Below are 57671 nucleotides of genomic sequence, written 5' to 3' on the forward strand. Positions count from 1 at the left end.
AGAAATTAATCTGCAAGCCTCTAAAAGTGCCAACATAAACTGGGTAAAAGAAATTTATATAGAGCAAGAGTTCGAAGTCCTTAACGACTCGTTGTTTTTGATAAAGCGCGATTATTTTATGTCAGATTTTGCGCTGAACAAAAAGGAAAAATCTCGTGGAATTTACGGTAAGCGTACCACCTTGTATGATAATTATGAGTTTGATAAACAAAAAAACGAAAAGTTCTATAGCGAAGAGGTTTACAACTACAATGAAGACGTTTACAATCGTGATGATTCCTTTTGGGAAGAAAACCGACTAGAGTCGCTCAACAAAGACGAAAAAGGTGTTTACAAAATGTTAGACACTTTAAAAACCGTAAAAAAGTTTAAACGACTTTACAATATTGGTAGCGTGTTAGCTTCAGGTTACATTGAGTTTCCGAGTATTAATTTTGATTATGGACCTATCTTTTCAACGTTTGGATATAATGAAGTAGAAGGTGTAAGGGTAAGAACAGGAGGTCGTACTTATTTTGGACCAAACGACCTTTGGAGGCTCGAAGGATTTTTGGCTTACGGTTTTAGAGACGATAAGTTTAAATATGGTATCTCAGGAAAATGGTTGGTAGATAAAAAGAATCGTATTATTCTCTCTGGTGGAAACCGAAGAGATGTAGAGCAAATAGGAGCGAGTTTAACCAATTCAACCGATGTTTTAGGACGTAGTTTTGCCTCATCAGCTGTGGTTGGTACAAGTCCTAACGATAAACTTTCTAGTATTAATTTAACAACGCTTTCGCTGGAAATTGAGCCAGTAAAAAACCTTGTGTTTAGGCTAGGAGCTAACTATAGAACTTTAGAGTCGGCTTCAGAAACTTTTAGTCTCGATTATTTTGATGAAGAATCTCCTACAGGAATTTCATCTGAAATAAGACAATACGAAAGCACGCTTTCGGTATCGTATTTCCCAAAACGAAAAATGACAGGTTTTGGTGTAGAACGCAGAAATGCCAATGATAATTACGCAAGCTTGTTTGCTCAATTAAGCAAAGGAGATCGTACTGTTTTTGGTAGCGATTTTGACTATACCAAATTGCAGTTTTCATACATACAACCTTGGCAAGTTGGTGGTTTTGGTCGCTTAACCACAACTATCGAAGCAGGTAAAACCTTTGGCGAAGTTCCGCTTGGGTTGTTAAGTGTAGTTCCTGGTAATCAGTCCTATTTTTCTATTTATAACACCTTCTCGCAGTTAGATTTTTATGAGTTTGTAACAGATACCTATTCGTCATTACATTTAGAGCATAATTTTAACGGTCGATTGTTTTCGCGTATACCATTTCTTAAAAAGTATAACCTAAGAGCTATTGTTGGTGTACGTGGTGTTTGGGGAGAAATTTCGCAAGAAAACCGTAACCTTAATGCTTCAGGTTTAATCTACAACGCACCAAGTGATGAGGTGTACTACGAATACAGTGTTGGTGTAGGTAATATTTTTAAAATACTACGTATAGACTTCAATTTTAGAGGAAATTATCTCGATACACCTGACGCACGAAAGTTTGGTGTTACAGGAAGCTTTGGATTTTATTTTTAGGAGGTTCGTTTAACGGTTTTGTGTATAGTGTGTTTTAGATTGAGCTGAAGCTTTTAACTTCTGATGAGTCGCTTGCAGCGAAGAATCCGCTAAAGGAAAACAACAAGGCTTTGGCTTGTAATTTTCAGATTATTTAAGTATACTAGTTTGTACGAATGTTTCCTTCTATTACTAAGCTAGTAATACACTATGCTCGTTATTGGCTATAGTACTTTTACTCATTTAATTTAGTGATATAATTCATATTGTTATAAGCTAATTTTAACAGCTGAAAATAAGGTATTTTTTGTTTTAGAATCATTGCTTTTTGTTCATAAGATTTATCGCTTAAATTATCATGAAAATTTGCTACTATAATTGCTTTACCGGATACTCCAGTATAGTTAAATCCTTGATGGATTTGGTAAGTTACTTTAATATCTAATTCTAGATTTTCGTAAAGATAAACTTCATTTGAAATTGACAGATTTGAATGTAGTACATCTGCTAACATCACAAGATTACCAACTCTTTTATCGTAATAACCGTAATAATTACCTAATTGTATAGAAGGCTTAAATGCAATTAATTTTTCTAAAGCTTTATTAAAATTTTGTTTTCCACCGAAAATGTTCTCAAGGATATGAAGGATAACTATAATTGGAGAGGCATGAGAATATACATGACCGAATTCAATTGAGTTAGTTTTAATACCATAGTTTGGAACTGTTAATTCAGATTTTAAATAATTAAGTAATGTTCTCATACTTAAGCAATTTGATTTTACAAGATGAGATAAAATGAATTCGAGTTCAGTGCCTTCGTAACTACCTGAGAAAGTTCTTGGTGTTAAATTCGTTTTGCTTAAATCTAAACTGTTTAAAAACTTATCTAGATTTTCTGCAATTACATTCGAGAAATTATAATGAAAAACTTCATGAGAATAGAATTTGTCTATATACCCAGAAAAATCGATATTCATTCCATACTTACTATGGAAAATACTTCTTAAGTTATCTACATCGCAGACTAATACTATTTTGTCAAACCCAAATTTGTTTTCTCCATCGAAATTATAATGATCAAAATGTGCAGAAAAAACATTCATTATTCTGAATATGTGTTCAGGATCAATTCTGTCTAAATCATCAATCAATAAAATAATTTTTTTGTCTTCATTATTTAATTTTATTGAGTCAATTAATTTTCCTAGTAATTCAGTTATAGAATTTTCTTCCCTGTAAGTTCCTTCCTTTTTTGCAAATGTTTTTAGAAAGTCGTGTAATTCTTTTCTGTCATCAATTTTAAGTTCTTTTCGATGTTTTTGAATCTCCTTATATAAATTTAGAATAGGTTTAAAAATTGATTCGATAGAATGATCTAGTTTAGGTAAATGCTCAATTAATTCATTTATAATACTATCATAGTTTTCAAGTAGATAGTTTTCCGAGACACTTTTTAAATCAAAGTCAATTTTTTCGAAATCTGGATTTTTAGAGAATAGCTCAAAGCCTATATCAAATTTTATTAGCTCAAAAATATCTTCATTAGATGATACTGAATAATTAATTGGATTTAATTTTACAACTACATAATCATCTGATTTTGACGAGAAGTACTTTTTTAAAAAATAGGTTTTGCCTATTCCAAAAATTCCAGAGAAAATAATTCTCGAGTTTTCTTCTGTATTCAAATGCTCATCAAACCTATTTGATTCAGAATCGATAGATAAGTCTTTAAACTCCATTTTTATATCACCTTATTTATTTAAAAGTATTGTTGACAATAATAAAAATATGGATTAATCTAATAATTCATATCCACTGTTAAATTACGGTTATTTTTTTGATAAAGTCAAGGGTAATTAATTGCCATAACTCAAACATTACATTATATTTGCAGCCCGAAAAACAAATATAAAAATATGACAGCAGCAGGAAAATTGACCTTTGATGTACTAATAGAAATCCCTAAAGGAAGTAGAAATAAATACGAATACGATTTTGAACTAAAAAAAATTAGGTTTGATCGTATGTTGTTTTCATCAATGATGTATCCTGGAGATTATGGGTTTATTCCTGAAACTTTAGCTTTAGATCAAGATCCTCTAGACGTTTTAGTATTAGGAACAGAGCCAACATTTCCAATGTGTGTTATGGAAGTAAAACCAATAGGTGTGTTTCACATGACAGATGAAAAAGGACCAGATGAAAAATTAATATGTGTGCCAATTTCTGACCCAATCTGGAATAAATACAATGATATTGAAGATTTAAACCCACATAGAATTAAAGAAATTGAACACTTTTTTCAGGTTTACAAAGACTTAGAAGAAAAGAAAGTTGATGTTGGTGGTTGGGGAAATGCTAAAGAGGCATACGAAATCCTTAACAAATGTGTGGAACGCTACGAAAGCAGTGAGCACAAAGCAAACGGTAACTTTACAATATAAAATAGCTTGTAACATAGCAATTTAGAGCCCTTACGCTGCAGAAGTGTAAGGGCTTTTTAATATTAATCCATTTTGTTACATTTGTTAAGATACAAACTAATCAAATTAATAAAATATGGAATCAAATATGATTTTTGTGCCAATAATATTGGCAATTGTAGGATTACTGTTCATGTTCGTAAAGATGTCTTGGGTTAAAAAACAAGCACCTGGAAACGAAAGAATGCAAGGCATTTCAAAATCAATTAAAGAAGGTGCACTAGCCTTTTTAAATGCCGAATACAGATTGTTAGCAATATTTGTTGTTATTGCATCTGTAGCTTTAGGAGCAATATCTTACTTTGTTGATACTACACATTGGATTATAATAGTAGCTTTTATTATAGGAGCTATTTTTTCAGCTCTTGCAGGAAACATTGGTATGCGAGTTGCAACCGAAGCCAACGCACGTACTGCCGAAGCTGCAAAAACAAGCTTACCCCAAGCGCTTAAAGTGTCGTTTGGTGGTGGAACAGTAATGGGACTAGGTGTTGCTGGTTTAGCAGTATTAGGACTTAGTTTACTGTTTTTTGTTTTTATGAAAATGTTTATTGTTGGCGAAGCTTCTTTTTATGATGAAATGACTATTGCTCTAGAGGCATTAGCAGGTTTTTCATTAGGTGCTGAATCTATTGCACTATTTGCGCGTGTAGGTGGTGGAATTTACACTAAAGCTGCCGATGTTGGTGCAGATTTAGTTGGTAAAGTAGAAGCTGGTATTCCTGAAGATGATCCTCGTAATCCAGCAACTATTGCAGACAACGTAGGAGATAACGTTGGTGATGTAGCTGGTATGGGAGCCGATTTGTTTGGTAGTTATGTAGCAACAGTATTAGCAGCTATGGTATTGGGTAATTATTTAATTAAAGATATGTCAGTCAATACACCTTTTACTGACGACTTTAATAATATGGGACCAATCTTGTTGCCAATTGTTATTGCAGGTGTAGGTATTTTAGCTTCAATTATAGGAACGTTTTTAGTGAAAATTTCTGGTAATAACGCTAAAGAAGCTCAAGTTCAAAAAGCATTAGACACAGGAAACTGGGTAGCTATCATTATAACTTTAGCAGCTAGTTTTGGTCTAATTAAATATATGTTACCTGAAACTATGAGCATGAAGTTCTTTGGTGAAGGTTATGTAGATGTATCATCGATGAATGTATTTTGGTCAGCGTGTATAGGACTAGCTGTTGGAGCATTAATTTCGGTAGTTACTGCTTATTTTACATCATTAGGTAAAAAACCAGTTTTAGATATAGTACAAAACAGTTCTACAGGAGCAGCAACAAACATTATTGCTGGTTTAGCTGTAGGGATGAAATCTACATTTGCATCAGTAATTTTATTTGCAGCTGCAATTTATGGATCGTATGAATTAGCAGGATTTTATGGTGTTGCTTTAGCAGCATCTGCTATGATGGCTACTACAGCTATGCAGTTAGCTATTGATGCTTTTGGACCAATTGCTGATAACGCAGGTGGTGTTGCTGAAATGAGCGAGCTAGATCCTGAAGTGCGTGAGCGTACAGATATTTTAGACTCAGTAGGAAACACAACTGCAGCTGTTGGTAAAGGATTTGCTATTGCTTCTGCTGCATTAACTGCATTAGCATTATTTGCTGCTTATGTAACGTTTACAGGAATTGATGGAATAAACATTTTTAAAGCTGATGTATTAGCAATGTTATTTGTTGGAGGAATGATTCCTGTAATCTTCTCAGCTTTAGCAATGCAATCAGTAGGAAAAGCTGCAATGGAAATGGTACATGAAGTACGTCGTCAGTTTAAAGAAATTCCAGGAATTATGGAAGGAACAGGAACTCCTGAGTATGCAAAGTGTGTTGATATTTCTACACAAGCAGCATTAAAAGAAATGATTTTACCAGGTTTAATTACCATTATTACTCCTATACTAATTGGTTTAATTTTTGGAGCTGAACCATTAGGAGGTTATATGGCAGGAGTATGTGTTAGTGGTGTAATGTGGGCAATCTTCCAAAACAATGCTGGAGGAGCTTGGGATAACGCTAAAAAATCGTTTGAAGCTGGAGTTGAAATTAATGGTGAAATGACTTATAAAGGAAGTGATGCGCATAAAGCTGCTGTAACAGGTGATACTGTTGGAGATCCTTTTAAAGATACATCAGGGCCATCAATGAATATTTTAATTAAGCTAACATGTTTAGTAGGATTGGTTATTGCTCCAATTTTAGGTGGTCATACTGCTGAAACTGGTTTAGCAGGTAACGATGATATTACTAAAGAAATTACTGTTGAAATTAATGATGATGGAACCACAGGAACTGCTGTAGCTGTTTTAACTAAAACAACAACTGTTAATGGAGAAACCACTACTGAAGAAAAAATTATTGAAGGTACTCTTGAAGAAGTTGAAGCTAAAGTAGAAGCTATGAACAATGATAAGACTGTTGATGACGTTGAGGTTAAAATTAAGAAAACAGTTACTGAAGAAATTGAAAAACAAAGCTAGTTTTCAAAAGTTATACTACAAAAAAAGCCACATCAATTTGATGTGGCTTTTTTGTTTGTCTTTTATTGTTTTTTAAAATAAACCGTTTATTTCGGCATCTATTTTATTAATGATAAAACCAAGGTCTTCTGGGTTAGCAACAAAATCTAGGTTGTCTACGTCAATGATAAGTAGTTTTCCTTTGTCATAACCATGTATCCATGCTTCGTAGCGCTCATTTAATCTACTTAAATAATCAATGCTAATTGAGTTTTCATAATCGCGTCCACGTTTATGAATTTGTGATACTAAGTTTGGGATTGTGCTTCTAAGGTAAATTAACAAATCAGGACCTTGAACAAGAGATTCCATTAAATCAAAAAGTGAACGATAGTTCTCAAAATCTCTATTGGTCATCAATCCCATAGCATGAAGGTTAGGTGCAAAAATATGAGCATCTTCATAAATGGTTCTGTCCTGTATAATGTCTTTTCCGCTTTGGCGAATTTGTAATACTTGTCTAAATCTGGAATTTAAAAAATAAACCTGCAGGTTAAAACTCCAACGCTCCATCTGGTTGTAAAAATCATCTAAATACGGATTGTCTACTACGTCTTCTAATTGTGGTTCCCAGTTAAAATGTTTGGCTAATAATTTGGTGAGAGTTGTTTTACCTGCACCAATGTTTCCTGCTACTGCAACATGCATGTTTATTTAATTTTTAGTTGGAATTTACTTAGGATTTTGCTGTCGTAAATATACAAGGTTTCATTGGCCAATAAAAACTGATTTATTAACAATTTTGACCTTTGAATTGGTACAACATCTTGACTATTACTTGCTAAAAAGTAGAGTTGATTATCAGTTTTTAAAACCACATTTTCATTGTTTAAAGCCATTTCAGTGAAGCCTTTATTCTCCATTTTAGAAATAAGACTTCCTAAATAATTGTACTTGTACAAGTACTTTTCGGTAAGCATCCAGCAATAGTTGTAGTTGCTTTTTAGATCGAGTACATTAGATTGTACAGGAAGCGATCTTACCTTAACCTTGTTCATTTTATAGTCATAAAGTTCAAGTTGTTGTAAATCTTGATTAAAAACCCAAAGCGAATTGTCAAAACCAGTAGTAATATGTGATACATTTTTATAGGGTTGCATCATATTAAAATCTATTTTGAAAATTTCGGCTAAACGATTATCAAGAATAATAACAGTATTAAAACTCTTGTAAAACAGATTAATTTTTAATGGATTAAAAGCATTAGCAGAAGTAATGTTTCCTAATTGAACATTGCTGTAGTTTATTGATTTATTATTTGAAGTTTTATAAAACGTATTGTTTTTAATATGGTAAAGCGTTTCAAAATCGTCAATACTAATAATCGTTTCCTTTTCAAGTTTTAAGCTATTTATAAGCTTTATCTGTATACTATCTTGAGCATAACTTGAATATATAAAGAATAAAAAAATGTAGTTAATCCATTTCATTGCGAAATGAAAAGTACAAAAATCAAACCATATTGCATAAATAAAAAAACACCTTTGTAAACAAAGGTGTTTTTTAAAGTTGCTATTAATCTAATACTACTCTTTTAAAACTTTAAAATTAGTTGAAGTTTCTCCAGAGTTAACGGTTACAATGTAAATTCCAGTAGCAAGACTAGATAAATCTACACTTACATCTTGTGCATTGGTTTCTTTAGTTAAAACAGCTTTTCCAATAATACTGTTTACTGTTACTTTATTAATGTTTTGGTTGTATTTTATATTCAATACATTATTAGTTGGGTTTGGATAGTATTTAAAACTGTTTAAGTCAAACTCGTTAACACCTAAAGTAGCATCGTAGGCAGCAATTCTAAATTTACCAAATTGATAAGCCCAACCCCAAACTCTTATTATTACTGTTTCTCCTGGAGTTTTATTAGTAAATAACATACCAGCAAATTCGTTACCTCCAATTACAAATTGATTGCTGCAATAAGCAGTTCCTGTGTTTGGTGGAGGTAGGTTGTAATGAAATGGTTCTAAGGTTTCTGTTCCACAAGAACCAGTATAAGTTTCAATGGCAGTGTCACTCAAATTAGTTTCAGTTGGTTCTGCTCTAGTTTCAATAGTAAAGCTACCTGAAGCAGGAACCACTACCGAAAACCATACGTCTTTTCCATAGATACCAAAATCAGGTAAGGTTCCGCAGTTAGGAAAATTAGAATTTCCCGGATTAACTGACGCAGATGTATTGGTAGCAACTATGTAACTGTCTTCAAAAGACTGACCAATTGTTAGTGCTATAGGGTTTGAACAATCATCGTTCGATGGCGCATCAGGCGACTTGTATGCGCACAATTCAAAATAAATAGCTTGTGATGAATTTGATGATGTTACGCTTACATAATAAGTTTCTCCTGCAGTTAAATCGGCTAAAACAATATCTTGACACTGTAAGGTTGGAGATGTTGGTTCTTCAAGGAAAGGGTTTAAGAATCCAGGAGTTCCGCTATATACTCCTATGTATAAAGGAGTAGAACCATTTACAAGGTCTGCTCTAAAGGTGTACTCTCCAGTTTCAGTTGGTGTAAAGCTGTACCACACATCAGGATTTGAAGTGCTGCATTCAGCTTCACTAGTATAAGTTGCATTAGTTGTGTATCCAACAGATGCATTTTCGCAAACATCAAAAGTAGACTCTAACAACACATCAGCGTTTGCAGGTTCGTCGTTTGATGGCGCATCAGGAAAAGGATAAACGCATAATCTATATTGTGTAGATGCACTCGCTCCTCTGGTGTTAATATAATAAGTTTGACCCATAGTTAAAGTAGCGCTAAAATACCTTGTAGCACAACCAGTCATACTATTTAAGTTGCCTATAGTTCCAGAAAAAACACCTATTCTAACATCAAAAATGCTTCCTGTTAAAGCTTCAACTTCAATAGAATATTGACGCGTTTCAGTTGGTGTAAATGTATACCAAGAGTCAACCCAATTATCATAACCTGGACAAGTTGCAAATTCTGGAGATTTGGTAAACCCAACAAAATTGTCGGTTTCTTCATTTTCACAAACATAAGATGTTGAAGCAAGTATAGCAGGAGCTCCAATAGGCTCATCAGTTTGTCCGTTTACAATTTGGGAAAAAGCAATAACAAAGAGTAAAAGTAATTTTCTAGTCATGATTCATATTTGTTTTAGTCTTGTAACAAAAGTCAAAAAAAAAGACTTTTTTTCAATGTGTTTAGGTACCGTTAACTTATCGTTAACCTTAGTTTACTTTGTTAAATAAGTAATAGTGAATAAGTTTACACTCAACTTAGAGTTGTCTTAAGATAGCTAAGTTAATTCAGAATTAAAACTAAAAGACTAATACAATGAAAAAAAATTACTTATTTCTTGCCCTTATGTTCTTTAGCTTTTTTGCTAATGCACAAACGGTATCAATTAATGAAGTTACGCTTGGTGGTCTTACAACAAGTACATTTCAAGAATTGCCAATTGATCCTGACGATAATTATTCTTACTCACAGAGTATTTATTTGCAGTCAGAAATTAATCAAGCTGGTAGTATTTCAAAAATTACATATTATACTGATGGAGTTTTAGAAAATTCAAATGACATAGTTGTATATATGGCTGAAACTGCTAATGATACTTTTGCTTCTAATTCTGATTGGATTCCTTTAGCTAACTTAACACAAGTGTTTGCAGGCACATTTACAGTGTATAATAACGAGGTGTCTATAATTTTGGATACACCATTTAGTTACTCAAATACAGCAAACTTAGTTATAGTAGTTGACGAAAATCAAGATGATAATGACTCTAAAGATTTTATTGCACACAACTTAGGGTTTTCAGAAGCTAGTGGAAGAGTGTTGCATTATGGAAATAATTTTACTAATCCTGATCCTGCGTCACCACCTTCAGGAATTTTAGATTACTACAGAGCGAATATTGAATTAGATTTTAACGCAATTACATGTTATCCTCCAAGTGCTATTAGTTTGGATGATACTTATGAAACTTCAGTAAATGTTAGCTGGACCTCAAGTGCTTTAGAGTGGCAATATGTTGTGCAATCACCAGGAACTGGTAATCCTGACGCAGCTACACCTGTTAGTGTTTCGTCTAGTTCGGTAAACGTTCCAGGGTTGATTAATAATACTGAATATGAGTTTTATGTGAGATCAGATTGTGATACTGATGGTGTGAGTGATTGGATTGGTCCAATATTTTTTAGAACTGCTTGTGGTATAGTAGATGATTTTTCTGAAAATTTTGAAAGCATGCCAGATGAACTTGTAACTCCTTATTGCTGGACAACAATTTCAAGTTCAACTGGAACAGAGCCTACATTTAAAGTAAATACTAGCTCTACGCAATCATACTCTCCTGATAATTACTATGAAATTCAAATGAGTAATGATGATACTATGCTTTTAGTTTCTCCTGAGAGTACAACTATTGCCGATGGTATGCATAGAATAGAATTTGCAGCTAAAGTAAACTCAGTAGGTTCAGATGAAACTGTTATAAAAGTTGGTTTAATGTCTGACCCTAATGACGAAAATACATTTGTAGAACTTAACAGTTTTGCGTTAATTAACTCTTCTGAAAACACTAATAACTATTCACTTTACTATGTAAATGTGCCGTTAAATGCATCAGCAAGTCATTTAGCATTTAAACCAGAAACAACCGCTTCGTTTAATAAGATTGTTTATTTAGACAATATAGTTGTTACTACACAGCCTTCTTGTTTTGAGGTGCTAGATGTAGAGGCAAGTAATATTACCGATGTTTCTTTTGACTTAGAAATTACTCCAGATATTCAAGTGCAAACGGAATGGGAAATGGTAATTGTTCAAACTAGTTTAAACTTTAATCCAGCATTAGAAACTCCAATAGTAACAAGTTCCCTTACAAATAATATTACATTGGATTCTGATGGACAAGCAATTATACCAAATAGTCCTTATAGAATTTTTGTTAGAGCTAATTGTGATGCAGCAGGTAGTGATGGTTCTGGTTATAGCACTTGGTTTGGACCTTACGATATAAGAACCGCTTGCGCGCCATTTACAACTAATTTTACTGAAGACTTTGATTTATATTCAGATGCTGATTTTCCTTTTTGCTGGAACAAAAATGTTACATCTTCTGGGTCTCCTCTAGTTGAGGTAAATACTTCTACATCGTATGCTAACTCAGGAGCTAATGCAATTATAATGAATACAGGTAATGATGCTAGTGCAAATGTGTTACTTATTTTACCTCAACATACTACTGCTAATGATGGTATGCATAGACTAGAGTTTTATGCTAAAAAGAATAGCGAGAATACTGATGCTAATATAATAGTTGGTACTATGAGTGATCCTATGGATGCTAACACTTTTCAAGAAATAACTGAACTTCCAATAACAACAGGTGGTTTCTCAGGTAGCTTTCTTCAATATTTTGTGAATTTACCAGCAAGCACTGATGAGTATGTAGTGCTTAAGCATGGAGCAGGTACTGGAGCAAGCATTGCTTTTTATATTGATGATGTCACAATTACAGATCAACCTGCTTGTACTGAAGTGTATAATGTTGTAGCTGAAAATGTAACAGACGCTTCTGTTGAGGTTAGTTGGAATTTTCTTGGAGGACAAAACAGTTGGGAGTATGTTGTGCAACCTGCAGGAACAGGTGAGCCAGCATCAGGTGTTGTAACTTCTTCTAGTACTTCAAATAGCGATTTTAATAGTCTTACAGATAATACTGCTTATGAAATTTATGTAAGAGCTGATTGTGATGCAAATGGCACAAGCCCATGGGTTGGACCAGTTTATTTTACGACATTATGTGTGCCAGAATCAGGGACTTTCACTAACGGTTTTGAGGGTAATGCTAACAATGCTGAAATAGAACCATGTTGGTCTAGTTTAATTAATCCTGCATCAACAAGCCCATACGTGAGATACAGTACTTTTCAAGCTCAAGAAGGTTCTATTAGTGTGAGAATGTATAGTGGTAATGATGAAACTTCAGATATCTTTTTAATTACTCCTATGTTGTCTGATTTTGATAGCACCAAACAAATTCGTTTCCATGTTTATGACGATCACAATGGAGGTTTAGAGGTTGGTACTATGACTGATCCTACTGATGCTTCAACATATACTACATATCAAACATTTTTAGATGCAGATATGACTGATGATGCATGGGATGAGAAAACTGTGACCTTTGATAGTTATGCTGGATCTGACAACTATATTGTGTTTAAGTACAACGCTGCAACAACTTTTGATAATTTATACATAGATAATTTTACTTATGAGGATAATCCTTCTTTAAGTACTAACGATTATGATTTTAACAGCTCAGTTAAAATATATCCAAACCCAGTAAAAAACACATTACATGTAAATGGTAACACTATTGAGACAGTTGATGTTTATAGTATTAATGGGAGCCACATCTTGTCCCAACAGTTAAGTGCACAAACTATTGATGTATCTAATCTTGCTAATGGAATGTATTTTGTAAATCTTAAAGATGCAAACGGAAATACAGCTATTAAAAAGTTTATAAAAAATTAAACGTAATACTTTTTACTAAAAAGTAGTTTTTTTCATGGAAAAGGCCAGTAATTTAGTTTGCTGGCTTTTGTTTTTTTAATCTTTAATTACAAACTCTAGTCCAACACCTCTAACGCTATTAATGCTAATATTAGGGTCTTCTTTTAGGTGTTTTCTTACCCTTGTAATAAATACATCCATACTTCTCCCAGAAAAAAAATTGCTTTGTCCCCAAACCTTTGCTAGTATATCATCTCTAGGGATAAGTTTGTTTTTGTTAGTGAATAAAAAATAAATAAGCTGCGCTTCCTTTTCAGTAATCTTAGCGCTTTTACCATTTATACTTAATGTAAGATTTTTGCTGTCAAATAAATACTTGCCAATAGCAATTGGCTCTTCTTTATCAGTCTCTAAGCTAATGGTTTGTTGCTGGTTAGTTCTTTTAATGATGTTGTTTATTCTTAAAATGAGTTCCTCAACATCAAATGGTTTTGAAATATAATCATCAGCACCTAAGCTTAAACCTTTTATTCGGTCTTCTTTAGCTTTACGAGCAGTTAAAAATAAAAAAGGTGTTTCGGGGTTTTTCTTACTGAGTTTTTTTGAGAGTTTAAAGCCATCTAGCTTAGGCATCATTACATCAATAATGCATATGTCAAAAGAGTGCATTTTAAATAAATCTAAAGCTTCAGAGCCATCTTTTGCCCAAACAACTTCAAACTTATTTAGCTCCAAATATTGTTTTAGGGTAGTGCCAAAATCAATATCATCATCAGCTAATAAAATTCTCTTTTCCATTTTCTACGGGAATTTTTATATAGAATGTTGAGCCTTCTTTTACTTTGCTTTCAACGTCTATTATTCCATGGTGAGCTTTAACAATTTGACTACAATAGTAAAGACCTAAGCCTAAGCCTTTGTAGGTGTGCATGTTTTTTTCGCTCACTCTATAGAATTTATCAAAGATAAGTTTTTTATTTTTTTTGGAGATACCTATACCATTATCAGAAATTGCAATAGTATGTAAGTTATTTGTGATGTTGTACTTTACTTTAAGTACTGTACCATCAAATTTTATGGCATTATTTAAGATGTTAATTATAGCTGTTCCCAGAAAAAACTTGTCAATTTCAACTTCGGTTTCATTAGCTTCTACATCTCTCAAAAATTGAATATTACTAGGTAATGTTAATGCAAAGTCATCGCACACTTCATTAATAAAATCTGGCAGACTAACCTGTTCAAGATTTAAATTAATGTCATTATACCCTAAGCTGTTATCTACTACCTGGTCAATTAAATTTTGGAGTCGTTTATTTTGTCTGTTAATAGTGTCAATAGATTCTTTAGCAATATCTGTATTGTCTTTTGCAAACCTATTGGTTAAGGTTTTGGTAGCAATTGATAAAGTAGAAAGCGGTGTTTTTAATTCGTGAGTAATATTATTGATGAAATCGGTTTTAATATCAGAAATGCGCTTGTGCTTAAATAAATTTCTAATAGAATATGTTACTAGAGATATTACAAAAAGGAACAGTAAAAATGCAATTAAGAAAAGAAATAGGAGTTGTTTAAAAATGATTTTATCCCAATCTACAATTTTCATGTAAATACTAGCTCTATATTTAACTGTTACAGACTCTAGTTGATGATTGTCATTTATAAACCCTTTGTCAAACGTCCAGTTCCAAGCATTAATGAGTAATCCTTCTTCAAGTAGGAAATCAGTACCAATTAAAAATATTGGAGAATCTTTGTCTTCTGTAAGAAGGTTTTCGACGTTACCATTTTCATCAATAAGCTGAATTGAAGATGCTACTTTTTTAAATAATATATTTTCGTTTAAACCCAAGCGCTCAGCTTCTTTATTGAAGTATTCTGTAAATTCGTCGTTCCTGTCGTTGGCAAAAAACTTTAAATCTGCGAGGAGTTCTTCTTTGCTAATTCGGTTTCGTTTATAATCAGGGATTTTATCTACAAAATCCATACGATAATGCCACGATAATGAATCAACATATTTGGTTTTTACTATGTCGCCTATTTTGGTTCTAGAGTCAACTGCAAAGCTTTTTTTTCTTAGATCAAAGGTGTTGAATGTTAAATACCCTTGCATGCTCGTCAAGGCGATTAAGGCAATAATTGCTCCAGCAATAAGGAATTTCGATTTTATTTGCATAGAGTTAAATTACCATAAAAAGATGAAAACAGTTTAATACAATACTCTATTAACTTATTGTTAACCGAGAATATTTCTATAAAAATAGGAAAATGAAATTAACCAATGAGTTTATACCCAAAGCCTCTTACGTTTATGATTTGGATAGTGTCGTCTTTAGATAGTTTTTTTCGAAGTTTAGTGATAAAAACATCCATGCTTCTTGCAGAGAAAAAATCGTCATTTCCCCAAAGTTTATTCAAGATGATAGACCTGTCTAAAACCTGGTTTTTGTTTTTTATTAAATGAAATAATAAATGTGCTTCTCTATGTGTGAGTTGTAATTTTTCTTCAGCGTTAAATTGAAGCGTTTGCTTTGGGAAATCAAACGTATAATCTCCAATTTGTAATACTTCTGAAGTTTTTTGAACTTGTGTTCTGTTAAGCAAATTGTTAATTCTTACAATAAGCTCTTCCATGCTAAATGGTTTTTTTAGGTAATCATTTCCGCCTATGGTAAAACCCTCAACAACATCTTGTGTTTGCGATTTGGCAGTTAAAAAAATAATAGGAATTGTATCATCAATTGCTCTAATGTCTTTAGCTAATGTAAATCCGTCTTTTTTGGGCATCATAACGTCCAAGACTAAAATCTCAGGAGTTTCAGACTGGTATTTTTCAAATGCTTTTTCGCCATTATCACATAAAATAACATTAAAGTCTCTAGTTTCAAGGCTCTCCTTTATAATTTGACCAAGTGCTGGCTCATCTTCGGCTAATAAAATGGTGGTTTTAGGCATTTGGTAATGTTATTTTAAACGTGGTAATGTTATTTTTTAAATCAACAGTGATAGTTCCGTTGTGTTTTTCTGCAATTTTCTTGGTGTAATACAGTCCAATTCCAAAGCCTTTAACATCATGAGTGTTGCCTTTAGGAACTCGGTAAAATTTCTCAAAAATCTTGTCTTTATTAGCTTTGGTTAACGTGTTTCCATTGTCAGAAATAGTAATGGTAAATGCAAAATGATTTTGCTCAAGCGAAATTGAAATCGTATCTCCACCATATTTTATAGCATTGTCAATAATATTATTGATGGCATTTTCAAAATGGAACACATCTACTTTTGCCGAAATGTTTTCAGGTATATTGAAAGTTATGGTTTTGTCACTGTTAAGTTGATGTTTTTCAATACTCGTGGTCAAAATTTCCGAGATGTTATAAGTGTCTTTGTTGAGCTCAAGATTTTCGCTATCAAGTGTAGCGGTTTCTAGTAACTTTTCAACCATAGTGTTCAATTTTGAAAGCTGTGTGTTTGATAAATCTAAATACGTTTTTGTTTTAGCTTTATCTTCAATAACATTAAAGTTTTGAATGCTTTCAAGTGCAACACCAATGGTTGCAATAGGTGTTTTGAATTCGTGTGTAATGTTGCTGATGAGATCATTTTTTACTTCAGCTAATTGTTTTTGGTGCTTGATGATTTTAAGTAAATAAAACAAACAGCTTATCACTGCCAGAATTAACAATGTGGATATTAAAATACCACCAAAAATGCGTTTTAAAATAAGCTTTGTCTGATTTTCAAAACTTAAATTTAAAGAGCTTCCTTTAGGTAACAACGTAGATTTTGAAGCAACGTTTAAAATGTTTTTTGAATCGGTTATTGTGTCTTTTATCCTCTTTGTTTTGTCTCTATTAAAATCAAGTTTGTAATCAATAGCGATGTTTTTTTGAGATAAGTCAGTAGTTATTAAACTGTCAATTTTTTTAACATCAAGCGTGTCATTTGAAATAGAAATAACAACTTTAGATGTAAGCAATTCAAATCCTTTTACTTTTATAGAGTCTTTTTTTATGTCAATAGAATTCAGCTTTTTGTGATCCCATTTTGCATTTAAAATCGAATCTACATTAGCACCTCTGTAGATAGAAATACCATCAGTAGTTTCAAGATTAAGGCTATCAAGGTTTTTAAACTTTTTTTGAGTAATATCAATTTGCTTTAAAATGGAGTCAAACTTATGGTCTTCGGCAAAAAAGTCCTCTTTATAATCGCTTTCAAAAGCAAATCCAATGGTGGTTTGTTCGGCAAGGTTAACATAGTAATCATCAACAGCTTTATCTAAACTTACCTGAACATCTTTAATAAGTTGCTGCTTGTTGGCTAAATAGTTTTTATAATTCCAATACACTTGTATCGCAATAGTACTGAGTATTACGGTAACTATGAAGTATAATATTATTAGGTATCTAGAATTATTCATAGGTCAAAAGTAAATGTTAAAGTAGATAAAAACTAATCGGTTAACACACGTTAACACTGGTTAACTTAATACTCATTTGGGTTGGTTTAAGTTTGTAAAGTATTAATCAAAAAACGAACATAAATGAAAACACTAATTACCACTATTACTTTTTTAATTGCATTTACATCTTTTAGTCAAATAAAGGAACTACAAAATGCAGATGAAACTTTAGCGACAACAATTCAAAGTGTTGAAGTGTCAATAACTATCGATTCTGTTAAAGAGATGGAAAGCACATTTAATCTTAATGACATAAAAAGTATCGTTGACGATATGAGTCCTGATGAAAACATTTCATTTGAGATAAAATGTAATGGTAAGCCAATGTCTAATGGTAAAGAAGCTTCTGCAACTTATAAAATCACTGGAAAAGCAGGAGAGAAAGAAGCATTTTATAACAACATCAATACTATAAAAAAATTAGTAACAGACTATTATAACAATCAATAAATAAGACCATGAAAGATATAGTAAAAGTTTTAATTGCAGTAGTGCTTTTAGCGTCTATAAAAAGTCACGCTCAAGAGTTTACAGGAGTTGCAACCTACAAGTCAAAACGAAAAGTAGATATTAAACTAGATAGTACTCAGGTAAACTCTGAAATGCATCAAAAAATGATGGATATGCTTAAAAAGCAGTTTGAAAAAACGTACATACTTACGTTTAATAAAGAGGAATCGGTTTATAAAGAAGAAGAATCGCTTGGAGCTCCTCAGCCTGGTGGGATGGAAGTAGTAATGATAAACACAGGAGGAGCAGATGTGTTGTATAAAAACACAAAAGAAGAACGCTACACTAATCAAAATGATGTGTTTGGAAAAATCTTTTTGATAAAAGACGAGCTAAAAAAACTTGATTGGCAATTTGGCTCAGAGACTAAAAACATTGGCGAATACACTTGCTATAAAGCAACCATAACTCGCGAGCGACCAAAAATTGTTGGAGGTATTAGTGTTAATGGTGATAAAGATTTAGATGAAGAAAAAGAACCTGAAATGGAAACCATAACTATTACAGCATGGTATACTCCGCAAATTCCTGTAAACAATGGTCCAGGTAATTATTATGGGCTTCCAGGTTTAATTCTTGAGGTAAACGATGGGTCAGAAACTGTCATTTGTAGTAAAATAGTGATCAATCCAAAAAATGAAGTTGAAATCACTGAACCTAAAAAAGGTAAAAAAGTGACTAAAGAAGAGTTTGATAAAATTATGGAAAAGAAAATGGAAGAAATGAAAGAACGTTACAGTCCAAGAAGAGGAAAAGGTGATGGACAAGAGATTGAGATAAGAATAGGAGGTTAATTTTTATTGGATTTTAACATTTTACAATTAAACTTTCAATTGTTTTAGATGTCTAACGATAGTTAAAACTGTATTTTTAACACAAACTCTTTAGACTTAAAACAATGAAATCAATCTCAATTAAACTTTGTGTTGTATTAATTACACTATTCAGTAACACGCTTTTAGCTCAAGAATTTCAAGGTAAAGCAATTTATCAATCCAAGACAACAGTCGACATGGATAATTTTGGAGGTCGACAAATGAGCGAAGAACAAAAAAAGATGATTACTGAGCGTATGAAAAGCATGCTCGAAAAAACCTTTATACTAACCTTTAATAGAACAGAGTCTACATATAAAGAAGAAGAAAAGCTAGAAACACCAGGTTCAGGAGGAGGTCCATGGAGAGGAATGATGAGTAGTTTTACAGGTGGTCCACAATACAAAAATGTGAAGGAATCTAAGCTTTTACAAGAACAGGAATTTTTTGGCAAACAGTTTTTAGTTGTTGATGAGCTCGAAACTCTAGAGTGGAAAATGGAGGGAGAAACCAAGCAAATAGGTCAATATACTTGTTATAAAGCTACAGCTGTAAAAAAAGTAGATGAGATGGATTTTATGAATATGCGAAGACGAAGAGATAGAGGCAATGACGAAAAGGAAAAAGCAGAAAAATCTAAAGATTCAGTAGATAGAGATGATCCAATGAGTGAGTTGGAAGTGCCAAAAGAAATAACCATTACAGCTTGGTATACACCACAAATCCCAGTGAACCAAGGTCCAGGAGAATATTGGGGATTACCAGGTTTAATTCTTGAGGTTAATGCTGGTAGAACAACAATATTGTGTTCTAAAATTGTAATGAATCCTGAAGAAAAAGAAGAGATTAAAATGCCTTCAAAAGGTAAAGAAGTAACAAGAGAAGAGTACAACCAAATCATGAAAGATAAAATTGAAGAAATGCGCGAAATGTATGGAGGCAGAGGAGGTCGTGGTAACAGACGTTTCTAATCAATTCACTTTAAATAATCCCAACTAAAAAATCAAATGAAAAAAATCTTTATGTTCATGCTGCTATTAGCAGCAAGCAATTCCTTTGCTCAAATAAAAGTAGAAGGTGTAGTAAAAGACAGTATAGGAACTCCGCTTGAACTTGCTAATGTTGTTGCAATCAATCAAGAAACAAAAATTTTGGAGTCTTATGCTGTAACTAATGATAAAGGACTTTTTAAACTTTCGTTAGATAAAAATTCGTCATACAAAATTCAGGTGAGTTACATTGGAATGAAAACTTACGAGGAGCTGTTGAACACTAAAGAAGCCGATTTAAAAAAAGACTTCACTTTAAAAGTTGATAATAGTTTAGATGCTGTTGAATTGGTTTACGAAATGCCTGTAACGGTCAAAGGAGATACACTAGTTTATAATGCTGATTCCTTTAAAAATGGAACCGAACGGAAGCTAGAAGATGTCCTTAAAAAACTACCTGGAGTTGAGGTTAATGACGACGGAACCATTGAGGTTGAAGGGAAGGAAGTGAGTAAGTTAATGGTAAATGGAAAAGATTTTTTTGATGGTGACACAAAATTAGCGACCAAAAATATTCCTTCTAATGCAGTAGATAAAGTTCAAGTACTCCGTAACTATTCTGAAGTTGGTCAGCTTAGTGGTGTTCAAAACAATCAAGATAACGTTGCAATTAACATTAAGTTAAAAGAAGGAAAAGAGAATTTTTGGTTTGGTGATGTTACATTAGGAGCTGGTACTGCACCTTCACCTAATGATGAGTTGTATTTGGTGCAACCAAAACTATTTTATTACAGTCCAAAATACAGTGTCAACATCATTGGAGATATGAATAATGTTGGTGAAGTTGCTTTAACTAATAGAGATTTAAGAAACTTTGGAGGTGGTTTTAGAATGCCAAGTAGAACCAGTGGAACGAGTATTAATTTAGGAGATAATGGATTAGGAGGATTGACAAATATCTCAAGAGCTCAAGAAGTTGTTACAAAACTTATTGCAACTAACTTTAGCTATTCGCCTAAAAAATCATTGGATTTTAGCGGTTTTCTTATTTACAATAGTTCTAGAATGCGAACTAGAGAAGAGAGTTTTATAGATTATATTGAGTTTGAAGACGACCCAAATACACCAATAGACGAGTCGGCAAATATTCCGCCAGATGAAGCTACTGTACAAACAGGAAGAGAGGCAACAAACCAGTTTTTGGCAAAGCTTAGCGCTAAATACCAACCAAACGTTAATAATCAATTAGATTATGACGTGTTGGCACGATTTTCTGATGATGAAGAGCGCCAAAATTTATTTTCATCTGTAGTAGGTAATACTGATCAGGTTGACACAGCTTCACCATTCAGTATTAATCAGAATTTTAACTACTACTACACGTTAAACGAGAATAATATTTTTGCTCTAGAAGCACAACATTTAATAAAAGACGAAGATCCGTTCTACAATGCGCTATTGGTTAACGACCCAACAAACAATGATGACGAAGAAAACCAAGATGCGTTTGATACTACAGCATCAGGATTAGGGCTAGATTTAGACCAGTTTTCATATAATTTAAATCAAGACCGTCGTGTAAAATCCAACCAATTAGATGCTAAATTGGATTACTACAATATTTTAAATTCAAAAAGTAACATCAACTTTACCTTAGGAACGATTTTAAGTAATCAAAAGTTCAATTCTAATATCTTTCAGTTTTTAGATGACGGAACACAATTAGACCCAACACCTCAGGTTACTGATGCAGAGGGCAATATGCTGACTGCAATAAATGATGTAGAGTATAATTTTTCTGATATTTATCTTGGTGTACATTATAGGTTAAAATCAGGGAAATTTACCTTTACTCCAGGACTGTCGTTACATGCATACAGCAATAAAAACACACAAGCAGGCGAAACCTTATTTGACGATAATTTCTTTATGGTTTTACCAGATTTTGAAACCAGAATTCAATTTAAAAAGAGTGAAAGCTTAACCTTTAATTACCGAATGAATACATCGTTTACTGATGTTACTAATATAGCTGAAGGGTTAGTGCTTAATAATTACAATAGTATTAATTATGGTAATGCAGAATTGCAAAATGCCCTTTCGCACAATTTGAGCTTGTTTTATCATAGTTTCAATTTGTTTAATTATACCAATGTGTTTGCTGGAGCAAATTATAGTAAAAACTTAGATCAAATACGTTCATTAACCAATTTTGAAAATGTAATTAGAACAAGTACTTATTTCAATTCTGGATTTGCCGACGAAAGCGCATCTCTTTTTGGTAGAGTGCAACGTACCTTTGGTAAAGTAAGAGCAAGTTTAAGAGCAAATTTTAATTACAGTAAAAACAACCAATTTGTTCAAGGAACTCAATCTGTAAATGAGAGTTTTTCACAAAGCTATACTCCAGAAATTAGAACAAACTTTAGAGAAGCGCCAAACGTATCGTTTAGATATGCATATAGTGTGTCTAAAAATGACCAAGGAACAAATAGTGTAACTTACACCACAAATGCACCTTCAATCGAGTTTGATGCTTATATTTGGAATTCGGTATCGTTTTTAACAGACTTTACCTATAACGAACAAGATAATGGCGAAGGACAAAAAGATGTTTTTAGAACTTGGAATGCTTCATTACGCTATAGAAAAGATAGAGATGCTAAATGGGAATATTCTCTAATAGCTTCAAACTTATTAGATATCGATTCTAATGTTAGCAATGGAGCAGGAAGTATTTCGGTATTCAGTTCTGAAACGTTTATTCAACCGCGTTTTATAACTTTTAGATTGCAATATGAGTTGTAAAAAGTAATATTTTTTACAAATTGATAAATTATTGTTTGTTCAGAACAAAAACAATAATATATTTGCCAACGGTTTTGGGGAGATACTCAAGCGGCCAACGAGGACAGACTGTAAATCTGTTGTTTTTTAACTTCGCAGGTTCGAATCCTGCTCTCCCCACGAATAAATACAAAGAGCAAGCAAAACATAAAGCTTGCTTTTTTGTTTTGTGGGTCTTTGTGTTTTCAAAGCGTAGCTTTGCAGGATCAACGCAGTTAATCCTCAATAAAAAGAGCAGATTCCCCTATGAATCTCATTAAATTATTCTAGCAAGCAAAACATAAAGCTTGCTTTTTTGTTTTGTGGGTCTTTGTGTTTTCAAAGCGTAGCTTTGCAGGGTCAAAGCAGTTAATCTTCCATGAAAACTTACTAGTTCTTCTCCAGTCTTAACGTTTATTTAGAGGCTCAATTTTAAAAATAGTTTTAACTTACGTTTCTTAAAATTAATAGCAAATCCATAAATGTATGATTTCAAATAAAATAATAAGAAATACTTTTTTAGCCTTGTTTTTAATGACGTTTTCGGCGTATTCTCAAAATAAAGAGGAAGACAAAGTAGTTGAAGATATTATTAAAGAAGCAAATGAAAATTCACAATTAGAATCCTTAGCACACCATTTATTAGATGTAATTGGTCCAAGATTGGTTGGGACACCTCAAATGAAACAAGCCAATGATTGGGTGGTTGATACCTATGATGATTGGGGAATTTCTGCAGAAAACGAACAATGGGGAGAATGGAAAGCTTGGGAAAGAGGTATTACTCATGTGGATATGGTATCACCAAGAGTGCAGTCGCTAGAAGGAATGCAATTAGCTTGGAGTCCAAGTACACCACAAGAAGGTATTACGGCTGAGGTAATTGCTATACCTAGAATTAAAGATTCTTTAGATTTTGTAAAATGGCTGCCAAATGTAAAAGGGAAGTTTGTACTAACTTCTATGAAACAAATTACAGGACGACCAGATGAAAATTGGGAAGAATTTGCAACCGAAACATCCTATGAACGTATGAAGCAACAACGTGATTCATTGACTAAGGAATGGTTGCAAAATATAGCAAGAACAGGTTATGGTCGAAGAGGCATTATTAAAGCTTTTGAAGATGCAGGAGCAACAGGAATATTGTCTTCATATTGGTCTAAAGGGTTTGGTGTGAATAGAATTTTTAGTTCACGTACTGAGAATATCCCAACTTTAGATATTGAAATGGAAGATTATACAATGCTTTACAGACTTGCTGAGAGTGGTAATACGCCAACTTTAAAAGTAGTTGCACAATCCAAAGATTTAGGAGTAGTACCAACTTTTAATACTATAGGTAAAATAGAAGGAAAAGAATTACCAAACGAATATGTTATTCTTTCAGCGCATTTAGATTCTTGGGATGGTGCAACAGGAGCAACCGATAATGGTACAGGTACTATTTTAATGATGGAAGTAATGCGAATCCTTAAAAAAGTATATCCTAACCCAAAGCGTACTATTTTAGTTGGACATTGGGGAAGTGAAGAACAAGGTCTTAATGGATCAAGAGCGTTTGTTGAAGACCACCCTGAAATTGTAGAACATGTACAAGCTGTTTTTAATCAGGATAATGGTACAGGTCGCGTTATAGAAATTTCTGGTGCTGGATATTTAAATGCATACGACTACATTTCGAGATGGATGTACCCTGTTCCAAGAGAAATAAAAGACCAAATAAAAACCGATTTCCCTGGTTCGCCTAGTAGTGGAGGCTCAGATAATGCGTCTTTTGTGGCAGCTGGTGTTCCTGCATTTTATTTGAGTGCTTTAGATTGGTCATACCGAAAATATACGTGGCATACAAACAGAGATACTTATGATAAAATCGTTTTTGATGACGTAAGAAGTAATGTTATTTTAACTGCAATTATGGCTTATATGGCATCAGAGGATCCTAAGCTAGCTTCTAGAGAAAAAATTGTGTTGCCTATTGACCCAAGAACAGGTGAGCAAAAAATATGGCCTGATCAACGTTCACCAAAACGAAGAGGAGGTTTAGATGATTAAATCTAAATTAAAAGTATATGTGTTAGTTGTTGCTTCTTTGTTGGTTTTGACCTGTAAGGAAAAAGAAGTAGCAGCACCTTTTCATGTAGCAAATCTTTTTGATAGTAACCAACCCAATACACTTGGGCTTACTGAGGCTAAAAACAAAGAAACAGTTACTATTTTTTCACCTACAGAGAACGACAATAAATACAATCATGGAGTGGTATTATTCCCTTTTAAGCACATGCTCTATGCACAATGGCAGAGTTCTTGGGTAGATGAAGATGGAGAAGATACTCAAGTGTTTTATTCTAGAAGTTATGACGGAAAAGTTTGGAGCAAGCCTATTGCGCTAACATCAACATCTAACTCAAAAATTACTACAAGTGGAGGTTGGTGGAGTAATGGTGAAACTCTTGTGGCTTACATTTGTGTATGGCCAAAAGACGAAGCTAATCCCAAACAAGGTTATACAGAGTACATGACTTCAAGTAATGGAGTAGATTGGTCAACTCCTAAAAAAGTTACTGATAAATCAGGAAAGCCTATTTTAGGAATCATTGAGCAAGATGTACATGCAGTGCCTAATAGAAGGGTTGTAACTGCTTTTCATATGCAACCTGGTTTAAAAATCACACCTTTTTATACTGATGATCCTTTAGGGATATCTGGTTGGCAAGCTGGAAAGATGAAAAATTTGACTTCTGATAAAAATATGAGTAGAGCAATTGAACCTAGTTGGTTTTACAGGAAAAAGGACAAAGCTATAGTTATGGTGTTTAGAGATCAAGAAAGTACGTTTAAAAAATTGGCATCAGTAAGTTATGATAATGGAGTAACATGGACGATGCCTCAATTGGTTGATACTCCTGATTCCAGGGCAAAACAAAGTGCAGGTAATTTACCAGATGGAACTGCGTTTATGGTCAATAATCCTTCAGGAAGCAAAACAAGAATTCCATTAGTTGTAACACTTAGTGAAGATGGTTTTTTGTTTGATAAAGCCTTTTTGTTGCGTAGCGGAAACGAATCTGATTTACAACCTATGCGATTTGAAGGGAAATATAAACGAGTAGGTTATAGCTACCCTAAAAGTGTAATTTGGAATAATTACCTTTATGTGTCTTATGCTACAAATAAAGAAGATGTAGAATTAACGAGAGTTCCTATTGAGAGCTTGAAAATAGATTAATAAAAAAACCTCATAATTTAATTATGAGGTTTTTTTTGAGCTTCAATATATGTTATAGTTTATAAGCCAAAAGCAGTTTTAACTTTGTCTACATAATCAAGTTTTTCCCAAGTAAACAATTCAACATCAACTGTAATTGGTTCACCATTTGGTTGTTCAAAGGTTTTAGAAACAGTTTCAGGAGTTCGTCCCATGTGTCCATAAGCAGCTGTTTCGCTATACATTGGTTGTCTAAGTTTTAGTCGAGATTCAATGGCAGCAGGACGCATGTCAAAAATTTCAGAAACCTTATTGGCAATTTCTCCGTCAGTCATATTAAACGAACAAGTACCGTAAGTGTCAATGAAAATTCCCATAGGTTCAACCACTCCAATAGCATAACTTACTTGCACTAAAACTTCATCGCAAACACCAGCTGCAACTAGGTTTTTGGCAATGTGTCTGGTTGCGTAAGCTGCACTTCTGTCTACTTTACTTGGGTCTTTTCCGCTAAAAGCACCACCACCATGGGCACCTTTTCCGCCATAAGTATCAACAATAATTTTTCGTCCTGTTAAACCAGTGTCACCATGTGGTCCACCAATAACAAATTTACCAGTTGGGTTAATGTGGTAAGTAATGTCATCATTAAACAAGGCTTGAATGTCTTCAGGTAATTTTGAAATAACTCTAGGAATCAGGATATCGATAATATCTTTCCTTATTTTTAAAAGCATTGCTTCATCATTATCAAAATCGTCATGCTGTGTAGATATCACTATAGAGTCTATACGTTGAGGTATATTGTCATCACTATATTCAATGGTAACCTGACTTTTAGAGTCTGGTCTTAAATAGGTGATGTCTTTTTGTTCTCTTCTTAAATCAGCAAGTTCTTTTAGTATTCGGTGAGATAAATCTAAAGCAAGAGGCATAAAGTTTTCAGTTTCTCTTGTTGCGTAACCAAACATCATTCCTTGGTCACCAGCACCTTGTTCTTCTTTAGAAGCTCTGTCAACACCTCTGTTAATGTCATCTGATTGCTCATGAATAGCAGATAAAACACCACAAGAATTTCCGTCAAACATGTATTCGCCTTTAGTGTAGCCAATAGCGTTAATAGTATCTCTTGCTATTTTTTGAACATCTAAATAAATATTCGATTTTACTTCACCAGCAAGTACTACTTGTCCTGTAGTTACTAAGGTTTCGCAAGCTACTTTAGACTCAGGGTCAAAAGCTAAAAAGTTGTCTATTAGTGCGTCGCTAATTTGGTCTGCTACTTTATCTGGATGTCCTTCTGATACACTTTCAGATGTAAATAAATACGCCATAAATAATAAATGTAATATTACGAAGGGATTTGACGAAAGCGTCAAAGGAAGTTTACACTGTCCTTTAGCATTTTTTAATGAGGTTGCAATCAGTCAAATCTCTCCTCTAAATTTGGCTACAAATGTACAGATAAAATTATAATGGCAAAACGCTTTGTCTAAAAAAGAAACCTTTGGTTTTTATTCATTTAATTAAAAGGTGGTACATTATTGATGAATAATGGTTTTCAGAAAAATGGAATAGAATCTCGATTTTAAAAAATAATTTTCAGTTTAATAGCTTTTAATTCATAATTCTGTAAAATTCAGAAAAGGCTCTTGTCTTTTGCTCTAGCTTGAGTATTTTTATAGTTACCATTTATAAGATTTAAAATTATGTCTACACCACCTAAATTAACCCGATTTAAGCAAAATGTACTCTCTAAGTATCAGATATACAATAGTATATTTATGACTTTGCCGTTTGATGCTATTTCAAAAACAGGTGTTTTATTGCCTCTGTTTCATGAAACCTGTAAAAAGGGCTTTGAAAATGGAGATAACCCAACAACCATTGTAGATACTTTTTTTAAAAAATATCAAGCGAGACGTTCGCACGAAAGCCAAATAAATTTGCTTTTTAGGTTTATACAATACATTGAGAGGCAAGTGGTGCTTTTTGATGCTATAGAAGACGCAGCGTTTCCAATTGTGAATAATATGGATGGTATTGGTACGCTGAGAAGCTTGAAAGAGTCTGTAGTGTCAGAGCATAATGCTGAGATGCTTCAAAAATACCTCGAAGAATTTAAAGTGAGAATAGTGCTTACAGCGCATCCTACACAGTTTTATCCAGGTTCGGTTTTAGGGATTATTACCGATTTATCAGCTGCTATTAAAAACAATGATTTGTTGTTGATTAATGATTTGTTGGCGCAACTAGGTAAAACACCTTTCTTTAAACATAAAAAACCAACACCTTATGATGAGGCTGTAAGTTTAATATGGTATTTAGAAAACGTGTTCTATCATTCCTTTGGAACAATTTTCGATTATATTCAACAGAATATTTTTGATGATAAACCTGTTAAAAACGATATTATAAATATTGGCTTTTGGCCTGGTGGTGATAGAGACGGTAACCCGTTTGTAACTCCAGAAATTACGAAACAAGTTGCAAAACGTTTAAAGCAAACAGTGCTTAAAAACTATTACAGAGATGTAAGAAAGTTGAGAAGAAAACTAACATTTAAGGATGTTGAAGATAAAATCACGAGTTTAGAGCATAGACTATATAATGCGTTTGTTGATGCCGATTCAAAGTCTATCATTCAGTTAGATGAGTTTGTGTCTGAACTTAAAGACATCAAAAATATTTTAAATAAAGAGCACCAGTCTCTATATGAAAAAGATGTAATTAGTCTTATCAATAAAACGCATCTTTTCGGTTTTCACTTTGCTAACTTGGATATAAGACAGGATAGTAGAGCGCATGATAAGGTGTTTACTGCAATGGTGGATAGGCTTATTGAAAGTGGTAGTGCTATTTTTCCAAAAGATTATAATACGTTGTCTCCTGAAAAGCAAGTTGAAGTGCTTTCTAAAGTTGAAGGAAGTGTCGATTTAGGCTTGTTTGAAGATGAAGAAGTGCTAAAGACTTTAAATACCATTAAAGCAATAAAAGAAATTCAAGATAATAATGGCGAAAGTGCCGCAAACCGATACATTATCAGTAATAACCAAACGACTTTAAATGTAATGCAGCTATATGCTATGTTAAAATTGGTTGCGTTTCAAGATAAACTTACTGTAGATATTGGCCCTCTATTTGAAACCATAACAGATTTAGAAAATGCGCATTTGGTGATGGAGGAACTCTATACTAACCCAGCTTACAAAGCGCATTTAAAATCTAGAGGTAATAAACAAACGATTATGTTAGGGTTTTCTGATGGAACTAAAGATGGTGGTTATCTTATGGCAAATTGGGCAATCTTTAAGGCAAAAGAGCGATTAACTAAGGTCTCTAGAAAGTATGATGTTACGGTTATTTTCTTTGATGGTAGAGGAGGTCCACCTGCTAGAGGTGGTGGAAAAACACATCAGTTTTATGCATCTTTAGGTCCAACGATTGAAGATAAAGAAGTGCAGTTGACTATACAAGGGCAAACCATAAGTTCAAATTTTGGAACCTTAGATTCGTCGCAATACAACTTAGAGCAATTGATAAGTTCTGGTATTTATAACAGAATGAACGAGAAGAACAATTTGTTATCTGAAGCGAATACAGCAGTAATGGATGATTTGGCAAAAATAAGCCTAAAAACTTATATGGATTTTAAAGGTCATCCAATGTTTATTCCTTATTTGGAACGTATGAGTACTCTAAAATATTACGCTAAAACCAATATTGGAAGTAGACCATCAAAAAGAGGGAAGTCTGATGCTTTGGTGTTTTCAGACTTGAGAGCAATTCCGTTTGTGGGTTCTTGGAGTCAGTTAAAGCAAAATGTTCCTGGATTTTTTGGGGTTGGTACGGCTTTGAAACACTATGAAGATAATGATGAGTTTGATAAAGTAAAGAAGCTGTACAATGAGTCTAGCTTTTTCAAAACTCTTATCGAAAATAGTATGATGTCATTATCTAAATCGTTTTTTGATTTAACAAAATATATGGCTGAAGACGAGGAGTTTGGAGAGTTCTGGAAAATTATTTATCAAGAATATGAAACCACTAAGAGGTTGTTGTTAAAGCTTACAGGATATAAAACTTTAATGGAAAATGAACCGTCTGGTAAGGCTTCAATTGAAGTTAGAGAGTCTATTGTGTTGCCTCTGTTGACTATTCAGCAGTATGCACTTAAAAAGTTGCAAGAACTTCAAAAAGAAAAAGTAAAAGATGAGGCTCAAATTCAAATTTTTGAAAAGATTGTTACGAGATCCTTATTTGGTAATATAAACGCTAGTAGAAATTCAGCTTAGTCTTTCTTTCTTCTTAATATATGATAGTAAAAAACCTCGAAGATATTCTTCGAGGTTTTTTGAGCAATTAATAATTAATAGTAATCAATTGTTGTAGGAATTTCATGTAGATTTCGATGTGTCTATTCATCGTATTCTCTCTGTCTCTTTCCTGGATAGGCAATTGAACCATGTTCAGAAATATCTAAACCTTGTATTTCTTCTTCTTCTGTTACACGTAACCCAAAAGTATATTTAAGAATACCAAATACAATTATAGATAAAACGATTGCCCAAACTGCGTAAGCTAATACTCCAATGGCTTGAGCGCCTAATTGCGCAAATCCACCTCCATTAAATAGTCCAATACCAGTATCACCATCAACTCCCCAAAGACCAATAACTAAAGTTCCCCAAGCACCAGCTACACCATGCACTGATGCGGCTCCAATTGCATCATCAATTTTGAGTTTCTTTTCAATAAATTCAATAGAGAATACTACAATAACACCTCCAATTAAACCAGCTAAAAGAGCTCCGCCTGCTGTCATGTTTCCGCAACCAGCAGTAATACTTACTAAACCAGCCAAAGCACCATTTAAGGTTTGAGCTAAGTTTGGTTTTCCGTACCAAATCCATGTAGTGATAAGTGCTCCAAGACCACCTGCTGCAGCTGCAAGGTTAGTAATTAAAACAACTGTTGAAGCTGCTGAAGAGTCATCTCCTCCCCAAGCTAGTTGAGAACCTCCATTAAATCCAAACCATCCTAACCATAGAATAAATACTCCTAAAGTAGCTAGTACTTGGTTGTGACCTGGAATAGGGATTACTTTTCCGTCTACAAACTTTCCAATTCTTGGACCTACCATAAAAGCAGCAACTAAAGCTGCCCATCCACCAACTGAATGTACAATAGATGAACCTGCAAAGTCAATAAACTCAGCTGGCATAGATTCGCTGTTTAACCATCCTCCATTCCATTCCCAGCCACCTGCAATTGGATATATAAAAGCTGTCATAACTATCGAGAAGATAGCATAAGTTGTGTATTTTGTTCGTCCTGCAATAGCTCCAGATACTATTGTTGCTGCTGTGGCAGCAAACATGGTTTGGAAAAATAAGTCAGCACCTTCGCCTTGCATTAATCCGCTCCAAAAAAACCATCCGTTCTCTGAATCTCCATACATTAACGAATATCCAATAAACCAAAATGATATTGAACCTACGCAGATGTCTAAGAGGTTTTTCATTGCTATGTTTACAGCGTTTTTAGATCTTGTCATTCCGGATTCTACAAGAGTGAATCCAGCTTGCATAAAGAATACTAAGATACCTGCAAGAAGCATCCATAGCATACTCATGTCTCCTTTTATTGCGCTTACAGCATCTTCCAGATTTTTTGTGGTAGCTGTAGCATCTTGCGCTAATAAAAAGTGTGTAATTGAAAATAAAGTTGTCATTATAAAAAAATTAAATATTATTTAGTTTAAGAGTAGTAGTTAAGTTCATGGTGGGTTTAAAATGCGTAAATCGCAGCTAAAACAAATGAGCTAAGGCTTTTTGTTGGCATTAAATCGGTATCAACAAAAGCGTCATCAGAAGCACTGTCGAGTCTTAGCTCAGGTTTTATAGTTAGGTCTCCAACAACGTAGCTTCCTGTTAGTGTAGCGGCAATTACGCTAGAGTCTTCAACACCTGTTCCAATAGCTCCAAAATCGCCACTTTCAACAAAATATTCGCCTCTTAGTCCAATTGTAAATTTGTCAGAAGTAGAGTATTGAGGGTAAATAGCTCCACCTGCAAAACCAACTCCGTCGTTGTCAAAGTAAGCACCATTGATTCCTAAGTAAAAATCATCAGACAGATCAAAACCACCTGTGAAGTCAATTTCAAATGCACCATCGTCAGTAATGAAGTTTAAGTACTGTCCTTTGTACCCTACTTGAGCACCAAAAGCATATTTTCCATTTGGATTATATTCTGTGGCATCTGTTGGATTCATTACAGCTAGCATAAAGCTAAAGTCGTCTGAAATGGCAAAGTCGGCTTTAAGACCTGTATGGCTAAAAGGGCCATAAGAAAATAGGTAAGAAGTACTATAGTTGAAATTTCCTGTTGGAGAAATAACTTCATAGCCTAAAAAAGTGTTGAAATTACCAAAAGTAAGAGTTACAGTTTCGCTTACATTCCAATAAGCATATAGCTGATTTACAATATTGGAACTTCCTCCTGGTCTTAATAAAGGAGAATTGAAAATAGCGTCTTCACCTCTTGGTCCAAAGACTAAATCGGCAACAAAGCCTACCTTTGCGCCTTCGTATGAAGCTACAACATTGGCCATACCTAAGGCAAAACCAGGTAAATTAGCAAAAGAGGAACCTGGATAAATGGCGTTTTCGTCGTTGGGTGCTCCAAAATTAACTCGATAGTATGCGTCGATACTACCATTAAATGAGAATTTTTTCTTGTCCTCAGTTTCTTCTTCTTGAGCTTTCAAGTTAAAATTCACTACAGTCATTAATAGCAAAACGAGAGTAATTCTTTTTTTCATAATAAGTTAGTTTTGTTTAGAAAAGTAAAACTATGTAAAAACATTATTTACCCCTAAAAAAATAGGGTATGTAAGTGTATTTTTATTATATAATGAATTTATACCCTAAAAAAATTAGGGTTAAATAATTTATATTAATTTTTTTGAGAATTTGAAAATGAATTTTTTGATAAAAATTTAATTTTATTCAAAAAAAGATGAATATATCGCATGTAAAATTCATTTTGATTGATTGATATTTATTAAAATGAATTTTTCATTGAAAAATAATCATTGCGAATTCTGTATTTTAAGAGGTGGTTTTTTGAGAGATTCTAATTATAAAACCTTTAAAATAAGGATGTCGTAATAATAAAGAGAGCGTTATTATTTATGGTGAAATACCTTATATATTAGTAAGTCCTAAGTTTAAAATTAGCAAAAAGTAGTAGGTTATTATGGAAAAACAAGGACTATATTTACCAGAGTTTGAACACGATAATTGTGGAGCAGGATTTATTTGTAGTTTAACAGGTAATCGCTCTAACGGTATTATTCACAAAGCATTAGAAATTCTTGTTAAGCTGGAACATCGAGGAGCTGTAAATGCCGATGGTAAAACAGGAGATGGAGCAGGTATTTTAATTGATGTGCCTCATGTGTTTTTTAAGGAAAGCTGTGATTTTAATCTTCCAGAGTTAGGTAGTTATGCTGTTGGTAATATGTTTTTACCAAAAAAGGAAAACCAAATGCAATATTGTATTAATGTTTTCGAGGATGCTATAAATAATCAGGGACTTAAAATTTTGGGCTGGAGAAATGTGCCTGTAGATAGTTCGGTTTTAGGGCAAGTTGCTGCAACTGCAGAGCCTTCTATAAAACAAGTGTTTGTTGGTAAAGCAAGCGAGGAACAAACCGAGTTTGAGTTCAACTTAAAACTTTTCGCTGCGCGTAAAATTGCAGAGCATGATATTTATGGGTCAAAACTATCACAAGCGTCATATTTCTACTTTCCAAGCTTATCTACAAAAACCATTATATATAAAGGACTTTTAAAGCCCGAAGACATCAGTTTATATTATAAGGATTTAATGAATCCGTTATTGGATGCTAAACTGGCTTTGGTGCATCAACGATTTTCAACCAATACATTTCCAACTTGGGATTTAGCACAACCGTTCCGTTATATGTGTCATAATGGTGAAATCAATACACGTCGTGGAAATGTGTCGCGTATGTTTTCTCGTGAAGAACTTATGCAAAGCGATTGGTTTGGACCAGATATAAAAAAGATTTTCCCAACGGTTTTAGATGGGAAATCCGATTCTGCTCAAATGGATATGGTTGTAGAATTGTTATTAATGACAGGTCGTTCGCTCCCTGAAGTTATGATGATGTTGGTGCCAGAAGCTTGGGAAAAATACAAGGACATGTCTGACGAGAAAAAAGCCTTCTACGAATTCAACTCTTGCCTGATGGAACCTTGGGATGGTCCTGCGTCTATTCCGTTTACGGATGGAAATTATATTGGTGCGGTTTTAGATAGAAACGGATTGAGACCATCGAGATATACGGTTACAAAATCGGGTTACGTGATTATGTCTTCTGAAACTGGAGTTATGGATATAAAGCCTGAAAATGTTGAATATCACGGACGTTTAGAGCCAGGGAAAATGTTTTTGGTTGATATGAACGAAGGTCGTATTGTAAATGACGAAGAAATCAAAAATAAAATCGTTAGTAAGTATCCTTATCGTAAATGGTTGGATGAAAATTTAACCAGACTAAAAGATATAAAGTATAGTGATTACGAAATCACGCATAACGAAATTGAACTAAACACGCGCCAGCATATATTTGGATACACGCAAGAAGATGTAAATACCATTATTCTGCCAATGGCTTCCAAAGCAAAAGAACCAATTGGTTCAATGGGTTCTGATACGCCAGTTGCAGTGTTGTCAGAGCGTCCGCAGTTAATCTATAATTATTTTAAGCAGCTGTTTGCACAGGTTACCAATCCGCCTTTAGATGGTATTCGAGAAGAAATGATTACAGACATCAGTTTAACACTTGGTAGCGATTACAATCTGTTTGATATTAACGAAAAGCACTGCCGAAAATTAAAAATTCAAAATCCTGTTGTTTCAAAACAAGATTTAGATAAACTCATTAATTACAAGGGCAAAGAAGATTATAGTGTTGAGGTTATTTCAATGCTTTACGATGTTAATGAACGTGCAAATGGTCTAGAAAAAGCACTTGAAAGATTGGTGCAACAAGCATCAAAAGCTATAGATAATGGTGTGAGTATTATTGTACTTTCTGATAGAAATGTCACTCAAGGAAAAGCGCCAATTCCAGCTTTATTGGCTTGTTCTTATGTAAACCATGGTTTGTATGGTTTAGGTAAACGTTCAAAAGTAAGTTTGATAATTGAGTCTGCCGAACCTCGCGAAGTGCATCATTTTGCATTATTGTTTGGGTTTGGAGCTAGCGCAATCAATCCGTATATGGTAAATGAAATTATAGAAAGTCATTTGTCAGATTTAAATTTAGAGTTTGAAGAAGCAATTCAAAATTACAACAAAGCCGTTGGTCAAGGTATTTTAAAGGTGATGAACAAAATAGGGATTTCAACATTAAATTCTTATCGAGGCGCGCAACTGTTTGAATGTATCGGAATCAACTCAAATGTCGTAAATAAATATTTCCCTAATACACCAACGCGAATTGAAGGCGTTGGACTTATGGAGCTTGAAAAGGAAATCTACAAACGCTATCAAGTGGCTTTTGAAACGCAGGATATTGCTGGTGATTTAGACTTGCAAATTGGTGGCGAATATCGTTGGAGACGTAATGGCGAAAAGCACATGTTTAATCCGTTATCAGTTGCAAAATTACAACAAGCAGTTAGAGAGAATAATCCAACAACCTATAAAGAATATTCAGAGTTGGTAAACAATCAATCTAAAGCATTAATGACTATTCGTGGATTGTTTGAATTTACAAATTACGATCCAATTCCTATTGAAGAAGTTGAGCCTTGGACAGAAATCGTGAAGCGTTTTAAAACAGGAGCAATGTCATATGGCTCCATCAGTAAAGAAGCTCATGAAAATTTAGCCATTGCAATGAATCGTATTGGTGGTAAAAGTAACTCTGGAGAAGGTGGTGAAGATGAAGCACGTTTTTATAAAGATGCTGCTGGCGACTGGAAAAACAGTGCAATAAAGCAGGTGGCTTCAGGTCGTTTTGGCGTGACTTCTAACTATCTAACTAATGCCAACGAAATACAAATTAAAATAGCGCAAGGCGCAAAACCAGGAGAAGGCGGACAATTGCCAGGACCAAAAGTAAATCCGGCAATTGCCAAAACAAGAAATTCCACACCTTATGTAGGATTGATTTCACCACCACCACATCACGATATTTATTCTATTGAAGATTTATCGCAACTTATTTACGATTTGAAATCTGCTAATAGAGAAGCACGTGTTAATGTGAAATTGGTGTCAGAAGTTGGAGTAGGAACAGTTGCTGCTGGTGTTGTAAAGGCTAAAGCAGATGTTGTTTTAATTTCTGGTTTTGATGGAGGAACAGGAGCATCACCACTAACATCTTTAAAACATGCAGGTTTACCTTGGGAATTAGGAATTGCTGAAGCGCAACAAACATTGGTAATGAACGATTTAAGAAATCGTGTGGTTTTAGAATGCGACGGACAATTAAAAACAGGACGAGATGTAGCGATAGCGTGTTTGTTAGGAGCTGAAGAATTCGGTTTTGCGACAGCGCCTTTGGTGGCTTCTGGTTGTATCATGATGCGCGTGTGTCATCTTAATACATGTCCTGTTGGAATAGCAACACAAAATCCAGAGCTTCGTAAAAAGTTCAAAGGAAAACCAGAACACGTTGTGAATTACATGTATTTCATTGCAGAAGAATTACGTCAAATCATGGCAAAACTTGGTTTTAGAACTGTAGATGAAATGGTTGGTCAAGTGCAAAAATTAAGTCGAACAAAAGCTATCGAGCATTACAAAGCCAAAGGTTTAGATTTAACGCCAATTCTTCATCAAGTACCTGCAAAACCAGGAACAAAACTATATAATACAACAACACAAGATCACGATTTAGATAAGCATTTAGATTTTAAAATTATTGAGAAATCGCATCCAGCGTTATTCCGTAAGGAGAAAACATATCTGGATTTCAATATCCGAAATGTAAATCGTGCTGTTGGTGCAATAATAAGTAACGAAGTGTCCAAGATTTATGGTGCTCAAGGCTTGCCTGAAAACACATTGAACCTAAACTTTACAGGTTCGGCAGGACAAAGTTTTGGGGCTTTTGCAACCAAAGGATTAACCATGATTGTCAATGGAAATACCAACGATTATATGGGTAAAGGATTGTCAGGAGCTAAATTGGTTGTTCGTGTTCCTGAAGACTCAACCATTGTTCCAGAGGATAACATTATTACAGGAAACGTAACCTTGTATGGTGCGACTTCTGGTGAGGTTTATATCAACGGAAAAGCAGGAGAGCGTTTCTGTGTTAGAAATTCTGGAGCGCAAGCGGTTGTTGAGGGTATTGGCGACCATGGTTGTGAGTATATGACAGGTGGAGTTGCTGTGATTTTAGGTGAAGTAGGAAGGAACTTTGGAGCTGGAATGAGTGGTGGAATCGCTTATGTTTTAGACGAAAACAAAACTTTTGAAAGTAGATGTAATGGCGAAGGATTAAATATCGATCCAGTTACAAATGCAGAAGATATCAAGCAGTTAAAAGAATTGATAGAAAACCACTACAATGCATCGTTAAGTCCGTTAGCGCAACGCATTTTGGAACAATGGGAAAACTATTTGCCTAAATTCTTAAAAGTACTTCCAGAGGAATATCGTCAGGCATTAATCAAATTAGAACAAGAAAAATTAGTAACGCAATAAATCATGGGAAAAGTAACAGGATTTTTAGAATATAAAAGAGAGGTTGAAGATTACAAACCTGTAGAAGAGCGTTTAAAAAATTATGAGGAGTTTGCTGTTAAAATGGCAAAAAGTCGAGTGGAAAATCAAGGTGCTCGCTGTATGGATTGTGGTATCCCTTTCTGTCATAGTGGTTGTCCTTTAGGAAATTTAATACCAGATTTTAACGATAAGGTTTATAACGGAAAATGGAAAGAAGCAGCCGAAATTTTACATGCAACCAATAACTTTCCGGAGTTTACAGGGCGTTTGTGTCCAGCGCCTTGTGAAGAAGCTTGTGTACTTGGAATTAACGAAGATCCAGTAACTATTGAAAATATTGAAAAAAACATTGTTGAAGAAGCCTTTAAAAATGGATGGATTACAGCAAAACCACCAAAATCTAGAACGGGAAAAAAAGTTGCGGTTATTGGTTCAGGACCTGCAGGTTTAGCAGCTGCGCAACAGCTTAATCGTGCTGGTCATTCAGTAACGGTTTATGAGCGCGATGCAAAAGTAGGAGGCTTACTTCGTTATGGGATTCCTGATTTTAAAATGGAAAAACACATTATTGATCGTCGTGTTGAGGTTATGAAAGAAGAAGGTATTCTTTTTGAAACCAATGCGCATGTTGGTGTTAATGTAGATGCAAGTGTGTTAAAAAAAGAACATGATGCTGTCGTGCTTTGTGGTGGCGCAACGGTTCGTCGTGGTTTGCCAATTCAAGGAGCTGATGCAAAAGGCGTTTATCAAGCTATGGATTTTTTAAAGCAAAATAACAAACGTGTTAGTGGTGAAAATTTTGAAGAAGCTGAAATTTCTGCAAAAGGAAAGCGTGTAATTGTTATTGGTGGTGGCGACACAGGAAGTGACTGTATAGGAACAAGTAATCGTCATGGCGCAGTTAGTGTAACTAATTTTGAAATATTAAGTAAGCCAACTATCGAGCGTCCAGAAGCCCAACCTTGGCCTTTTTGGCCTATGCGTTTACGAACAAGTACTTCGCATAAAGAAGGTGTTGAGCGCGTGTTTAGTATTTCAACAAAAGCATTTAAAAAAGATATCGATGGAAACTTAACAGGTTTGGTAACTTGTGAGGTAGAATGGGTAAAAACCCCAGGGAAAAGACCTCAATTGCGAGAAGTTCCTAATAGTGAAAAACATTGGGATTGCGATATGGTACTTTTAGCGTTAGGTTTTACAGGTTCCGAAACAACTTTGGTAGAACAGTTTGGGCTAGAAACCGATATGCGAACTAATATAAAAGCGCCAGAAACCAACTATCAAACCAATGTGAATAATGTGTTTGTAGCTGGTGATATGCGTCGTGGTCAGTCGTTAATAGTTTGGGCGATTTCCGAAGGAAGACAAGCAGCGCATCATGTAGATAAATATCTTATGGGAAAATCAGATTTACCACTTAAAGGTGATGGTGATTTACCTAGAATTTAAGACTGAATTTGCTTTTTTAAAATAAACGTGTCATATTTGATAAGACAAAATGAACAGACAAGTTATTAATATCATTTCTATTATTATCGTTGTGATTATTTCACATCGATGAGGAATGGTATTGTTGTAATATTTTATAAAAAAATGCCTTCCTCCTTTCGGAAGGCATTTTTTTATGCATCAAATTCAAATTTTGAACATCATAATCAAATTGAATTAAAGTATTGACTTTCAGTTATTTAAATACTTGTTAAAAGTGTTGAGTTTAGATGAAAATATTACAATGAAAAAGAAAGAACATTGCAAAAAATTACTTTAGAACAACCAAAAGGTTAGAAGATTAATAAACATAATGAGTAAATTAAACAAATACAGTAAAACCGTAACACAAGATCCAACTCAACCTGCAGCACAAGCCATGTTGCATGCCATAGGATTGACAGATGCTGATTTTGAAAAACCAATAGTAGGTATAGCAAGCACAGGTTATGAAGGGAACCCATGTAATATGCATTTGAATGATTTGGCGAAATTGGTAAAACAAGGCACGCAAAATGAAGATGTTGTTGGATTGATTTTTAACACCATTGGTGTAAGTGATGGAATCTCAATGGGAACTCCTGGAATGCGTTATTCATTACCTTCTCGTGATATTATTGCCGATTCTATGGAAACAGTGGTACAAGCCATGAGTTATGATGGTTTGGTAACTGTCGTAGGCTGTGATAAAAATATGCCTGGGGCTTTAATGGCAATGATTCGTTTAAACAGACCTAGCGTTTTGGTGTATGGTGGAACAATTGATTCGGGTTGTCACAACGGACAAAAATTAGATGTCGTTTCTGCTTTTGAAGCTTGGGGCGGAAAAGTAGCAGGAACATTACCAGAAACTGAATACAAAAGTATAATTCAAAAGGCGTGTCCAGGAGCTGGTGCTTGTGGTGGTATGTATACCGCAAACACAATGGCTTCGGCCATTGAAGCATTAGGTATGGCGTTGCCGTTTAACTCATCCAATCCTGCAACTGGGAATGAGAAAAAAGAAGAGGCTGTAAAAGCAGGGGAAGCTGTTAGGTTATTGTTGGAAAGAGATATAAAACCATCAGATATTATCACTAAAAAATCTTTAGAAAATGCGGTGCGTTTGGTAACGATTCTTGGCGGATCTACCAATGCTGTTTTACACTTTTTAGCAATTGCAAGAGCAGCAAAAATAGAATTTACACTCGAAGACTTTCAGCGTATAAGTGATACCACACCGTTTTTAGCCGATTTAAAACCTAGCGGAAAATATCTTATGGAAGATGTTCATGCTGTTGGAGGTATTCCTGCGGTTATGAAATATTTACTAAAAAAAGGACTGCTTCATGGTGATTGCTTAACGGTTACTGGAAAAACTGTGGCTGAAAATTTATTGGATGTTGATGATTTAACCGAAGGGCAAGACGTTATAAAGCCACTCGAAGAACCTATAAAACCTACAGGGCATTTACGTATGCTTTATGGAAATTTAGCTTCTGAAGGTAGTGTGGCTAAAATCACAGGAAAAGAAGGTTTGAAATTTATCGGAAAAGCAAAAGTGTTTGAAGGCGAATATGCAGCAAATGATGGTATTCGCGATGGAAAAGTAGGGAAAGGCGATGTGGTTGTTATTCGATATGAAGGTCCTAAAGGCGGTCCAGGAATGCCTGAAATGCTAAAGCCTACAGCTGCTATAATGGGAGCTGGTTTAGGAAAAGAAGTCGCCTTAATTACCGACGGTCGATTTTCTGGTGGAACTCACGGTTTTGTTGTGGGACATATTGCACCAGAAGCTCAAGAAGGAGGCGCAATCGCTTTGGTTAAAGATGGCGATATGATAACCATCGATGCAGAAACCAATTCCATTTCATTAGAAGTTTCAGAAGAAGAATTAACAAAACGAAGAGAAAAGTGGGTCGCACCAAAATTAAAATTTGATAGAGGTGTGCTTTACAAATATGCAAGAACAGTATCATCTGCTGCGCAAGGTTGCGTAACAGATGAGTTTTAAATACGTAGACTATGGAGAATATTCAAACAATCACAAAAGACGAAAAACAAGTGGTAACATCAACGCGCATTTCTGGAAGTGAAGCTGTGGTGCGTTGTTTATTAGCAGAAGGCGTCGAAACGGTCTACGGTTATCCAGGTGGCGCAATTATGCCAATTTATGACGAATTATATAAGTATCAAGATAAACTACATCATGTACTAACACGTCATGAGCAAGGAGCAACACATGCGGCTCAAGGTTTTGCGCGCATTTCGGGAAAAGTTGGTGTGGCAATGGCTACGTCTGGTCCTGGCGCAACCAATTTAATTACTGGTATTGCCGATGCGCAAATAGATTCTACACCTATGGTTTGTATTACAGGTCAAGTAGCATCACATTTATTAGGTAGTGATGCATTTCAGGAAACCGATATTATTGGTATTTCTACACCTGTAACCAAGTGGAATCATCAAATCACAAAAGCATCTGAAATTCCAGAAGTATTAGCAAAAGCATTTTATATTGCTAAAAGCGGAAGACCTGGACCTGTGTTAATCGATATTACTAAAGATGCACAATTTGAAGAACTAGATTTTGAATATAAAACTTGCGAAGCAATTCGTAGTTACAAACCTGTTCCAGAAACGCAACCAGAACAGGTAAAAGCTGCTGCTGATTTAATCAATAGCGCAAAAAAACCAATGATTGTTTGGGGACAAGGCGTTATTTTGGGTAAAGCTGAAGAAGAATTAAAAGCTGTCATTGAAAAAGCAGGAATCCCTTCGGCTTGGACCATTTTAGGAGCTTCTGCAATTCCAACATCACATCCTTTAAATATTGGTATGGTTGGTATGCATGGTAATTATGCACCTAATAAACTAACCAACGAGTGCGATGTGCTTATCGCAATTGGTATGCGTTTCGATGATCGAGTTACAGGAAATTTAGCAACCTATGCAAAACAAGCTAAAGTCATTCATTTTGAAATTGATCCTGCTGAAGTTGATAAAAACGTAAAGACAGACATTGCTGTTTTAGGTGATGCCAAAACAAGTTTAGCGGCTTTGTTGCCTCTTTTAGAAGCAAAATCTCATGATAATTGGCACAATGAGTTCAAAAAGCTATATGATGTAGAATTTGAAAAAGTCATAAAAAACGATTTGCATCCAACCAAAGAAGGCTTAACAATGGGTGAAGTTTTAAAGCAAATCAATACTGAAACCAAAGGAGAAGCAGCTATTGTTAGCGACGTTGGTCAACATCAAATGATTGCTTGTCGTTATGCCGATTTTAAAGTTTCTAAAAGCAACATTACTTCTGGTGGTTTGGGCACAATGGGATTTGCGTTACCAGCTGCAATTGGAGCAAAAATGGCTGCGCCAAATCGTGAAGTTGTGGCTATAATTGGAGATGGTGGTTATCAAATGACCATTCAAGAATTAGGCACTATTTTTCAAACGCGTGTTCCTGTGAAAATAGTTGTTTTAAATAACGATTTCTTGGGAATGGTTCGTCAATGGCAACAACTATTTTTTGATAGACGTTATGCATCAACTGAATTGGTTAATCCAGATTTTGTTCAGATTGCAAAAGGGTATCATATAGATGCTAAACGCGTCACAAAACGTGAAGAATTAGCTGATGCCGTTAAAGAGATGATCGCAAGCGATTCGGCTTACTTCCTAGAAGTTTGCGTAGAAAAAGAAGATAATGTATTTCCAATGATACCAACTGGAGCTTCGGTTTCAGATGTAAGATTAAGTTAATTATGAGTCAAGAAAACCAAATATATACTGTATCTATTTACACCGAAAATAATATTGGATTGTTAAATCGAATTTCGGCAATTTTTCAACGTCGTCATATCAATATTGAAAGCATTGTGTCTTCTGTTTCCGAAATAAAAGGCGTATCGCGCTGGACAATCGTTGTAAAAGTTACCGAAGAACAAATCAAGAAAATCATCGGTCAAATAGAAAAGCAAGTTGAAGTCATTAAAGCGTTTTATCATACAGATGATGAAACCATTCATCAAGAATCTTGCTTGTTCAAAATAAAATCAGATTTGCTATTTGACGAACGTCAAATTCAAAATATCATTAAAGACAGTAACGCTAATATTGTTACTGTAAACAAGAAATTCTTTGTCCTTGAAAAATCAGGAAGACGACAAGAGTTAGACGAATTACACCAAAAATTAAAACCCTTTGGCATCATGCAATTTGTACGATCAGGACGTATTGCTGTAACCAAAGACGAAATGAAAATATCAGAAATGCTACTAGCATTCAAAAACTAAAACACACACCATGTCAAATTATTTTAACACATTATCATTAAGAGAACAGTTAGCACAATTAGGAAAATGTAGATTTATGGAAGCGTCAGAATTTGAAGATGGCGTTGAAGTTTTACAAGGAAAGAAAATCGTAATCGTTGGTTGTGGTGCACAAGGACTTAACCAAGGCTTAAATATGAGAGATTCCGGATTGGATATTTCTTATGCTTTAAGACCACAAGCCATTGCCGAAAAGCGCCAATCTTATGTACAAGCAACCGATAATGGTTTCAACGTTGGAACTTACGAAGAGTTAATTCCAACTGCCGATTTAGTGCTTAACCTTACACCAGATAAACAGCACACCAATGTGGTAAATGCTGTCATGCCTTTAATGAAAAAAGGAGCGACCTTAAGCTACTCTCACGGATTTAATATTGTTGAAGAAGGTACGCAAGTCCGTGAAGATTTAACCGTAATTATGGTGGCACCAAAATGCCCTGGAACCGAAGTTCGTGAGGAGTACAAACGTGGTTTTGGTGTGCCAACACTTATTGCGGTACATCCAGAAAATGATCCGCAAGGAAAAGGGTTGGCACAAGCAAAAGCCTATGCTGTGGCTACTGGTGGCGATCGCGCTGGTGTTTTAGAATCTTCTTTTGTTGCTGAAGTAAAGTCCGATCTTATGGGTGAGCAAACCATCTTGTGTGGTGTGTTGCAAACAGGTTCTATTTTATGTTTCGATAAAATGGTTGAAGAAGGTATCGAGCCAGAATATGCAGCAAAATTGATTCAATACGGTTGGGAAACTATTACCGAAGCCTTAAAACATGGTGGTATTACCAATATGATGGATAGATTGTCTAACCCAGCAAAAATTGAAGCGTTTAAACTTTCTGAAGAATTGAAAGTGATAATGGCACCATTGTTCCAAAAGCATATGGATGATATCATTTCTGGTCATTTTTCTAAAACCATGATGGAAGATTGGGCAAATGATGACATTAACCTTTTAACGTGGCGTGAAGCTACAGGCGAAACAGCTTTTGAAAAAACACTTTTAACGTCTGAAACTATTTCAGAACAAGAGTATTTTGACCACGGAACATTATTGGTTGCGTTTGTAAAAGCAGGTGTTGAATTAGCTTACGAAACAATGGTTAGTGCTGGGATTATTGAAGATTCTGCGTATTACGAATCGCTTCATGAGTTACCATTAATCGCAAATACCATTGCTCGTAAAAAGTTATACGAAATGAATCGTGTGATTTCAGATACTGCCGAATATGGTTGCTATTTATTCGATCATGCAGCAAAACCATTATTGGTAGATTTCATGAAAACTGTTTCAACCGATGTTGTCGGGAAACCATTTGCAACTAAAAATGATGTTGATAATATTGAATTGATAAAAGTAAATGAAGCTATAAGAAGTCACTCTATCGAAACTGTAGGTAAACGTTTACGTACAGCAATGACAGCCATGAAAGTGATAAAAACCGAAGCTATAAAAGCCGAAGCTGTTTTATCTTAATACAACAAATGAAAGATACACAAACCACATATTTTCCAACATTAGAAGCGGTAATTGCTGCTGCTGATAAATTGAAATCGGTAGTAAATCAAACACCGTTAACCTCAAATTTATACTATTCAAAACTGTACGGTAGCAACATCTTGTTTAAGCGCGAAGATTTGCAAATGGTACGTTCGTATAAAATTCGAGGTGCTTACAATAAAATGGCTTCATTGTCTCAAAGTGAAGTAAAAAATGGTGTGGTTTGTGCCAGTGCAGGAAATCATGCGCAAGGTGTGGCTTTATCTTGCAAATTGCTTAAAATTCACGGTACAATTTATATGCCTTCGCCAACACCAAACCAAAAAATTGAACAGGTAAAAATGTTTGGCGAAGATTATATTAATGTCGTTTTAGAAGGTGATACGTTTGATGATTCTTACCATGCTGCTATGCGAGAGCAACAAGAAACAGGCAAGGCTTTTATTCATCCATTTAATGATGAAAAAGTTATTGAAGGACAAGCAACCGTAGGTTGGGAATTGTTTAACCAAGCGCCAAAACCTATAGATTATGTTTTTGTGCCTGTTGGTGGTGGCGGATTAGCATCTGGTTTGTCAACTATTTTTAAGCAATTGTCTCCAAATACAAAAATTATTGGTGTTGAACCTACTGGAGCACCATCAATGTCAACATCAATTAAAAATGATGAGAATACAGAGCTCGAACACATTGAGAACTTTGTAGATGGCGCTGCAGTAAAAAAGGTAGGTGATAAAACTTTTGATATTTGTAAGCAGAATTTAGACGATATGATTACCATTCCTGAAGGGAAAATTTGTCAGACTATTTTAGAGCTTTACAATAAAGAGGCTATTGTAGTTGAGCCTGCTGGCGCGTTGAGTATTGCTGCTTTAGATGTGTTTGCCGAAGACATCAAAGGAAAAAATGTTGTTTGTGTAATAAGTGGTAGCAATAATGATATAACACGTACTGCTGAAATAAAAGAGCGTGCATTGTTGTATTCAAATTTGAAGCACTATTTCATTGTGAAATTCCCACAACGTGCTGGAGCTTTAAAAGAATTTGTGGTAGATATTTTAGGTCCAAACGATGATATTGCGCATTTTGAGTATACAAAAAAATCCAATCGCGATACTGGTTCGGCAGTGGTTGGTATTGAGCTAAAATCTCAAGAAGATTTAGAACCATTAATCACCAAAATGAAAAACAGAAATTTTTATGGTGACTATCTCAATAATAAGCCTGATTTATTTCAGTTTTTAGTCTAATTTTTTAAATTTTAAGCAATTAAAAGTGCTTATTTTGACAAAATCATAAAATTTGATTAAAATCAACAATTTTTAAACCGTCGTATTTAATTTATTTATAGTTTAGCACTATGAATTTAACAAAAAATAGAAATAGGGAAATTCAACCCACACGCTCAACACTTCGTGAGCGACGTCGCTAATGCTCAAAACCAAGCAAATTAGTTACACATTTTTATTTTTTACCACATTGAACAACCCTTTACAGATATCATTTTTAAAACATCAAGTTATTACTCTTAATAACCATGTTTTAGTACGTCGACGTTTTCCACGTCGCCCGTAAGGGTATGTCTAATTTTTCGGAACTTTAGGTGTGTCCAGTTCCTCTTTCAAAAAAATAATTCCTGATAAAACAGGAATCTCAAAAAAAAAACAAAAACTAGAATTTATTAATAAAATATAACCGTTATCACGGTCTGTATTATGGAAATTGTTATTGCTAACAAATCGCATAGCGTTTATGCCGAAATTATTTGTGAAACCATTGCCGAAGCTGCAAAAGTAAGGGGTACAGGTATTGCAAAACGAAAGCCAGAATATATCATTACCAAGATGGAAAATGGTAATGCTGTCATTGCTTTAGATGGCGATAAATTTGCTGGTTTTTGCTACATAGAACAATGGAGTCACGGAAAATTTGTAGCAAATTCTGGACTAATTGTTCATCCAGATTTCAGAAATATAGGATTGGCTAAACAAATCAAAAAGAAAATTTTTGAGCATTCGCGTGCCAAATTCCCAAATGCAAAAGTTTTTAGTATCACAACAGGTTTAGCTGTAATGAAAATGAATAGCGAACTAGGTTATAAACCTGTGACGTTTTCAGAATTAACAGATGATCAAACCTTTTGGAATGGTTGTCAAACCTGCAAAAACTATGATGTTTTACAACGTACAGAACAAAAAATGTGTTTATGCACAGGTATGTTATACGATCCTTTAAAAGAGGAAAAAACAAGCAATCATAAATTCGATAAAAAAGTCTGGACGCGATTAAAAAGCATTAAACAAACCAGGTTTCTCAAAAAAGAAAAGCAAAATGAGTAAAAAATTAGTCATCGCATATAGTGGCGGATTAGATACATCGTATTGCGCAGTTAGCCTATCAAAAGCGGGTTACGATGTGCATGCGGTAAGTGTAAATACAGGCGGATTTACAAAAGAAGAAATTAACAAAATAGAAGCAAACGCCTATAAAATGGGTGTAGCTACTTACAAAAATATAGATGCTATTGCGTCTTACTATAATAAAGTAATTAAGTATTTAATTTTTGGAAACGTACTTAAAAACAACACGTATCCATTATCGGTAAGTGCAGAGCGAATTATCCAAGCAATCGAAATTATTAAATACGCTAAAAGTATAGATGCAAAATATATTGCTCATGGTAGTACTGGTGCAGGAAATGATCAAGTGCGTTTTGATATGATTTTTCAAACTTTAGCACCAGAAATTGAAATTATCACACCTATCAGAGATCAAAAATTAACCAGACAGGAAGAAATTGATTATCTAAAAGAAAATGGTATTGATATGTCTTGGGAAAAAGCAAAGTACTCAATCAATAAAGGACTTTGGGGAACAAGTGTTGGTGGATCAGAAACCTTAACTTCGGAAAAACCTTTACCTAGCGAAGCCTATCCTTCACAATTAAAACATTCTGATCCTGAAAAAGTCACGTTGACCTTTCTAAAAGGTGAATTGGTTGCTGTAAACGGAATCGAAAACAGTCCAGAAGTTAATATTGAAGTCTTAAATACGTTAGCGTCTGCCTATGCAATTGGTCGCGATATTCATGTTGGCGATACTATTGTTGGGATAAAAGGTCGTGTTGGTTTTGAAGCTGCTGCTGCCTTAATCATCATAAAAGCACACCATTTATTAGAAAAACATGTGTTAACCAAATGGCAGTTACAGCATAAGGATTATCTATCTAATTTTTATGGAATGCATTTGCATGAAGGACAATATTTAGATCCGGTAATGCGAAACATGGAAGCCTTTTTAGAAAGTAGTCAAGATAAAGTTTCTGGTGAAGTGGTTGCGACTTTAAAACCATACCATTTCACATTAGATGGTATTTCTTCAAAACATGATTTAATGAGTGCGAAGTTTGGAAGTTATGGTGAAGAAAACAAAGGTTGGACTGCAGAAGACGCAAAAGGATTCATTAAAATTTTTGGTAATCAAAACAAAATCTATCATCAGGTAAATCAAGAGTTATGATTAAAGCAGGAATAATTGGTGGTGCAGGTTACACAGCTGGCGAATTGATTAGACTTTTAATCAATCATCCTGTAGTAAACATAGATTTTGTGTACAGCACATCCAATGCAGGTAATACTATTGGTAAAGTACATCAAGATTTAATTGGTGAGGATTTAGAATTTTCTAATAAAATCAATCCAAAAGTTGACGTGTTATTTTTGTGTTTAGGTCACGGAAATTCTAAAGCGTTTTTAACTGGTAACAAATTTTCAACCGAAACCAAAATCATAGATTTAAGTAACGATTTTAGACTCGAAAATGATAAGACTTTCAATGGAAAAACATTCGTTTACGGTCTACCTGAATTAAACAAATCAGATATAAAACAAGCTGATTATATTGCGAATCCTGGTTGTTTTGCAACAGCTATACAATTGGCATTATTGCCATTAGCGAATGCAAAATTATTACTTGAAGATGTGCACGTAAATGCGGTTACAGGCGCTACAGGCGCAGGAACTTCACTTTCTGCAACAACTCACTTTACATGGCGTGACAACAATTTTTCATATTACAAACCTTTTACACATCAGCATTTAGGTGAAATTAATCAGTCGGTAAAATTGTTACAAGACAATTTCAATGCACAGATCAACTTTATGCCAAATCGCGGTGATTTTTCAAGAGGAATTTTCGCAACGCTTTACACAAAATTTGATGGTAGTTTTCAAGATGCAAAACAATTGTTTAGTGACTTTTATAAAGACGCAAAATTCACTTTGATTTCAGATGAAAATATTCATTTAAAACAAGTAGTCAATACCAATAATTGCATACTTCATTTACATAAACACGAAGATAAATTATTGGTCACAAGCATCATTGATAATTTATTAAAAGGCGCATCAGGACAAGCTGTGCAAAACATGAATTTAATGTTTGGTTTTGAAGAAACAACAGGTTTAAAATTAAAAGCGAGTTATTTTTAAAAAGTATGAGTGAGTACACTAAACACTACCAACTAAACACTAATTACTAAACAAATGAAAATAGCAATCATAGGAACAGGGAATTTAGGGAAATCGATAGCCAAAGGATTAATCACCAACAATGCGATTACCACCTTGTATTTAACGAAGCGAAATGTGGATAGCTTATCTGAATTTGATGGTTATAAAAATGTGACCATTACAAATGATAACGTTTTGGCTGTACAACAATCAGATATTTTGATTTTTGCGGTTCAGCCAGCGCATTTCGAATCAATTTTAAATGACATTAAACCTTTTTTAACCGAAAAGCATGTCGTGATTTCTACAATTACTGGTTATACCATTTCTAAAATTGAAGCACAAATTGGGACTGATCAGTTTATCATTCGCGCTATGCCAAATACAGCAATTGCAGTTGGTAAATCTATGACGTGTTTATGTAGCAATGCACAAGGTGAAAAACGGATTAAAATTGCGCAAGCTATTTTTAATCGTTTGGGACATTCGTTAGTAATTCCTGAAGCGCAAATGCAAGCGGCAACAGTAGTTTGCGCTAGTGGAATTGCCTTTTGGATGCGTTTGATTAGAGCGACAACACAAGCTGCAATTCAGTTGGGATTTGACTCAAAAGAAGCACAAGAATTAGCGATGTATACTTGTGAAGGCGCAGCTAATTTACTAATCACAAATGGCGATCATCCAGAAGAAGAAATTGATCGTGTTACTACACCAAAAGGTTGCACTATTGAAGGGTTAAACGAGATGGAACACAAAGGATTGAGCTCATCTTTAATTCAAGGAATGGTGGCATCGTTCAATAAAATTAACAACATTAAAAAGGAACAAATATGAGTTTGTTTAACGTTTATCCACTTTTTGACATTACACCTGTAAAAGCAAAAGACGTCTATGTTTACGACGAAAATAATGTCGAATATCTAGATTTATATGGTGGACATGCAGTGATTTCTATTGGGCATTCGCATCCAAAATATGTGTCTGTAATTTCCAATCAAGTGTCAAAATTGGGTTTTTACAGTAATGCAATTCAAAATCCGCTGCAAGTAGCTTTGGCAGATAAGTTAGAAGCGCTTTCAGGTTGTAAAGATTACCAATTGTTTTTATGTAATTCTGGCGCAGAAGCTAATGAAAACGCTTTGAAATTAGCATCATTTCACAACGGAAAAAGTAAAGTTTTAGCCTTTAAAAATTCGTTTCACGGTCGTACATCTGCTGCTGTTGCAGCAACAGATAATCCTAAAATTGTGGCGCCAATAAATGCGCAACAAGAGGTCGACTTTGTCGAGTTAGGTGATTTAATTCCAGTTGAAAATGTTCTGAAAGCAAATGAAACTTGCGCAGTGATTATCGAGTGCATTCAAGGTGTTGGCGGATTGGACGAAAGCACTACCGAATTCTATCAAGGTTTAGAAAGATTATGCAAGCAATACAACACGATTTTAATTGCAGACGAAGTTCAATCTGGTTTTGGTAGAACTGGCGATTTTTTTGCTTTTCAAATGCACAATATCACACCAGATATTATTTCTATCGCAAAAGGAATGGGCAACGGTTTTCCTATTGGTGGTATTTTAATTCATCCCAACATCAAGCCTAGCTTTGGTTTGTTAGGAACAACCTTTGGCGGCAATCATTTGGCTTGTGCAGCTTCACTTTCGGTTTTGGAAGTTTTAGAGGAAGAAAAACTGCTTGAAAATGCAAATGAAATTTCAGCTTATTTTATTGAAAAAGCTAAAGAATTACCAGGCTTGAAAAGTATAAAAGGTCGTGGTTTGATGTTAGGATTAGAATTTGATTTTCCTGTTTCAGAATTAAGAAAACAACTCATACATAAACATCATATGTTTACAGGAAGTGCTAACAATCCTAATTTAATCAGAATTTTACCGCCTTTAACCATTCAGAAAAAACACATTGAAGCCTTTTTTGTAGCACTTAAAAAAGAATTAAACTCATGAAAAAATACACCGAAATAAAAGACATTTCTAACCTAAACGAAACTATAAAGGAAGCTATTTTATTAAAAATGAATCCTTTTGAATTTCAAGATTTAGGAAAACATAAAACCTTGGTCATGTTGTTTTTCAATGCCAGTTTACGAACCAGATTAAGTACAGAAAAAGCAGCAAAGAATTTAGGAATGGATGTGATGGTTTTAAATGTAAACGATGCTTGGCAGTTAGAATTTGAAGACGGAACCGTTATGAATGCCAACACATCAGAACACGTTAAAGAAGCAGCGCAAGTGATTTCGCAGTATGCAGATATTATTGCGGTTAGAGCATTTCCAACATTAACAGATAAAGCCAAAGACCAAAGCGAATACATTTTAAAAAGTTTTGAAAAATATGCTACAGTACCAATCGTTAACATGGAAAGTGCGACAGCGCATCCATTACAAGCTTTGGCAGATGCGATTACGATTACTGAATTGGCAAAAAAACCAAAACCTAAAGTTGTATTGTCTTGGGCACCACATCCTAAAGCGTTACCACAAGCTGTGGCGAATTCGTTTGTAGAAATGATGCAAAATTTAGAGGTTGATTTTACAATAACGCATCCTGAAGGTTACGAGTTAGATAAAAGTATTACAAAAGAAACACCAATAAATTACAATCAAAAAGAGGCTTTAAAAGATGCCGATTTTGTGTATGTGAAAAACTGGAGCAGCTTTGATGACTATGGAAAAGTATTAAATCAAGATGAAAATTGGATGATGACAAAAGACAAGTTAGGCAACGCCAAATTTATGCATTGCTTACCTGTAAGACGTAATGTTGTTGTTGAAGATGCAGTTTTAGATAGTGAAAATTCAGTAGTGATAAAACAAGCCAATAACAGAACATTTGCAGCTCAAATCGTGTTGAAGCAGATTTTAGAAGGATTAAAATGAAAACACTAAAAGTCATAAAAATAGGCGGAAACATTATTGATAATGAACAGGCTTTGCTGTCATTTTTAAAAGATTTTTCTACGATTGAAGAGCCTAAACTATTGGTACATGGTGGCGGAAAATTAGCAACTAAACTTGCCAACCAAATGCAAGTAGAAGTTAAAATGATTGATGGCAGACGGATTACAGATGCTGAAACTTTAGACATTATAACTATGGTTTACGCAGGTAAAATCAATAAAAATATAGTCGCACAATTGCAAGCAAATAACTGTAATGCAATTGGGTTTTCTGGTGCAGATGGCAATACGATTGTATCAGACAAAAGACCTGTAAAAACTATCGATTACGGTTATGTTGGTGATGTAAAACAAGTGAATACAACAACTTTAGAACTACTCTTAAGTAATAATGTCACACCTGTGTTTTGTGCTATTACACATGATAAAAAAGGACAACTATTAAACACCAACGCAGATACAATTGCTTCGGAATTAGCCATTGGATTGTCTAAAATTTTCAATACAGAATTATATTACTGCTTTGAAAAAAACGGTGTATTAAAAGATGTTAATGATGATCATTCAGTGATTGAATCAATAACTTCAGAAAATGTTCAGCAATTGATAGATAATCAAATTATATCAGAAGGCATGCTACCAAAAATTAATAATTGCATACATGCTGTCAATCATAATGTCCAAAAAGTATGTATTGGAAAACCAGAGATGCTTTTCGATAAAAAATCAATCTACACAACCATTTCAAAATGATATCAACGTTAACAGAACAAGCCATTTCGTTGCTAAAACAACTGATAGAAACACCTTCGTTTTCCTCTGAAGAAGACCAAACTGCACAACATATTGAGCAATGGTTTCAGCTTCAAAACATACCATATCAACGCACAAATAATAACGTTTGGGCACTTAATAAATATTTTGATGAGACCAAACCAACCTTACTTTTAAACTCGCATCACGATACGGTAAAACCAAATAATGGTTATACTAAAGATCCATTTAAAGCGATTGTTGAAGATGGAAAATTGTATGGTTTAGGCAGTAACGATGCTGGCGGATGTTTGGTGAGTTTATTGGCAACCTTTGCCTATTTCTATGACAATAAAGACCTAAAATATAATTTGGTTATAGTCGCTTCTGCAGAAGAAGAAAGCAGTGGTGACAATGGTTTAAATAGCATGTTAAGTGTTATTCCAAAAGTTGATGTCGCTATTGTTGGTGAACCAACCTTGATGCATTTAGCGGTTGCCGAAAAAGGTTTGGTTGTGTTTGATGCTGTAATAAAAGGTACACCAAGTCATGCAGCACATCCAAACAATGACAATGCAATTTATAACACGATTTCAGTATTGGATTGGTTCAAAAATTATGAGTTTACAAAAACATCCAAAGCTCTAGGTGAGGTAAAAATGACTGTCACGCAAATCAATGCTGGTAAGCAACACAACGCTGTTCCAGCGAACGTAGATTTGGTGGTTGATGTTCGTGTGAATGATAAATATTCTAATCAAGAGATTGTGGATATTTTACAACAAGAAGCACCTTGTGATAGTATCATTCCGCGAAGCATAAAACTGAATTCGTCATCCATTCCAACCGATCATCCATTGGTGAAAGCTGGAATTGAAATTGGAAGAAACACGTACGGTTCACCAACTTTATCAGATCAAGCAGTGTTAAGTTGTCCGTCATTAAAACTAGGACCTGGCGACAGCACACGATCGCATAGTGCAGACGAATTTATATATATTAACGAAATTGAAGAAGGCATAAAGATTTATATTGAATTGTTAAATCGCGTTATTTTATAAAAGGTCTGTCATTCCGCACTTGATGCGGAATCCAAAAAAGAAAATTAAACTAAACAGAAAGCAGAGATTCCTGCTTTCGCAGGAAAAAATTATGAAACTCTGGGACAAAGGAATTAGCATAGACAAAAAAATAGAACAGTTTACAGTTGGTAATGATCGTGACATCGATTTACACATTGCAAAATACGACGTGCAAGCCTCATTAGCGCATGCTAAAATGTTGCAATCAATTGGTATTTTAACAACTGAGGAATTACAACAATTAGAAAAAGGACTTGAAGATTTAGCATCACAAATTGAAAACGGAACATTTAGCATAGACAATCAGTTTGAAGATGTACATTCAAAAATTGAATTTGAACTCACCAAAACCTATGGTGATGTTGGTAAAAAAATCCACACAGCGCGATCAAGAAACGATCAAGTTTTGGTGGCATTGCAACTATTTTACAAAGCCGAATTAATCAATATAAAATATAAAACAAAAGATTTTTTTGAAACACTTTTAGAGTTAGCTGAAACACATAAAAAGGCATTATTACCAGGTTACACGCATTTGCAAGTTGCGATGCCATCATCTTTTGGGTTATGGTTTTCTGCCTACGCAGAAGTCTTAATTGACGATGTGTATTTGTTAGATGCTGCTTTGAAAACCGTTGATCAAAATCCGCTTGGTTCTGCAGCTGGTTATGGAAGTTCATTCGCAATTGACAGACAATTAAGTACAGAACTTTTAGAATTTTCAACTTTAAAATATAACGTTGTTGCTGCACAAATGAGTAGAGGAAAAAGTGAACGTACCATTGCATTAGCATTAGGTAGTTTAGCCAATACATTGGCGCGTTTTGCTATGGATATTTGCCTGTATATGAGTCAGAATTTTGGCTTCATAAGTTTTCCGGATGAGTTAACTACAGGAAGTAGTATTATGCCTCATAAAAAAAATCCTGATGTTTTCGAATTGATTAGAGGAAAGAGCAATAAAATACAAGCTTTACATCATGAAATGGTGTTGATTACCAACAATCTTCCAAGTGGTTATCACAGAGATTATCAGTTATTAAAAGAAAATATGATTTCAGCCATTATGGATATGCAAGATATTTTAGAGATTTTCAACTATTCTATAAAACAAATAGAAGAAAAATCTATTGACTTAAACGACGAGAAATATCAATATTTATTTACGGTTGACAACATCAATACACTAGTTGAAAACGGTATGAGTTTTAGAGAGGCTTATCAAAAAATTGGTAGTGAAGTACAAAACGGAACCTACAAACCAGATACCTCAAAAGAGCACACACACATTGGCAGTATTGGTAATTTATGTCTGGACGAGATAAAAAATAAATTTCCTGAATAAAAAAAAGCACCTCTTTGGAGGTGCTTTTCTGATTTTAATCAAAATAATTAATCACTCTAAATAATAGTAGATTGACCCAAATGAATATTCGCGAAATTTAGGTTACTATCTTTAGGGTTATTAATAAAGTCTTCAATAAAGTCTCCAACTTTACTTGTTGTTATAGTATTGTTTTTACTGTTTAAATCAGGTGTTGTAATTTCTAGTTGTAACGATTTTTCAACAGCTTCTCTAACCATTTCAGCTTCTTCATGTAACTCAAAATGATCAAGTAACATAGCAGCCGATAAAATAGAGGCTATAGGGTTTGCAATACCTTTTCCGGTAGCTTGCGGATACGATCCATGAATAGGTTCAAACATCGCGTGTTTATCACCAACCGATGCCGAAGCTAATAATCCAATGCTACCACCAATAACACTGGCTTCATCACTAATAATATCACCAAACATATTTTCGGTTAAAATAACATCAAACTGTTTTGGGTTTAATATCAATTGCATCGCAGCGTTATCTACAAACAAAAAGTCTAATGCTACATCAGGATAGTCTTCAGCAACTTGTTTTACAACATTGCGCCATAAACGAGACGTTTCCAATACATTGGCTTTATCAACAAGTGTTACCTTTTTTTGTCTTGTTTGTGCAGCTTTAAAAGCTAAATGCGTAATACGCTCAATTTCTTCACGAGAATATTCACACAAATCTGAAGCGATATTACCATCTTCACTTAATTGTTTTTCACCAAAATAAATACCACCAGTCAATTCTCGATAAATACTAATGTCAGTGCCTTTAATGTTTTCTTCCTTCAATGGAGACTGACTTAAAAGCATGTCGTAAGCCTTAACAGGCCTAATGTTTGCATACAAACCAAGCTCTTTACGTAGCTTAAGCAATCCCTGTTCCGGACGCACTTTTGCATTAGGATTATTATCGTATTTTGGGTCGCCAATGGCACCAAACAAAACAGCATCGCTGTGTTTGCACAAATCTAGCGTAGCATCAGGAAGCGGTTCTCCAGTTTCATCAATAGCAATAGCGCCAACTGAAGCCGATTTAAAATTAAACGTATGGTCAAACTCTTGAGCTATCGCTTTCAATGTCTTGATGGCTTCTTTTGTAACTTCTGGACCAATACCATCTCCTGATAAAACTGCAATATTTAATTTCATAGTCATTTCCTTCGAAAGCAAATCACGCTGCTCTCTTTATTTAGTTATTATTTTGTTGCTTTTTTTGGGCGTTACCACAAGGGTCGCGCTTTCGGCAGTCGCTTCCAGATTCTAACCATCTGGAGAGCTTCAACAAATGCCTCAATCGCTAACGCGATAGCTCAAAAGCTTCTATTTGTTCTTTTTTACTTAATAGATAATCAATATCATCATAGCCATTAATCATACAAGTTTTCTTGTAAGGATCAATGTCAAAATCGGTTTGCAAATTTGTACCATCAACCATTAAGGTTTGTGCTTCTAAATTCACGGTTAATACTGTTTCAGGATTGGTTTTAATAACCTCAAACAAATCTTTTAAAAACCCTTCAGAAACCTGTAAAGGTAACAAGCCATTGTTTAAAGCATTGCCTTTAAAAATATCAGCAAAAAAACTAGAAACAATTACTTTAAAACCATAACCAGCAAGCGCCCAAGCAGCGTGCTCACGACTAGAGCCGCAACCAAAATTATCTCCAGCAACCAATATGCTACCATGATATTTTGGGTTGTTTAAAGCAAAGGCTTCGTTAATGTTTCCTTGTTTATCAAAACGCCAATCTCTAAATGCATTATCGCCAAAACCTTGTTTGTCGGTTGCCTTTAAAAAACGCGCTGGAATAATTTGATCGGTGTCAATATTCTCAATTTCCAACGGAATGGCAGTACTATGAAAAGTTGTAAATTTTTCCATGTTTAAATCAATTCTTCTTCTAGGCTTAACGCTTTAGTGACATCAACAATTTTTCCTTCTACAGCAGTTGCAGCGGCAACTAGAGGACTTGCTAAAATAGTCCTTGCGCCTTGTCCTTGTCTACCTTCAAAATTTCTATTTGATGTTGAAACACAGTATTCGCCTTCAGGAATTTTATCATCG

The 57671-nt window shown here is 34.4% G+C and carries 41 protein-coding genes and 1 tRNA gene (2 of these 42 cut by a window edge); 28 read left to right on the forward strand and 14 right to left on the reverse strand.

Annotated features, from left to right (window positions below; genetic code table 11):
- A protein-coding gene (locus tag DMZ43_RS13545) for a DUF5686 family protein (protein WP_131508881.1) crosses the window boundary here: on the forward strand, positions 1–1579 show its 3' portion. Its footprint begins 920 nt before the window's first position; only the last 1579 of its 2499 coding nucleotides appear in the window; the start codon falls outside the window, past its left edge; it ends in the stop codon at positions 1577–1579.
- A gap of 214 nt (positions 1580–1793) precedes the next feature.
- Here DMZ43_RS13545 and DMZ43_RS13550 read toward each other — a convergent pair whose 3' ends face one another.
- Complete coding sequence (locus DMZ43_RS13550; RefSeq protein ID WP_131508882.1) at positions 1794–3305, reverse strand: P-loop NTPase fold protein; 1512 nt, start codon at positions 3303–3305, stop codon at positions 1794–1796.
- Positions 3306–3482: 177 nt separating this feature from the next.
- On the opposite strand from DMZ43_RS13550, the gene DMZ43_RS13555 reads away from it, so the two are divergent.
- Positions 3483–4010, forward strand: a complete 528-nt coding sequence (locus DMZ43_RS13555) for an inorganic diphosphatase (protein ID WP_129761132.1) — start codon at positions 3483–3485, stop codon at positions 4008–4010.
- A 115-nt stretch (positions 4011–4125) separates the two neighbouring features.
- Positions 4126–6543, forward strand: coding sequence for a sodium-translocating pyrophosphatase (locus DMZ43_RS13560; protein WP_131508883.1), 2418 nt, complete (start codon positions 4126–4128; stop codon positions 6541–6543).
- Positions 6544–6615: 72 nt separating this feature from the next.
- On the opposite strand, the gene DMZ43_RS13565 is transcribed toward DMZ43_RS13560, so the two are convergent.
- The 3 genes from DMZ43_RS13565 to DMZ43_RS13575 form a co-directional block, all read right to left on the reverse strand.
- On the reverse strand, positions 6616–7230 hold the full coding sequence (locus DMZ43_RS13565) for a deoxynucleoside kinase (RefSeq protein ID WP_129761130.1): 615 nt from the start codon (positions 7228–7230) through the stop codon (positions 6616–6618).
- Between the two features lie 2 nt (positions 7231–7232).
- Positions 7233–8012 (reverse strand): hypothetical protein, encoded by a 780-nt coding sequence (locus DMZ43_RS13570; protein WP_131508884.1) that lies wholly within the window; start codon positions 8010–8012, stop codon positions 7233–7235.
- Between the two features lie 96 nt (positions 8013–8108).
- On the reverse strand, positions 8109–9698 hold the full coding sequence (locus tag DMZ43_RS13575) for a T9SS type A sorting domain-containing protein (protein ID WP_131508885.1): 1590 nt from the start codon (positions 9696–9698) through the stop codon (positions 8109–8111).
- 194 nt (positions 9699–9892) lie between these two features.
- On the opposite strand from DMZ43_RS13575, the gene DMZ43_RS13580 reads away from it, so the two are divergent.
- A complete protein-coding gene (locus tag DMZ43_RS13580) occupies positions 9893–13108 on the forward strand; it encodes a T9SS-dependent choice-of-anchor J family protein (protein WP_131508886.1) in 3216 nt (1071 codons plus the stop codon).
- Between the two features lie 75 nt (positions 13109–13183).
- Here DMZ43_RS13580 and DMZ43_RS13585 read toward each other — a convergent pair whose 3' ends face one another.
- The 4 genes from DMZ43_RS13585 to DMZ43_RS13600 form a co-directional block, all read right to left on the reverse strand.
- On the reverse strand, positions 13184–13885 hold the full coding sequence (locus tag DMZ43_RS13585) for a response regulator transcription factor (protein ID WP_131508887.1): 702 nt from the start codon (positions 13883–13885) through the stop codon (positions 13184–13186).
- Positions 13860–15263, reverse strand: coding sequence for a sensor histidine kinase KdpD (locus tag DMZ43_RS13590; RefSeq protein ID WP_131508888.1), 1404 nt, complete (start codon positions 15261–15263; stop codon positions 13860–13862). The genes DMZ43_RS13585 and DMZ43_RS13590 overlap by 26 nt, the downstream gene beginning before the upstream one ends.
- Positions 15264–15361: 98 nt before the next feature.
- Complete coding sequence (locus DMZ43_RS13595; protein WP_131508889.1) at positions 15362–16042, reverse strand: response regulator transcription factor; 681 nt, start codon at positions 16040–16042, stop codon at positions 15362–15364.
- Positions 16035–17507 (reverse strand): sensor histidine kinase KdpD, encoded by a 1473-nt coding sequence (locus DMZ43_RS13600; protein WP_131508890.1) that lies wholly within the window; start codon positions 17505–17507, stop codon positions 16035–16037. Before DMZ43_RS13600 ends, DMZ43_RS13595 begins: the two co-directional genes overlap by 8 nt.
- Positions 17508–17630: 123 nt before the next feature.
- Between DMZ43_RS13600 and DMZ43_RS13605 the strand changes: the two genes are divergently transcribed.
- From DMZ43_RS13605 to DMZ43_RS13635, 7 genes are all read left to right on the forward strand, one after another.
- Positions 17631–17999: a hypothetical protein gene (locus tag DMZ43_RS13605; protein WP_131508891.1), complete on the forward strand. Its 369-nt coding sequence runs from the start codon at positions 17631–17633 to the stop codon at positions 17997–17999.
- 8 nt (positions 18000–18007) lie between these two features.
- A complete protein-coding gene (locus DMZ43_RS13610) occupies positions 18008–18853 on the forward strand; it encodes a GLPGLI family protein (RefSeq protein ID WP_131508892.1) in 846 nt (281 codons plus the stop codon).
- Positions 18854–18957: 104 nt separating this feature from the next.
- Positions 18958–19845, forward strand: coding sequence for a GLPGLI family protein (locus DMZ43_RS13615; protein WP_131508893.1), 888 nt, complete (start codon positions 18958–18960; stop codon positions 19843–19845).
- Positions 19846–19881: 36 nt separating this feature from the next.
- Positions 19882–22671: a TonB-dependent receptor gene (locus tag DMZ43_RS13620; RefSeq protein ID WP_131508894.1), complete on the forward strand. Its 2790-nt coding sequence runs from the start codon at positions 19882–19884 to the stop codon at positions 22669–22671.
- 76 nt (positions 22672–22747) lie between these two features.
- Positions 22748–22830: transfer RNA gene (locus DMZ43_RS13625), tRNA-Tyr, on the forward strand.
- A gap of 345 nt (positions 22831–23175) precedes the next feature.
- Entirely contained in the window at positions 23176–24744 is a 1569-nt protein-coding gene (locus tag DMZ43_RS13630) for a M20/M25/M40 family metallo-hydrolase (RefSeq protein ID WP_131508895.1), read from the forward strand.
- Positions 24737–25918, forward strand: a complete 1182-nt coding sequence (locus tag DMZ43_RS13635; protein ID WP_131508896.1) for an exo-alpha-sialidase — start codon at positions 24737–24739, stop codon at positions 25916–25918. The genes DMZ43_RS13630 and DMZ43_RS13635 overlap by 8 nt, the downstream gene beginning before the upstream one ends.
- A gap of 59 nt (positions 25919–25977) precedes the next feature.
- Here the strand turns inward: DMZ43_RS13635 and metK are convergent, their stop codons facing one another.
- Positions 25978–27231 (reverse strand): methionine adenosyltransferase, encoded by a 1254-nt coding sequence (metK, locus tag DMZ43_RS13640; protein WP_131508897.1) that lies wholly within the window; start codon positions 27229–27231, stop codon positions 25978–25980.
- 375 nt (positions 27232–27606) lie between these two features.
- Between metK and DMZ43_RS13645 the strand changes: the two genes are divergently transcribed.
- Positions 27607–30192, forward strand: coding sequence for a phosphoenolpyruvate carboxylase (locus DMZ43_RS13645; RefSeq protein ID WP_131508898.1), 2586 nt, complete (start codon positions 27607–27609; stop codon positions 30190–30192).
- Between the two features lie 122 nt (positions 30193–30314).
- On the opposite strand, the gene DMZ43_RS13650 is transcribed toward DMZ43_RS13645, so the two are convergent.
- Together DMZ43_RS13650 and DMZ43_RS13655 are read right to left on the reverse strand one after the other, a co-directional pair.
- A complete protein-coding gene (locus tag DMZ43_RS13650; RefSeq protein WP_187347866.1) occupies positions 30315–31631 on the reverse strand; it encodes an ammonium transporter in 1317 nt (438 codons plus the stop codon).
- Between the two features lie 56 nt (positions 31632–31687).
- The gene (locus tag DMZ43_RS13655; protein WP_131508899.1) at positions 31688–32722 is read right to left on the reverse strand and encodes a porin; all 1035 of its coding nucleotides are present in this window, start codon (positions 32720–32722) and stop codon (positions 31688–31690) included.
- Between the two features lie 437 nt (positions 32723–33159).
- Between DMZ43_RS13655 and gltB the strand changes: the two genes are divergently transcribed.
- The 16 genes from gltB (at position 33160) to argH (ending at position 55580) form a co-directional block, all read left to right on the forward strand.
- On the forward strand, positions 33160–37653 hold the full coding sequence (gene gltB / locus DMZ43_RS13660; RefSeq protein ID WP_131508900.1) for a glutamate synthase large subunit: 4494 nt from the start codon (positions 33160–33162) through the stop codon (positions 37651–37653).
- Between the two features lie 3 nt (positions 37654–37656).
- Entirely contained in the window at positions 37657–39123 is a 1467-nt protein-coding gene (locus DMZ43_RS13665; protein WP_131508901.1) for a glutamate synthase subunit beta, read from the forward strand.
- Positions 39124–39475: 352 nt separating this feature from the next.
- The gene (ilvD, locus tag DMZ43_RS13670; RefSeq protein ID WP_131508902.1) at positions 39476–41155 is read left to right on the forward strand and encodes a dihydroxy-acid dehydratase; all 1680 of its coding nucleotides are present in this window, start codon (positions 39476–39478) and stop codon (positions 41153–41155) included.
- 11 nt (positions 41156–41166) lie between these two features.
- Positions 41167–42903 (forward strand): biosynthetic-type acetolactate synthase large subunit, encoded by a 1737-nt coding sequence (gene ilvB, locus DMZ43_RS13675; RefSeq protein WP_131508903.1) that lies wholly within the window; start codon positions 41167–41169, stop codon positions 42901–42903.
- Positions 42904–42905: 2 nt separating this feature from the next.
- Complete coding sequence (gene ilvN / locus DMZ43_RS13680; protein ID WP_131508904.1) at positions 42906–43436, forward strand: acetolactate synthase small subunit; 531 nt, start codon at positions 42906–42908, stop codon at positions 43434–43436.
- A gap of 10 nt (positions 43437–43446) precedes the next feature.
- On the forward strand, positions 43447–44949 hold the full coding sequence (gene ilvC / locus DMZ43_RS13685; RefSeq protein WP_131508905.1) for a ketol-acid reductoisomerase: 1503 nt from the start codon (positions 43447–43449) through the stop codon (positions 44947–44949).
- Between the two features lie 8 nt (positions 44950–44957).
- Complete coding sequence (ilvA, locus tag DMZ43_RS13690) at positions 44958–46223, forward strand: threonine ammonia-lyase IlvA (RefSeq protein WP_131508906.1); 1266 nt, start codon at positions 44958–44960, stop codon at positions 46221–46223.
- Between the two features lie 465 nt (positions 46224–46688).
- A complete protein-coding gene (locus tag DMZ43_RS13695) occupies positions 46689–47312 on the forward strand; it encodes a GNAT family N-acetyltransferase (RefSeq protein ID WP_131508907.1) in 624 nt (207 codons plus the stop codon).
- On the forward strand, positions 47305–48492 hold the full coding sequence (locus DMZ43_RS13700) for an argininosuccinate synthase (RefSeq protein ID WP_131508908.1): 1188 nt from the start codon (positions 47305–47307) through the stop codon (positions 48490–48492). Before DMZ43_RS13695 ends, DMZ43_RS13700 begins: the two co-directional genes overlap by 8 nt.
- Positions 48489–49463, forward strand: a complete 975-nt coding sequence (argC, locus tag DMZ43_RS13705) for an N-acetyl-gamma-glutamyl-phosphate reductase (protein WP_131508909.1) — start codon at positions 48489–48491, stop codon at positions 49461–49463. The genes DMZ43_RS13700 and argC overlap by 4 nt, the downstream gene beginning before the upstream one ends.
- A gap of 54 nt (positions 49464–49517) precedes the next feature.
- Positions 49518–50318, forward strand: a complete 801-nt coding sequence (gene proC, locus DMZ43_RS13710) for a pyrroline-5-carboxylate reductase (RefSeq protein ID WP_131508910.1) — start codon at positions 49518–49520, stop codon at positions 50316–50318.
- Positions 50315–51445 (forward strand): aspartate aminotransferase family protein, encoded by a 1131-nt coding sequence (locus DMZ43_RS13715; RefSeq protein WP_131508911.1) that lies wholly within the window; start codon positions 50315–50317, stop codon positions 51443–51445. The genes proC and DMZ43_RS13715 overlap by 4 nt, the downstream gene beginning before the upstream one ends.
- A complete protein-coding gene (locus DMZ43_RS13720) occupies positions 51442–52380 on the forward strand; it encodes an N-acetylornithine carbamoyltransferase (RefSeq protein ID WP_131508912.1) in 939 nt (312 codons plus the stop codon). Before DMZ43_RS13715 ends, DMZ43_RS13720 begins: the two co-directional genes overlap by 4 nt.
- The gene (argB, locus tag DMZ43_RS13725) at positions 52377–53153 is read left to right on the forward strand and encodes an acetylglutamate kinase (RefSeq protein ID WP_187347867.1); all 777 of its coding nucleotides are present in this window, start codon (positions 52377–52379) and stop codon (positions 53151–53153) included. The genes DMZ43_RS13720 and argB overlap by 4 nt, the downstream gene beginning before the upstream one ends.
- Entirely contained in the window at positions 53150–54214 is a 1065-nt protein-coding gene (locus DMZ43_RS13730) for a M20 family metallo-hydrolase (protein WP_131508914.1), read from the forward strand. Before argB ends, DMZ43_RS13730 begins: the two co-directional genes overlap by 4 nt.
- Positions 54215–54305: 91 nt before the next feature.
- Complete coding sequence (argH, locus tag DMZ43_RS13735; protein ID WP_131508915.1) at positions 54306–55580, forward strand: argininosuccinate lyase; 1275 nt, start codon at positions 54306–54308, stop codon at positions 55578–55580.
- Between the two features lie 56 nt (positions 55581–55636).
- Here argH and leuB read toward each other — a convergent pair whose 3' ends face one another.
- The 3 genes from leuB to leuC all read right to left on the reverse strand — a co-directional run.
- Positions 55637–56755, reverse strand: a complete 1119-nt coding sequence (gene leuB, locus DMZ43_RS13740) for a 3-isopropylmalate dehydrogenase (protein WP_129761098.1) — start codon at positions 56753–56755, stop codon at positions 55637–55639.
- 148 nt (positions 56756–56903) lie between these two features.
- On the reverse strand, positions 56904–57488 hold the full coding sequence (leuD, locus tag DMZ43_RS13745; RefSeq protein ID WP_131508916.1) for a 3-isopropylmalate dehydratase small subunit: 585 nt from the start codon (positions 57486–57488) through the stop codon (positions 56904–56906).
- Positions 57489–57490: 2 nt separating this feature from the next.
- A protein-coding gene (leuC, locus tag DMZ43_RS13750; RefSeq protein ID WP_131508917.1) for a 3-isopropylmalate dehydratase large subunit crosses the window boundary here: on the reverse strand, positions 57491–57671 show its final stretch. The gene runs 1220 nt beyond the window's last position; only the last 181 of its 1401 coding nucleotides appear in the window; its start codon lies off the right edge, out of view — the gene reads right to left on this strand; its stop codon occupies positions 57491–57493.

The sequence above is a fragment of the Meridianimaribacter sp. CL38 genome (assembly GCF_004328055.1).
GTDB lineage: Bacteria > Bacteroidota > Bacteroidia > Flavobacteriales > Flavobacteriaceae > Gaetbulibacter_B > Gaetbulibacter_B jejuensis.

Bases quoted from the DNA above. Each gene is read 5' to 3' on its own strand.
- DMZ43_RS13715 (WP_131508911.1), top strand. From the start codon at position 50,315: ATGAGTTTGTTTAACGTTTATCCACTTTTTGACATTACACCTGTAAAA.
- argC (WP_131508909.1), top strand. From the start codon at position 48,489: ATGATTAAAGCAGGAATAATTGGTGGTGCAGGTTACACAGCTGGCGAA.
- DMZ43_RS13665 (WP_131508901.1), top strand. From the start codon at position 37,657: ATGGGAAAAGTAACAGGATTTTTAGAATATAAAAGAGAGGTTGAAGAT.
- leuD (WP_131508916.1), bottom strand. From the start codon at position 57,488: ATGGAAAAATTTACAACTTTTCATAGTACTGCCATTCCGTTGGAAATT.
- argH (WP_131508915.1), top strand. From the start codon at position 54,306: ATGAAACTCTGGGACAAAGGAATTAGCATAGACAAAAAAATAGAACAG.
- DMZ43_RS13590 (WP_131508888.1), bottom strand. From the start codon at position 15,263: ATGCAAATAAAATCGAAATTCCTTATTGCTGGAGCAATTATTGCCTTA.
- ilvN (WP_131508904.1), top strand. From the start codon at position 42,906: ATGAGTCAAGAAAACCAAATATATACTGTATCTATTTACACCGAAAAT.
- ilvC (WP_131508905.1), top strand. From the start codon at position 43,447: ATGTCAAATTATTTTAACACATTATCATTAAGAGAACAGTTAGCACAA.
- DMZ43_RS13595 (WP_131508889.1), bottom strand. From the start codon at position 16,042: ATGCCTAAAACCACCATTTTATTAGCCGAAGATGAGCCAGCACTTGGT.
- gltB (WP_131508900.1), top strand. From the start codon at position 33,160: ATGGAAAAACAAGGACTATATTTACCAGAGTTTGAACACGATAATTGT.
- DMZ43_RS13630 (WP_131508895.1), top strand. From the start codon at position 23,176: ATGATTTCAAATAAAATAATAAGAAATACTTTTTTAGCCTTGTTTTTA.
- proC (WP_131508910.1), top strand. From the start codon at position 49,518: ATGAAAATAGCAATCATAGGAACAGGGAATTTAGGGAAATCGATAGCC.
- DMZ43_RS13555 (WP_129761132.1), top strand. From the start codon at position 3,483: ATGACAGCAGCAGGAAAATTGACCTTTGATGTACTAATAGAAATCCCT.
- DMZ43_RS13645 (WP_131508898.1), top strand. From the start codon at position 27,607: ATGTCTACACCACCTAAATTAACCCGATTTAAGCAAAATGTACTCTCT.
- DMZ43_RS13550 (WP_131508882.1), bottom strand. From the start codon at position 3,305: ATGGAGTTTAAAGACTTATCTATCGATTCTGAATCAAATAGGTTTGAT.
- DMZ43_RS13580 (WP_131508886.1), top strand. From the start codon at position 9,893: ATGAAAAAAAATTACTTATTTCTTGCCCTTATGTTCTTTAGCTTTTTT.
- DMZ43_RS13615 (WP_131508893.1), top strand. From the start codon at position 18,958: ATGAAATCAATCTCAATTAAACTTTGTGTTGTATTAATTACACTATTC.
- leuB (WP_129761098.1), bottom strand. From the start codon at position 56,755: ATGAAATTAAATATTGCAGTTTTATCAGGAGATGGTATTGGTCCAGAA.
- ilvD (WP_131508902.1), top strand. From the start codon at position 39,476: ATGAGTAAATTAAACAAATACAGTAAAACCGTAACACAAGATCCAACT.
- DMZ43_RS13655 (WP_131508899.1), bottom strand. From the start codon at position 32,722: ATGAAAAAAAGAATTACTCTCGTTTTGCTATTAATGACTGTAGTGAAT.
- argB (WP_187347867.1), top strand. From the start codon at position 52,377: ATGAAAACACTAAAAGTCATAAAAATAGGCGGAAACATTATTGATAAT.
- DMZ43_RS13560 (WP_131508883.1), top strand. From the start codon at position 4,126: ATGGAATCAAATATGATTTTTGTGCCAATAATATTGGCAATTGTAGGA.
- DMZ43_RS13575 (WP_131508885.1), bottom strand. From the start codon at position 9,698: ATGACTAGAAAATTACTTTTACTCTTTGTTATTGCTTTTTCCCAAATT.
- DMZ43_RS13650 (WP_187347866.1), bottom strand. From the start codon at position 31,631: ATGACAACTTTATTTTCAATTACACACTTTTTATTAGCGCAAGATGCT.
- DMZ43_RS13600 (WP_131508890.1), bottom strand. From the start codon at position 17,507: ATGAATAATTCTAGATACCTAATAATATTATACTTCATAGTTACCGTA.
- DMZ43_RS13620 (WP_131508894.1), top strand. From the start codon at position 19,882: ATGAAAAAAATCTTTATGTTCATGCTGCTATTAGCAGCAAGCAATTCC.
- metK (WP_131508897.1), bottom strand. From the start codon at position 27,231: ATGGCGTATTTATTTACATCTGAAAGTGTATCAGAAGGACATCCAGAT.
- DMZ43_RS13570 (WP_131508884.1), bottom strand. From the start codon at position 8,012: ATGAAATGGATTAACTACATTTTTTTATTCTTTATATATTCAAGTTAT.
- ilvB (WP_131508903.1), top strand. From the start codon at position 41,167: ATGGAGAATATTCAAACAATCACAAAAGACGAAAAACAAGTGGTAACA.
- DMZ43_RS13730 (WP_131508914.1), top strand. From the start codon at position 53,150: ATGATATCAACGTTAACAGAACAAGCCATTTCGTTGCTAAAACAACTG.
- DMZ43_RS13605 (WP_131508891.1), top strand. From the start codon at position 17,631: ATGAAAACACTAATTACCACTATTACTTTTTTAATTGCATTTACATCT.
- DMZ43_RS13610 (WP_131508892.1), top strand. From the start codon at position 18,008: ATGAAAGATATAGTAAAAGTTTTAATTGCAGTAGTGCTTTTAGCGTCT.
- DMZ43_RS13700 (WP_131508908.1), top strand. From the start codon at position 47,305: ATGAGTAAAAAATTAGTCATCGCATATAGTGGCGGATTAGATACATCG.
- ilvA (WP_131508906.1), top strand. From the start codon at position 44,958: ATGAAAGATACACAAACCACATATTTTCCAACATTAGAAGCGGTAATT.
- DMZ43_RS13635 (WP_131508896.1), top strand. From the start codon at position 24,737: ATGATTAAATCTAAATTAAAAGTATATGTGTTAGTTGTTGCTTCTTTG.
- DMZ43_RS13695 (WP_131508907.1), top strand. From the start codon at position 46,689: ATGGAAATTGTTATTGCTAACAAATCGCATAGCGTTTATGCCGAAATT.
- DMZ43_RS13720 (WP_131508912.1), top strand. From the start codon at position 51,442: ATGAAAAAATACACCGAAATAAAAGACATTTCTAACCTAAACGAAACT.
- DMZ43_RS13585 (WP_131508887.1), bottom strand. From the start codon at position 13,885: ATGGAAAAGAGAATTTTATTAGCTGATGATGATATTGATTTTGGCACT.
- DMZ43_RS13565 (WP_129761130.1), bottom strand. From the start codon at position 7,230: ATGCATGTTGCAGTAGCAGGAAACATTGGTGCAGGTAAAACAACTCTC.